The sequence below is a fragment of the Neorhizobium alkalisoli genome (genome assembly GCF_007829835.1).
Classification (GTDB): Bacteria; Pseudomonadota; Alphaproteobacteria; order Rhizobiales; family Rhizobiaceae; genus Neorhizobium.
Genome location: NZ_VIWP01000004.1, coordinates 452,080 through 499,243, shown reverse-complemented (window position 1 = coordinate 499,243; position 47,164 = coordinate 452,080). Strand labels below are relative to the sequence as shown.

41 protein-coding genes (1 of these 41 cut by a window edge) are annotated in these 47,164 nt (G+C 60.5%); 21 read left to right on the top strand and 20 right to left on the bottom strand.

Annotation, left to right across the window (positions count from 1 at the left end; translation table 11 throughout):
- The 5 genes from FHW37_RS18195 to FHW37_RS18175 form a co-directional block, all read left to right on the top strand.
- Positions 1-357: hypothetical protein (locus FHW37_RS18195; RefSeq protein ID WP_186458302.1), on the top strand; the 357-nt coding region annotated here is incomplete at its 5' end.
- Positions 350-640: a hypothetical protein gene (locus FHW37_RS18190; RefSeq protein ID WP_145638907.1), complete on the top strand. Its 291-nt coding sequence runs from the start codon at positions 350-352 to the stop codon at positions 638-640. The genes FHW37_RS18195 and FHW37_RS18190, both read left to right, overlap by 8 nt.
- A complete protein-coding gene (locus tag FHW37_RS18185; protein WP_186458301.1) occupies positions 630-1,352 on the top strand; it encodes a Lar family restriction alleviation protein in 723 nt (240 codons plus the stop codon). Before FHW37_RS18190 ends, FHW37_RS18185 begins: the two co-directional genes overlap by 11 nt.
- Before the next feature lie 177 nt (positions 1,353-1,529).
- Positions 1,530-2,117: a Lar family restriction alleviation protein gene (locus FHW37_RS18180; RefSeq protein WP_145638903.1), complete on the top strand. Its 588-nt coding sequence runs from the start codon at positions 1,530-1,532 to the stop codon at positions 2,115-2,117.
- Positions 2,118-2,283: 166 nt separating this feature from the next.
- Positions 2,284-3,438, top strand: coding sequence for a tyrosine-type recombinase/integrase (locus FHW37_RS18175; protein WP_145638901.1), 1,155 nt, complete (start codon positions 2,284-2,286; stop codon positions 3,436-3,438).
- Positions 3,439-3,725: 287 nt separating this feature from the next.
- On the opposite strand, the gene FHW37_RS18170 is transcribed toward FHW37_RS18175, so the two are convergent.
- The 8 genes from FHW37_RS18170 to mscL form a co-directional block, all read right to left on the bottom strand.
- Complete coding sequence (locus FHW37_RS18170; RefSeq protein ID WP_145638899.1) at positions 3,726-4,343, bottom strand: phosphodiesterase; 618 nt, start codon at positions 4,341-4,343, stop codon at positions 3,726-3,728.
- Between the two features lie 12 nt (positions 4,344-4,355).
- A complete protein-coding gene (locus FHW37_RS18165; RefSeq protein ID WP_145638896.1) occupies positions 4,356-5,039 on the bottom strand; it encodes a hypothetical protein in 684 nt (227 codons plus the stop codon).
- A complete protein-coding gene (locus tag FHW37_RS18160) occupies positions 5,036-6,535 on the bottom strand; it encodes a glycosyltransferase family 2 protein (RefSeq protein WP_145638895.1) in 1,500 nt (499 codons plus the stop codon). The genes FHW37_RS18165 and FHW37_RS18160 overlap by 4 nt, the downstream gene beginning before the upstream one ends.
- Positions 6,532-7,158: an HAD family hydrolase gene (locus FHW37_RS18155; RefSeq protein ID WP_145638893.1), complete on the bottom strand. Its 627-nt coding sequence runs from the start codon at positions 7,156-7,158 to the stop codon at positions 6,532-6,534. Before FHW37_RS18155 ends, FHW37_RS18160 begins: the two co-directional genes overlap by 4 nt.
- A 320-nt stretch (positions 7,159-7,478) precedes the next feature.
- On the bottom strand, positions 7,479-8,312 hold the full coding sequence (locus FHW37_RS18150; protein ID WP_145639332.1) for a polysaccharide deacetylase family protein: 834 nt from the start codon (positions 8,310-8,312) through the stop codon (positions 7,479-7,481).
- 234 nt (positions 8,313-8,546) lie between these two features.
- Positions 8,547-9,581, bottom strand: a complete 1,035-nt coding sequence (gene galE, locus FHW37_RS18145) for a UDP-glucose 4-epimerase GalE (RefSeq protein WP_145638891.1) — start codon at positions 9,579-9,581, stop codon at positions 8,547-8,549.
- Between the two features lie 169 nt (positions 9,582-9,750).
- On the bottom strand, positions 9,751-10,920 hold the full coding sequence (locus tag FHW37_RS18140; RefSeq protein WP_145638889.1) for a pyridoxal phosphate-dependent aminotransferase: 1,170 nt from the start codon (positions 10,918-10,920) through the stop codon (positions 9,751-9,753).
- A 104-nt stretch (positions 10,921-11,024) separates the two neighbouring features.
- Positions 11,025-11,456 carry a large conductance mechanosensitive channel protein MscL gene (gene mscL, locus FHW37_RS18135; protein WP_145638886.1) on the bottom strand — a complete coding sequence of 144 codons (432 nt, stop codon included), beginning with the start codon at positions 11,454-11,456 and terminating at the stop codon, positions 11,025-11,027.
- Between the two features lie 190 nt (positions 11,457-11,646).
- On the opposite strand from mscL, the gene FHW37_RS18130 reads away from it, so the two are divergent.
- Together FHW37_RS18130 and FHW37_RS18125 are read left to right on the top strand one after the other, a co-directional pair.
- Complete coding sequence (locus FHW37_RS18130) at positions 11,647-15,162, top strand: hybrid sensor histidine kinase/response regulator (RefSeq protein ID WP_145638884.1); 3,516 nt, start codon at positions 11,647-11,649, stop codon at positions 15,160-15,162.
- 215 nt (positions 15,163-15,377) lie between these two features.
- Positions 15,378-16,631, top strand: coding sequence for an OpgC family protein (locus tag FHW37_RS18125; RefSeq protein ID WP_145638882.1), 1,254 nt, complete (start codon positions 15,378-15,380; stop codon positions 16,629-16,631).
- Between the two features lie 77 nt (positions 16,632-16,708).
- Here FHW37_RS18125 and FHW37_RS18120 read toward each other — a convergent pair whose 3' ends face one another.
- Positions 16,709-17,677: a bile acid:sodium symporter family protein gene (locus FHW37_RS18120; RefSeq protein WP_145638881.1), complete on the bottom strand. Its 969-nt coding sequence runs from the start codon at positions 17,675-17,677 to the stop codon at positions 16,709-16,711.
- Positions 17,678-18,072: 395 nt separating this feature from the next.
- Between FHW37_RS18120 and FHW37_RS18115 the strand changes: the two genes are divergently transcribed.
- Positions 18,073-18,681, top strand: a complete 609-nt coding sequence (locus tag FHW37_RS18115; RefSeq protein ID WP_145638879.1) for an ABC transporter ATP-binding protein — start codon at positions 18,073-18,075, stop codon at positions 18,679-18,681.
- Positions 18,678-19,475 (top strand): ABC transporter permease, encoded by a 798-nt coding sequence (locus FHW37_RS18110; protein ID WP_145638877.1) that lies wholly within the window; start codon positions 18,678-18,680, stop codon positions 19,473-19,475. Before FHW37_RS18115 ends, FHW37_RS18110 begins: the two co-directional genes overlap by 4 nt.
- A gap of 59 nt (positions 19,476-19,534) precedes the next feature.
- On the opposite strand, the gene FHW37_RS18105 is transcribed toward FHW37_RS18110, so the two are convergent.
- On the bottom strand, positions 19,535-19,924 hold the full coding sequence (locus FHW37_RS18105; RefSeq protein ID WP_145638875.1) for a hypothetical protein: 390 nt from the start codon (positions 19,922-19,924) through the stop codon (positions 19,535-19,537).
- Between the two features lie 771 nt (positions 19,925-20,695).
- Between FHW37_RS18105 and FHW37_RS18100 the strand changes: the two genes are divergently transcribed.
- The gene (locus FHW37_RS18100) at positions 20,696-21,163 is read left to right on the top strand and encodes a hypothetical protein (RefSeq protein WP_145638874.1); all 468 of its coding nucleotides are present in this window, start codon (positions 20,696-20,698) and stop codon (positions 21,161-21,163) included.
- Entirely contained in the window at positions 21,139-22,176 is a 1,038-nt protein-coding gene (locus tag FHW37_RS18095) for a serine/threonine-protein kinase (RefSeq protein ID WP_145638872.1), read from the top strand. Before FHW37_RS18100 ends, FHW37_RS18095 begins: the two co-directional genes overlap by 25 nt.
- 22 nt (positions 22,177-22,198) lie before the next feature.
- Here the strand turns inward: FHW37_RS18095 and FHW37_RS18090 are convergent, their stop codons facing one another.
- From FHW37_RS18090 to FHW37_RS18080, 3 genes are all read right to left on the bottom strand, one after another.
- Entirely contained in the window at positions 22,199-24,415 is a 2,217-nt protein-coding gene (locus FHW37_RS18090; RefSeq protein ID WP_145638870.1) for a 3-hydroxyacyl-CoA dehydrogenase NAD-binding domain-containing protein, read from the bottom strand.
- A 142-nt stretch (positions 24,416-24,557) separates the two neighbouring features.
- On the bottom strand, positions 24,558-25,766 hold the full coding sequence (locus FHW37_RS18085; protein WP_145638868.1) for an acetyl-CoA C-acetyltransferase: 1,209 nt from the start codon (positions 25,764-25,766) through the stop codon (positions 24,558-24,560).
- Positions 25,767-25,985: 219 nt separating this feature from the next.
- Positions 25,986-27,779, bottom strand: a complete 1,794-nt coding sequence (locus tag FHW37_RS18080; RefSeq protein WP_145638866.1) for an acyl-CoA dehydrogenase C-terminal domain-containing protein — start codon at positions 27,777-27,779, stop codon at positions 25,986-25,988.
- 511 nt (positions 27,780-28,290) lie between these two features.
- Between FHW37_RS18080 and FHW37_RS18075 the strand changes: the two genes are divergently transcribed.
- From FHW37_RS18075 to FHW37_RS18055, 5 genes are all read left to right on the top strand, one after another.
- On the top strand, positions 28,291-32,367 hold the full coding sequence (locus FHW37_RS18075; RefSeq protein ID WP_145638863.1) for a peptidoglycan-binding protein: 4,077 nt from the start codon (positions 28,291-28,293) through the stop codon (positions 32,365-32,367).
- Between the two features lie 396 nt (positions 32,368-32,763).
- Entirely contained in the window at positions 32,764-33,690 is a 927-nt protein-coding gene (locus FHW37_RS18070) for a sulfite exporter TauE/SafE family protein (protein ID WP_145638861.1), read from the top strand.
- Positions 33,690-34,502, top strand: coding sequence for a TIGR02186 family protein (locus FHW37_RS18065; RefSeq protein WP_145638859.1), 813 nt, complete (start codon positions 33,690-33,692; stop codon positions 34,500-34,502). The genes FHW37_RS18070 and FHW37_RS18065 overlap by 1 nt, the downstream gene beginning before the upstream one ends.
- A 96-nt stretch (positions 34,503-34,598) precedes the next feature.
- Positions 34,599-36,401 carry a chloride channel protein gene (locus tag FHW37_RS18060; protein ID WP_145638857.1) on the top strand — a complete coding sequence of 601 codons (1,803 nt, stop codon included), beginning with the start codon at positions 34,599-34,601 and terminating at the stop codon, positions 36,399-36,401.
- An 86-nt stretch (positions 36,402-36,487) separates the two neighbouring features.
- On the top strand, positions 36,488-36,931 hold the full coding sequence (locus tag FHW37_RS18055; RefSeq protein ID WP_145638855.1) for a universal stress protein: 444 nt from the start codon (positions 36,488-36,490) through the stop codon (positions 36,929-36,931).
- Between the two features lie 16 nt (positions 36,932-36,947).
- Here the strand turns inward: FHW37_RS18055 and pdeM are convergent, their stop codons facing one another.
- Positions 36,948-37,676, bottom strand: a complete 729-nt coding sequence (gene pdeM / locus FHW37_RS18050; protein ID WP_145639330.1) for a ligase-associated DNA damage response endonuclease PdeM — start codon at positions 37,674-37,676, stop codon at positions 36,948-36,950.
- 166 nt (positions 37,677-37,842) lie between these two features.
- Positions 37,843-40,365 (bottom strand): ligase-associated DNA damage response DEXH box helicase, encoded by a 2,523-nt coding sequence (locus FHW37_RS18045; RefSeq protein WP_432442870.1) that lies wholly within the window; start codon positions 40,363-40,365, stop codon positions 37,843-37,845.
- A gap of 106 nt (positions 40,366-40,471) precedes the next feature.
- Here FHW37_RS18045 and FHW37_RS18040 point away from each other — a divergent pair, with 106 nt between their 5' ends.
- Positions 40,472-40,972, top strand: coding sequence for an RrF2 family transcriptional regulator (locus tag FHW37_RS18040; protein ID WP_145638852.1), 501 nt, complete (start codon positions 40,472-40,474; stop codon positions 40,970-40,972).
- A 28-nt stretch (positions 40,973-41,000) separates the two neighbouring features.
- Entirely contained in the window at positions 41,001-41,462 is a 462-nt protein-coding gene (locus tag FHW37_RS18035) for a carboxymuconolactone decarboxylase family protein (RefSeq protein WP_145638850.1), read from the top strand.
- On the opposite strand, the gene FHW37_RS18030 is transcribed toward FHW37_RS18035, so the two are convergent.
- The 3 genes from FHW37_RS18030 to FHW37_RS18020 form a co-directional block, all read right to left on the bottom strand.
- On the bottom strand, positions 41,463-42,107 hold the full coding sequence (locus FHW37_RS18030; RefSeq protein WP_145638848.1) for a YitT family protein: 645 nt from the start codon (positions 42,105-42,107) through the stop codon (positions 41,463-41,465).
- On the bottom strand, positions 42,107-42,757 hold the full coding sequence (locus FHW37_RS18025) for a YitT family protein (RefSeq protein ID WP_246690809.1): 651 nt from the start codon (positions 42,755-42,757) through the stop codon (positions 42,107-42,109). Before FHW37_RS18025 ends, FHW37_RS18030 begins: the two co-directional genes overlap by 1 nt.
- A gap of 105 nt (positions 42,758-42,862) precedes the next feature.
- Entirely contained in the window at positions 42,863-43,792 is a 930-nt protein-coding gene (locus FHW37_RS18020; protein ID WP_145638846.1) for a class I SAM-dependent DNA methyltransferase, read from the bottom strand.
- 166 nt (positions 43,793-43,958) lie between these two features.
- On the opposite strand from FHW37_RS18020, the gene FHW37_RS18015 reads away from it, so the two are divergent.
- From FHW37_RS18015 to FHW37_RS18005, 3 genes are read left to right on the top strand one after another with little or no spacing between them, the layout of a single operon-like run.
- Complete coding sequence (locus FHW37_RS18015) at positions 43,959-44,225, top strand: DUF6460 domain-containing protein (RefSeq protein ID WP_145638844.1); 267 nt, start codon at positions 43,959-43,961, stop codon at positions 44,223-44,225.
- Between the two features lies 1 nt (position 44,226).
- Positions 44,227-44,712 (top strand): CAP domain-containing protein, encoded by a 486-nt coding sequence (locus FHW37_RS18010; protein WP_145638842.1) that lies wholly within the window; start codon positions 44,227-44,229, stop codon positions 44,710-44,712.
- Between the two features lie 5 nt (positions 44,713-44,717).
- A complete protein-coding gene (locus FHW37_RS18005; RefSeq protein ID WP_145638840.1) occupies positions 44,718-46,070 on the top strand; it encodes an MATE family efflux transporter in 1,353 nt (450 codons plus the stop codon).
- On the opposite strand, the gene FHW37_RS18000 is transcribed toward FHW37_RS18005, so the two are convergent.
- Positions 46,046-47,137 carry a quinone-dependent dihydroorotate dehydrogenase gene (locus FHW37_RS18000; RefSeq protein WP_145638838.1) on the bottom strand — a complete coding sequence of 364 codons (1,092 nt, stop codon included), beginning with the start codon at positions 47,135-47,137 and terminating at the stop codon, positions 46,046-46,048. The genes FHW37_RS18005 and FHW37_RS18000 overlap by 25 nt on opposite strands.
- On the bottom strand, positions 47,134-47,164 hold the 3' end of the coding sequence (locus tag FHW37_RS17995; RefSeq protein WP_186458299.1) for a DUF952 domain-containing protein. Its footprint extends 317 nt past the window's final position; 31 of the gene's 348 nt are visible here — the last part of the coding sequence; its start codon lies beyond the right edge, outside the window — the gene reads right to left on this strand; it ends in the stop codon at positions 47,134-47,136. Before FHW37_RS17995 ends, FHW37_RS18000 begins: the two co-directional genes overlap by 4 nt.

Genomic DNA, 47,164 nt, shown 5'->3' with positions numbered 1-47,164 from the left:
TGCACCTGCGCTGGCAAGCGGTTCCTGCACACCTACGGGAAGACCGTTGAGGAAGCGACAACCAGCTGGAACGATCGAGCATCCCCGCCCGAAACTCCTTTGCACGTGACCAACCCGGCCACAATCGCGCAGTTCGTCGGTACCCTTGCTGATCACGGCGTCAAACTGCCGCTCCTTCCAACGGATGATGATGTCGGCACGCTGGTCGATGCTGACGGCAAACCGGTTCTTGTCGTCGATGTCGATCGTGAGCGTTCCGATGAGGATGTCGCGTGGATAGTCAGCATGATCCAGGTGGCGGTCAACACTTGCGGCGGCTTCAAAGCCCAGCGACAGGAGGTGTCGGACAATGGGTGATCGCAACGACCGCATGTTTGCTCGCCCTTTGGCGGCGAAACTTGGCTTCATCCAAGACGTGCATGACGAAGTTCAATCTGATCTGCGCGCTGAGAAGATAGCTGCCGAGCGGCAAGCGATCCTTGCCGAAGCCTACCGCCAGATGCCGTCCGACCTTCGCGAACGGGCCAAGGAATGGAATGTTTCCGCCCTGATGGAAGCCGTCTGGCTGAATGGTTGGGACTGCGGCTACCGGCAGTCGATGCGGGACGCCAAAGCAACGGAGAACCCCAATGACCGATAAGCTTTTGCCGTGCCCGTTCTGCGGCGGGGAACCGACGATTGTCCGTCGTGCCGGCGCATCCGGCATCAGATGCACCTGCGCTGGCAAGCGGTTCCTGCACACCTACGGGAAGACCGTTGAGGAAGCGACAACCAGCTGGAACGATCGAGCATCCCCGCCCGAAACTCATGTGGAGGCACTAGCCCGTCGTCTAATCCTAGAGATGGACTGCATGAGTAATCTGCCGAGGAACGTGGCTAGGGCTCTTCTGGCTCTTGATGCTGCTCTCCCCGAAAACGATGTTCCTCCAAGTTGTCGCGGTTTTGCCGTGGGCGATCAGGTCGTCTGCATCGACAATAGCTACCCGTCTGGCCGGCTTACGATCGGCGCCACCTATACGGTGCGCGATATTGGCAGGACGGCACTGGGAGCCGAGGCGCTTGGGTTAGTCGGTTATGGGAACCCCGGCCACGTGGACTATCATTCGTCGAGGTTCAAACTCGCCTCGACAGTAAGCTCGAACGAGAAGTCAGCGCCCGAAACTCCTTTGCGGGGCGTGACCGATGCAGAGCGCATCGAAGATTTGCGCCTCGCCGCCAAGGCAATCCGCGCATACATGCCGGAAACGTTGCCCGCCGATGATGATGGAAAGATCCATTTCGCTCGCGCTCTGGCAGAGGCTGCAGCGGATGCAATTGAGGCCGCCCTCGCAGCGGAGGGCTCGGCAGAATGAGCTTTCTTCGCACCATAACCCGTGATCGGTTCTCATATTTCGACACGATCCACATCACCATCGGGGGCATCCTGGTATGGGAGGGCCACCCATTTTGGGCTCTCGCCATCGCGAGCACGCTCGGCTTCGTTTCCGGCGTCGTTACTGAAGTAGTGTCGCACTTCTCGGAGGCCTCCCATGACCGATAAACTTTTGCCATGCCCGTTTTGCGACGGGGAAGGATACATCGAAGGCCGTGAGGGCGAGGGTTTTTACGTCTCGTGCCGGGACTGCTACGTCTGCATTGGCGAGGCCTACGATAAGTCGGCGATGCCAGAGCACATGTTTAGGTCCGAAGCAGACGCAGCCGCGGCTTGGAACCGCCGCGCAGCCCCGCCCGAAACTCAAAGGCATAAAGATAAAGCGGCAGGTCATGCGATGGGTTGGCGACACGCTGTCGATGCGGCTGTGTATCGCGCTGGCGAGGCATTTTCCGCTCTGATCTCGAAGGAGTTCTGCGACCCTTTGGATGCGCATGATAAAGTCATTGAGGCCTTGATCAGCCTATACAGCGATCGCGCTGGTCCGCCTCAACTTTTGCAAGCCGCCATCGCTTATCATGAAGCCAAAGCCGCCGAGATCTGGGCGATATCCCGCGAAGGCCTGACGGAAGACCGCAAGAAAGAGTATGGCATCGCGTGGTGCGTCCATGCTGGGGCCGCACATGACTTGCGCAACCTCGCTTCCGCGGGACTGGCCGAGGCTCGTTCGGAGGAAGGATCATGATCGGACCAATCGGTCACGTCTACTCACTCGACGAGGCGGCCGCTCATCTTCGGATGACAAAGCGGAAACTTGCCAAGGTTGCAAAAGCAAATGGTCTATGTAGCGTATCAGGCCGCAACATCCTCTTCAGTGATGAAGATCTGCGCGCCATTTGGGATTTACTGCGATGCCCCTTAAGCTCACCCGCCGCAAAGGCTCCGACAACTGGTACATCCGGGGCACGATCCGCGGAGAAAGCGTTTTCGAATCTACTGGCACATGCGATCGAGCGGTCGCAGAGGAAATCCGAATCCAGGCAGAAGCCCGCATCCTCACGGAAAGTGTCCACGGAAAAAAGACGCTCGTCACCTTCGAAGAAGCAGCAAGCTCGTACCTCGCCTCCGGCGGCTCTCCCCGTTTCCTGATCAGCTATTCGAAGACCTCCGGCAAGGCCAGCGGCGTAGCTGTTCATTTCAAGGGAAAGCTCCTCAAAGACATTGGCCAAGCCGACCTCGACGCTGCAGCGCGCATTCTCTACCCGCACGCTTCCCCTGAGACACGGAACAGGCAATGCTACACGCCGTTCATCGCGGTATGGAGCCATGCCGCGGGAAACCAGTGGGCTGAGAAAAGGGAGTGGCGCCGGCCCAGAAAGCCAAAGGGCACGAATATTGCCGTATTGAAGCGGAAGCGCGCAGGCACTCGCGCAACGGAATATGATCGAGCTGCGCAGTTCGTCGCGGAAATGACCCCAGCTTCAGCCCAGATCATGACGGCTCTGTTTTACACCGGCATGCGGCCGATTGAACTATTCGTTCTGCAGGCTGCAGACGTGAACGTCGCAGGCAGATGGATTACCATCCAGAAATCGAAGATCGGCGAAGGTCGGGGCGTCCCTATGCATGAATTCCTTGTGCCTTTGTTCGAAGCGCTGACCGTCCGCGGCGGTATTTTATTCAGGTCCCACAAGGGAGAGCCCTACCCGCCTTCCGACGAATTTGGCGGACAGATAGACTCTGCCGTGAAAGGCGCGCGGGCAAGGCTCAAGAAGCGTGGTGTCGAGATGGGGGATATCTCTCCCTATACAGCTCGCCACACTGTTTCGACCCAACTCGTGATCAATGGGGTGCACCCCTATATCAAAGACCAGATTCTCGGCCACGCGGTTGACGATATGAGCCGCCACTATACGCATGTACCGCAAGCGCCACTGATCGAAGCAATCAACACGCTACCCGTTCCAGCGTCCTGGCGCTCGCTCGAATGGTGGCAAGACCCAGTATACTTCTCTCGCAAGCTTCGGAAGTGGGGAGCGAAGAAGGAAATGCAGAGGTCGGCGTGAATGGTGCAATATTCGTGCAATAGATTTTCTAATTGCCGAATAAACAAGGCGACAGCGGTACTTATAAAATGTCCCGCTAAACCTTGGTAAGGGAGAGGCCGAGAGTTCAAATCTCTCTAGCAGCACCATTTTTCTTCTCTGACATAGCCTGTGATATTTTCATGCAGATCTGCTCGCGCGGATTGCCTTAGCCTGCGCGCGAAGAAGAGAAAGTAGCACCTTGACGAGGGACGCTGCCGCCTTTCAATTTCAGAGAGAATGGCCGGCGGTTGCCGGCTCATCGAATCTCAGCCGAAATATTCCACGGCCTTGGTCGGCAGATCGGTGCAGAGGGTCAGTTTTTCGGCCTGGTGCAGACCCGCTTTCTTGAGGCTGGCCCAGAAGGCAAGCGGATCGCGCTTGTGGAGTTCCGGCGAAACGAGGCAGACAGCCTTGCCGGCATCGAGATGGGATCGGATTTCGGTCTCGCCATACCAGTCCCCGAAAAACGCATCGAGCCAGACACCAACGGCCTTGTCATACATGGCCGGATGCGTCTCGACATCGCTGTGGCGGGTGTAGACCGGCATGCCATGGGCGACATATTGCACCATCTGCGGCACAGACATGTCGAAAGCAAAGTAATCCTGACCATAGGCGTCGAGGACCTGTTTCAGCTGCGCGGTGATGCCATCCGACTTGACATTGACGGCGAGCGTCAGGCCCTTGCCACGGAAAACATCGAGCATGGCCTCGATCGTCATGGCGCCTTCCAGCGGCGGATCGTGGCTGATGACCAGTTTGCCATTCAGATCCCGAAAATCCGTCTCCGTGCCAAAACCGTGTTCGACGGTACGCTCAAAGGCGACCATCTCGTTTTTTTCATCGTCAGTAAGCCAGAAACCCCGATGGCTGATAATCTTCACGGCGCATGTTCCTCAATGAAAATCTTTGCTGATCGAAATAACGTTTTCGACTGACGGGCTTGTGACAGAATAGCCAGCCTCGATCAGGCCATTGGCCATCGGGCAAACAAAATAAATATTTTTGAACCGCAGCTCGTCGCGGTGAGTGATTGAATGGGCTGCGGCTGCCAGATAGGCTTTCCGATCTCGAAAAATATAGACACCGGCCGAGGCATTGTTGCTGATGACGCGCTTTTCGGCAGCCTGCGTTACCAGGCCGTTCTCGATGACGAGATAGCTGTAGATCGGCTCCTGCGACTTGAAGCTCGGGATGATCGCTCCTAGCCGGTCGTCGAAGGTGATCGTCTTCAGGTCCGATGCATCAAACATAATATCGGCGAGATCGACGATGATGGGCGTGTCATCCGGCACCATGAGGATACCGGCAAGCGCGCTCAGCATTGCGCCATCGGTAATGCCCGGGATTGTGACGACACGGCAACCCGGCCAGGTCGCACGGAGATAGTCGTTGAGCTCGCTTGTGCCGATATCACTGCGGGTGACGAAGATGTAATCCTCCGGCGCGAGCACGGCCGCCCAGGGGCGGCCGGCAAGTGTGCGGTGGATCAGCGTATCACCGTCGAGATCAATCAACGGCTTGAAGCCCCTGCCCTCCAGGAAGATATCGGGACCGGCAAGCGGAACGACGCATTTCATGCGGCGCGGGTCTTCAGGAGTTCCAGATAGGCGTCGAGATCGGCCGGCGTGCCGATGCCATGCATCGCGTCCGGCTTCACCTCGAACACACCGGTCACCTTCTTGTCGGCGATCATGTAGTTATAGACCGGGCAGACATAGAACTCGTTGTTGACGCGTTCGTTCTTGGCGATCATGTCGAGCGCCGAATCCATGAAATAATGTGCCTTGGCGAAATAATAGAGACCGACCGTCGCGAGATCGGAAATCGCCTTTTTCTCCTGCACTTCCGTGACAAGGCCAGCCGCATCGAGCTTTGCAAACGACCATTTCGGATCGCGATCCTTGTCATGGAAGACGAGGATGCTGCCGGCGAGATCGCGGCTGACGGCATCGCGGATATAGGCCGCACATTCGAAATCGATGATCTGGTCGCAATTGGCGATCAGCATCGGTGCGTCGGGATCAAGAACCGGCCGAGCCAGGGCGATCGTGCAGGCGGCCCCTTCGGTGACCTTCGAAACCGGAACGATCTCGACATCACCGCGGGCAAGAAGTTTTTTGACGATCTCCGGTTCGGCATCGACATGTTCCTGGCGAGCCAGGAGGATGAAGCGCGCATCCGGTGTCTGCAAGTTTTCCAGAACCCGCTCGATCATGGTTGCGCCATTGACGTCAATGAACGGTTTTGGCTTGGCATAACCGGCATTGGCAAAACGGCTGCCGAGACCCGCCATCGGGATAACGATCTGCAGCGGCTTCTGCATCACCGGTTCGGCCAGGGCACGTGCTTCCAGCCAGCGCTGGTAGACCTCGACACGCTGCGGCGAATACATGCTGTGGAACTGATCTTCCCTGATGTCGTGATAGGAGACCTTGCCCGTCGTCAGAATGAATTCGTTTAACGTCGGCGCGATGTAGAAGCTGCCATCGACACTGGCGTTGTTGTCGATCGACTTCATGGCTGCTTCCACGAAGCCCATGCCACGGCGGAAGAAATAATAACCTGCAATGGCACGACGGCTCAAAACCCGTTTTTCGGCGACCTCGATGACGGAGCCCTCGTCGTTTGCCGCAGCATATGACCAGCGCGGATGCACGGAAGGGAAGGTGATGACGGCGGCATCGACCTCCTGAGCAAGAAACCGATCATTAATGACCTTGATATCGGCGTTGATGACCTGGTCGCCGTTGCAGATCACGAGCGGCTCGTCATCCGCGATCTCTTCGATCGCCATCAACGCCGTGCAGGCCGAGCCACGCGTCGGCTCAACCAGAGGCACAACCTTGCAGGGACGGTCGCAGAGAAGTGCCAGCGATGAATCAAGACTGAAGCGGTCACAATCCTCCTTGCGGACAACAAAGATGAATTCCGCCTCCGGATCATAGGCCTGAATGCCGTTGATGACATGGGCAATCATCGGCCTCCCGCCGATTTCGACCAGCGGCTTCGGAAAGGTATATTCAGATTTCGGGAAGAAATCCGACTGACCTGCCATGGGAACGAGATATCTCATCGGCTTGCCTCCGCCCGCAGAATGGCTGCATTTATACGGTCGTAAGTCACGTCATAGACGTCCTTGACTTCCATCACATGACCACCCGACTTGCGGGCCGCCTCGATGCCATGGTGATTGTCCTCGACGATCAGCACCTCGGACGGCTGCAGGCCGCATTGCTCGATCGCCTTGACATAGATTTCCGGATTGGGTTTTGGCGCAGAAACTTCCTCATTCGACAGGAAGAAATCCAGATATTCCGAGAGCGCCGCATTCTTCATCATCACGTCGATGGTCGAACGGATGGAGTTGGAGCAGACGGCGATCTTCATGCCGTCGCGCTTCAGGCGAGCGAGCGCATACTGATGATGGAACATCGGACGGCAACGCTGAATGGTAATCTCATGCGTGCGCCTCTGCTTCAACTCGTTCAGAAAGTTATGCAGCTTGCGCGGCAGGCCCTTTGTCTGAGACAGCAATTCCAGCTTCTTACGGGTCGGCAACCCGTCATAGGCAGACAGATGCTCGGTGCGGCTGATCTCGAAACCGAAGAGAGACAGGGCATCGTTCAGAGCCTCATAGTGCCAATCCTTCGCATCGATCAGCACACCATCCATATCGAACAGAACTGCCCTTATCACAACGATTCCTCTCAATTCAACGAGGGGTCGCATACTGGTTTGCACGAAAACTGTCTACCATGGCGCGCCCCTATAGCCCGCTATGGCCGCGAATCCCGAACCAGAATCACCCCAGGAAATAATGCCCTATTTTCAGCGCGAATGGACAGTAGATATCGCCATATTCGCGCGTCCCGACATTTATCTCGAGCGACGCCGGTTGCAGGGCGCTTACGAAACGCAGCAGCCTTCGTCTTAGGTATGTCCTAGGGCCCAGAACAGCTGATCTTTTTGCGCAGGCGTTGCGTGTCGGCACGGATGAAAATATTCGTAATATCGGATCACAGCGCCGGCGTCACCGCGGCCGTCGTTCCCGCATCCCCGGCCGCATCCACATCCGACAGGCGCACGAATTCCGTACCCTTTGCCTTCAATGCTCGAATCGCGCGGGCGACGCCCTCGCCGGCGGCGTGGGTGGGCTGGTTGATGTGGGAGATAACCACGTCACCGTCCTTGGCGCCTGTGATGCGTTTTTCCGCCATTGCCGCGCCCAGCAGCGAGCCGTCGTCGCCGTTCAGCGAGTAACCGGCGATCTTGTAGCCCATGGCGCGGATTTCGCGGATCGAGGACGGGTCGTATTTGGCGGTGGCGCCGCGGAACCAGCGGGGGGCGGGAATGCCGGCGGCGATCATTGCGTCGGCGCCGCGGCCGACTTCGCGGCCGACGGCTTCGGGTGAGCCGGCCGCTGCAATGCCATAGATCGCGACCGGTACGTCGACGGCCGGGATATGATTTTCGCCGTGATTTTCCAGGTCGAACAGGTCGGCGTTCTGCAGGAGAATTGCGACGGTCTGCGGGTTGCTGCGCAGCCAGCGGGCTGTCACGAAGATGGTTGCGGGAATGCGCTCGCTCAGAAGCGTCGACAGGATGCGCTCGTCGGCCTTGCCCATGCAGGCGTCAAAAGTCAGCGCCACCCGCGGATGACGGGTATCGCCGGACTTGGCGACATGAAGATGCGGCTCAAGCAGTTTTGGCCCTTTTGCCGTGGCGGATGGCAAGGCTGATGTCGCGCTCTTCGGAGAGATCGTGCCGGAGACTGCTGTCTTCGCTGTGGGCGATTGAGGCGCGGCGGGTGACGATATTGCTGGCTGCGCTGTCGTCGCCGTCGTGGCCATTGCTGCGCCGGGGCTTTTTACGGCCGGTGTGGCGGTCTTCGGCAGGACGGAGGTTTCCGCAGCGGCCACGAAGGGCAGGCAGACGGACAGGAAGGCAGCGATGGCAAAGGGGCGCATGGTCGGGACCGGGTTTCGATGCGGATCTTCTAAAGATAAATCCTGGCGAAAACCAGACCGGCGCTGCATGTGGCTAGTCATGCAGCGCCAGTCGTCGCCTCCTCGTAAGTCGCTTCTTCAGAAGCGGGCCGAAGCCAATCTTGTCTGGATCGAGCGCAGGCTATCCGGCTTGCGGTTGTCGAGCTCGCGCTCCCAGCGGATCGCGGTTTCGACGATCAGGTCGAGATCGTCGTGGCGCGGTGTCCATTCGAGCAAACGGCGGGCAAGTGTCGCATTGGCGACGACGCTTGCGGCATCGCCCGGACGGCGCGGACCGTACTTGATCTCGAAACGGCGGCCACCGATGCGCTTGACCGCTTCCAGAACTTCCAGAACCGAATAACCGCGGCCATAACCGCAATTGGCGATCAGCGGCTCGCCGCCCCGGCGCAGATAACTCAGCGCCTTCAGATGCGCATCGACGAGGTCGGTGACGTGGATATAGTCGCGGATGCCGGTGCCATCAGGCGTCGGATAGTCGGTGCCATAAACATCAACACCGCGGCGCTTTTTCAGCGATGCCTCGCAGGCGATCTTGATCAGGTGGGTCGCACCTTCGGTCGAAAGGCCCGTGCGGCCGAGCGGATCGGCGCCGGCAACGTTGAAATAACGCAGGGCAACAAAGCGGAAGTTATGGGCGGCAGCGGCATCGCGCAGCATCAGTTCCGACATCAGCTTCGACTGGCCGTAAGGGTTTTTCGGGTTCAGCGGAACGCTTTCCGGAACCGGCGCATCATCCTTCTGGTCGCCATAAACGGCGGCCGTCGAAGAGAAGACGAAATGGCGGATGCCGGCCTCGACGGCGGCGGCTGCGAGAAGGCGGGTCTTGCCGGTATTGTTCTCGTAATATTCGAGCGGATTGGCGACCGATTGCGGCACGACGATCGAGCCGGCGAAATGGAAGATCGCGTCTATATCGTTTTCGGCAAAGATCTGCTTCAGAAGAATCTGGTCACCGACATCACCGAGATAAAAGCGTGCCTCGTCCGGCACCGCCCAGCGAAAACCGGTCGAAAGCCGGTCGAGCACGACCACGGTCTCGCCTGCATCGAGCAGCGCCCAGACCATGTGGCTCCCGATATATCCTGCACCACCCGTTACAAGAACAGCCATGTCTTTTCTCCCGGCCTTTGTTATTGACCTGAAGAAAACACGGCTGTTCTTCAACAATGCTTACCGGCGAGCCCCTCGCCGGACTTTTGCTTGGATCACGGCAAATACAGACTTACCGGATTCATTCGAATTTTATCGATCTGCCCTGAAGGCGGTCGCGACCCGCCTTTCAGAGCCCCGAAATGTAATCCGAAAGGCGTGCGGCAGCCTCTTCCACCTGTTTCGGATTGCGCAGGAAGCAGGCGCGCAGGAAAAGTTCGCCGCCTTCGCCGAAGGCCGAGCCGGGCGCCAGCGCCACGCCGATCTTGTCGACGATATCGATGGCGGCAAGGCGGCTGTCGGTAACGCCATCCACTTTCAGGAAGGCGTAGAGAGCGCCATCCGGCTTCAGGGTCTGGACCCGGTTGGTGGCGATCAGCGCATCGCAGAGAATGTCGCGGGCCTGCGTCGCCCGGTCGATATTTTCCTGCACGAAGGCATCGCCCTCGTTCAGCGCCACCACGGCCCCACGCTGCAGGAACTGTGCAACACCGGAGTTGGAATACTGGATGAGGTTCTCGATCACCTGACCAATTTCCGGCGGGGCGACGAGCCAACCCATGCGCCAGCCAGTCATCGACCAGTTTTTCGAGAAGGAGTTGGCGAAGATAATGCGGTCACCCTCTTCCATGACGTCCATGAAGGAAGGCGCGCGCTTGGCGCCGCCATAATAATAGAGAGCGTAGATCTCGTCGGCGACGATCCACAGGCCGTGCTTGCGGGCAAGCGCCAGAATGTTTTTCAGGTCATCGAGCGTCGCAGTCCAGCCGGTCGGGTTGGAGGGCGTGTTGATGAACAGCGCCTTGGTCTTCGGCGTGATTTTTGCCTCGAGCTTGGCGATATCGATCGCCCAGGCACCGCCGGTGAAATCGAGCGGCAGACCGACTGCGCGGCCGCCGGCAATGCCGATCGCCGCGACGATGTTCGGCCAAGTCGGCGAGAGGTAGATCATTTCGTCGCCCGGCGAGGTAACCGCCTGCACGGCCAGCATGATCGCGTGCATGCCGGAACCCGTCGCATAAAAATGCTCGACCGGCAGGGAGACGGAAAAATGCCGGGCGTAATAATCGGACAGCGCCTGGCGCAGTTCGGGAATGCCACGCTGCCAGGTGTAAAAGGTCTCGCCGGCATTCAGCGCATCGGTCGCCGCCTTGTTGATGAAATCCGGGCTGGGCAGATCGCCTTCACCGGCCCAGAGCGGGATCAGCCCGTCGCGCCCACGCGCATGGTTGATGATCTCGACAATGCCGCTTTCCGGTGCGGAGACCGAGCGGGGGCTGAGGCTTGTTATGATCGACATGAGATTCCCTTCCGGTTTTTCTCTGTTTAACAAAGGCCGGAGAGGGAATCCCATCTAAATCCGTGGGAAACGGATCTAATCTTTTTATGCGTCGAAAACCGCGATTACTTGGTCTTGAGGATATCGCGGATTTCGGTGAGCAGCAGCACGTCTGCCGGTGTCGGCGCAGGCTTGGCCGGCTCGGGCTTCTTTTCTTCCATCATGCGCAGCTTGTTCACGCCCTTGACCATCAGGAAGATGATGAAGGCGAGGATCAGGAAGTTGATCATGACAGTGATGAAGCTGCCATAAGCGAAGACGGCGCCCTGCTTACGCGCTTCTTCCAGCGACGGCGCGGTGACGGCGCTCGAGAGCGCGATGAAATAGTTGGAGAAGTCGAAACCGCCACCGGTGACGGCACCGACGATCGGCATGACGATATCGTTGACCAAGGACGTGACGATGCCGGTAAAGGCGCCGCCGATGATGATACCGACCGCGAGGTCGATGACATTGCCCTTGGCGATGAAGGAACGAAATTCGCTGATGACGGACATTGGGCATACCCCCTGCTGCTGGTTACATTCGATTTCGAACATAGCGCAGCCACCGGCGCTGAAAAGACATAAAATCGGCGCCGCTAAACATGAGGGCCTATTGGACTTTTTGCCAATTCCCCACCCGATTTCCAAGCCGTTGCTTTTGGCCTAGTGTCGCAACTTCCGCATTTCATTGCGGGGAGGAGCAATGCTTTCGGGCTCAGTGATTTTCGTGGCGGCCTTCGCCTATGTGCTGCTGCTGTTTGCTGTCGCAAGTTATGGCGATCGACGCAGTCGCCTCGGCGGCGTGCCACAGGCCGGACGGCCCGCTGTCTATGCGCTGAGCCTTGCCATCTATTGCACCTCCTGGACCTATTTCGGCGGCGTCGGGCTGGCCTCCCAAAGGGGGCTGGAATTCCTCGGCATCTATATCGGCCCGATCCTGATGATGACGCTCGGCATGCCGCTGGTCAGACGGATCGTCGAGCTGGCCAAGGCGGAAAGGCTGACCTCGGTTGCCGACTTCATCGCCGCCCGTTACGGCAAGAATTCCACCGTGGCGATGATGGTGGCTGTCATCGCGCTGGTCGGCGCCATTCCCTATATCGCCCTGCAGCTGAAGGCGGTGTCGAGTTCGGTCTCGGCCATGCTCGACCCGACCGATTACGGCATTGGCAGCGGCAATCTCTATTTCGTCGATCTGGCGCTGATCGTGACGCTGATGATGGCCTGTTTCGCCGTCATCTTCGGCACACGCCATACGGATGCGACGGAACATCAGGACGGGCTGATCCTTGCGGTGGCGATGGAATCGCTGGTCAAGCTGATCGCCTTTGCGACGGTCGGGCTGACCGTACTCTTCGTTCTGTTCGACGGGCCGGCCGACCTCATCCACAAGGCCTCGAACAGCCTGCTCGTCACATCGGCGCTTTCCTATGAGACACCGATCAGCCGCTGGGTGACCCTCGTCATTCTCTCGGCTTTTGCCATCATCATGCTGCCGCGGCAGTTTCATGTGACCGTTGTCGAAAACCGGACAGCGCGGGAGAGAAAGGTCGCGGGCGCGTTGCTGCCGATCTACCTCGTCGCCATCAACATCTTCGTGCTGCCGGTGGCGATTGCTGGGCTCATCACCTTTGGCGGCATCGGCGATGCTGACCTTTACGTGCTGACCCTGCCGCTCGCCAAAGGCCTGCCGCTTGTGACGCTCATCACCTTTATCGGCGGTTTTTCGGCGGCAACGGCTATGGTCATCGTTGAATCCGTCGCGCTGTCGATCATGGTGTCCAACGACATCATCATGCCGATCTTCCTGCGCCGCAAGCTGATGAACAACCGATCGGGACAGGACGCGGATTTCACCCGCACGCTTCTCAACATCCGCCGGCTGTCGATCTTTGCCGTGCTGCTTCTCGGTTACGGTTATTTCCGCATGGCCAACAGCCAGTCGGGGCTTGCCTCGATCGGCCTGCTTGCCTTTGCAGCGATCGCGCAGGTCGCGCCAGCACTGCTGATCGGGCTCGTCTGGCGGCGGGCGAACGCGCGCGGCGCTATTCTCGGCATGGCCTTCGGTTTCATCGCTTGGGGTTATCTGCTGTTTCTGCCGAGCCTTGGCGGGCCGGATAATTCCTATCTGGCCGCTGCCGTCCTCAACTTCTTCCTTCCCGGTACCGGCATATTTGCCGGGCCGGAAACCGATCCACTCGTCAATGCGACGATCTTCAGCCTCACCCTCAACACGGTCGCCTTCGTGCTTGGTTCGCTGTCCCGTAACCCGCGCCCGGTGGAACGGCTGCAGGCCGGTATTTTCGTCAAGCGGCACCTGCGCACCCAGTTTGCCACGCGCGGCTGGAAGACCCGTGTCAGCGTCGCCGATCTGAAAACCACCATCGCGCGTTATCTTGGCGAGGAGCGGATGCGCCGTTCCTTCTCCAATTACGAAAAGACGGCCGGCCGCCGATTTGTCGACGACCAGCAGGCCGATATGGCGCTGATCCATTTTTCCGAACAGCTGCTCGGCAGCGCGATCGGCTCGTCGTCGGCGCGGCTGGTGTTGTCACTGGTGCTGCAAAAAGCCGAAGACGCCAATTCCGACACGGCCTGGCTGCTCGACCAGGCGAGCGAGGCCCTGCAATATAACCAGGACATGCTGCAGACCGCACTGTCACAAATGGACCAGGGTATAGCCGTCTTCGACAGTTCCGACCGCCTCACCATCTGGAACCGGCGTTTTCGCAACTTGCTCGATTTGCCGGACCATGTCGGTCAGGTGGGGTTTGCGCTTGGCGATATCGTGACCCTGCTTGCCGAGCATGGCGAAACCGAAGCCCATGACAAGGCCGAGATGCTGCGCCGGTTCAAGACGCTCGACACATCCTTCTCGCTGGTTCTGCAGGGCGGCGAGCGGATTGTCGAAGTCCGCTCCAATGCCATGCCCGATCAGGGTTTCGTCGCGACCTTTACCGATATTTCCGAGCGGGTGGCGGCCGACATGGCGCTGAAACAGGCGAACGAGACGCTGGAACAGCGTGTCTCGGAACGAACCGCAGAGCTTACCCATGTCAACCATGCGCTGGCCGAGGCGCGCGCCTCCGCCGACGAGGCGAACATGAGCAAGACGCGTTTCTTCGCCGCTGCCGGCCACGATATTCTCCAGCCACTAAACGCCGCCCGGCTTTATTCGTCGGCGCTGGTCGAACGATTGGGACAGGCGGATGGCAACAGCCATCTCGCCCGCAATATCGATTCCGCACTCGAATCCGTCGAGGCGATCCTTGGCGCGGTTCTGGACATTTCCCGTCTTGACACCGGCGCCATGAAGCCGCGGTTTGCCGCGCTGCCGCTCGATGACCTTCTGAAACGCATCGCCACCGATTACGAACCGATGGCCCGCGAAAAGAAACTGAAATTCGTTGTCATGCCGACCTCGCTTCGAGTGCGTTCCGACCCGAACCTGCTGCGGCGGCTGATCCAGAACCTCGTGTCCAATGCGATCAAATATACGCTCGACGGCACGGTGCTGATCGGCGCAAGGCGGCGGGGCGACCGGGTGGTGGTCGAAGTGCATGATTCCGGTATCGGCATTCCGGCCTCGAAATTCCGCACCGTATTCAAGGAATTCGCACGACTCGACGAAGGCGCCCGCACGGCGGCCGGGCTTGGTCTCGGGCTTTCCATCGTCGACCGCATTTCCCGCGTCCTCGATCATCCGGTCCGGCTGAGTTCGACACAAGGACGCGGCACGATCTTTCGGGTTGAGTTGCCGATGGAGGCGCAGGTCCCGAAGGCCGCGCAGACAGCCGAACGCGGGGAACGGCGCCGCAGAAGCCAGCCGCTCAACGGGCTGAGAGTGCTGTGCATCGACAACGAACCGCGGATCCTGGACGGCATGGGCATGCTGATCACCGGCTGGGGCTGTGCAGTCGGTCAGGCGGGATCACTTGCTGCCGTTGAGGCGATCATCGAAAGCCGCGAATCGCCGCCAGAGGTGGTGATTGCCGACTATCATCTTGATGACGGCGACGGGATTGCCGCCATCCTGAAATTGCGCGCCGCGTATCAGACGGAGATCCCGGCGTTGCTTGTCACCGCCGACCGGACGCCCGAAGTGCGCACGGATGCGGAGCGCCACGACATCGGTGTGCAGCACAAACCGGTGAAGCCCGCGGCGCTCCGGGCCTACCTCACGCAGGTTGCAGGGCTGAAACGCGTGGCGGCCGAATAGGCAAAAGCTGATCACGTTTCTGTTCATGTCCGAGTCATCACGCACAGTTTACGTAGCTTCCAGCCTGAATCGCCTAATAAGAGCCATCCCCTGCTGTTTTCCAGCGGAACTCTCCGGCTTTTAGCGGCGTTTAGCGCGTGACTTCCTGGCCCGGAGAGGCCTTACGGACCGAGGGGCGAGACTTTCGGAACCGGCAAAGACGGAGACCGCGACCGATGAAACGCTTTGAAATCATTGACGGAATGCGGGGATATTTCCTCGTATTCATGGTGCTGAACCACCTGATCTTTGCCGGCGGATATTTCCTCGTCAAAATCAATCACAACCAGCTCGCCTTCGTGGAAGACGCTCAGGGCTTCGTTTTCCTCTCCGGTCTGATGATCGGCATGGTCTATGCCCGCAAGATGATGAAGGCGGGTTATGCCGCCGGTCGCAGCGCGATCTACAACCGCGCCTTCGAGCTCTATCGTTATGCGATGGGCATCATCCTGGTTGTGATGGTCGCGCAGATGCTTCTGCCCGGCGCCTATTCGATCTGGTTCAACTGGCTGGGTTACACGACCTTCGACGATCCGCTGCGTCTGGCCGCGATCGCGACCTTCTTCTACCAGCCGACCTTCATGGACATCCTGCCGCAATACATCGTCTACATGCTGTTCTCGCCGCTTCTGATCAAGCTGGTGCTGGACGACAAGTGGCATTATGTCGTGGCCGCCTCGCTGGTGCTGTGGATGGCCGGCCAGCTCGGTCTGCAACAGCTGATCACCACGCCGATCAACGAGATGATCATGGGCGCCGACGATCAGGGTATCCGTGTGTCGTTCAATCTGTTCGGCTGGCAGATCGTGTTCTTCTCGGGTCTGGTGCTCGGTGCGCTGACTTCGTCGGGCAAGATCAACTGGGGCAATATTCTTTCGCCGGACAATACCTTCATCCCGAAGGTTGCGCTGTTGATGGTGCTGTTCTTCCTGCCGCTGCGCCTGATCACCGCGCATGAGCTGATGCCGCCGCACATGATCGGCAAGTTCGCCTCTATGGAAATCCGCGCCGATTTCGGCCCGGTCTATCTCCTGAACTTCGCCGCCGTCGGCGCGCTGGTCACCTGGCTGCTGGTCGCAGGCCCGAAACACCAGGCCGTCTGGGTGCGCAATATCGCCTCGGCGCTGACCTGGGTCTTCACCCTGCGTTACTTGCGCCTGCTCGGCCGCCACTCGCTGTATGTCTATGTATGGCATGTCGCGATCGTGTACTTCGTCTACTATTTCGACGGTCGTACACCGGAGCTGAACGAGGCAACGAAAACGGCGATCGCGCTGGTTTCTGTAGCCCTCCTCTCCATCCCGGCCCTGTGGCGGGAACGCGACAAGCTGCTTGGTACGGCACCGACACCTGCGCCTGCCACGGCCGGCCATGCTCCCAAGGTGCAGCAGGCCAAGCCGGGCGCGCCGCAGCAGATGGTCATTCGCTGAGCGCAAGGCGACAGATAAGACAAAAGGGCGGTCCACAGGGCCGCCCTTTTTCGTGTTCGCAGGATCCGTCGCCGTCCTCAGTGCGGGACGACGGCGCGGTTGACGGCCGCATCGGCATCGGCGTCAGGCTTGCCGGAAAACCAGTTGGCCAGAAGCGCGCCGGAAATGTTGTGCCAGACCGAGAAGATGGCGCTCGGGACGGCGGCGAGCGGCGAGAAATAGGCCGTTGCGAGTGCCGCGCCTAGACCGGAATTCTGCATGCCGACCTCGATCGCCAGCGCCTTGCGCTTGTAGAAGTTTAGGCCGAGCGCCTTGGCGGCAAAATAGCCGAGCAGGTAACCGAGGCCGTTATGCAGCATGACGACGAGGAAGATCAAAAGGCCGGACTGGGCGATTGCACCCTTGGAGGCGCCGACGACGGCGGCGACGATCAGCACGATGCCGATGACGCTGACCAGCGGCAGGACCGGGATTGCAGCCCGCACCAGGCCGGGGATCATCTTCTGGGCGATGAAGCCGAGCGCCAGCGGCAGGATGATGACCTTCAGAATGCTCAGGAACATCGCCCAGGCATCAACCGGAAGATACTGGCTGGCGAACATCCAGACGAGGAAAGGTGTGACGATCGGGGCGGCAAGCGTGGTGACGCTGGTGCAGGCAACCGACAGCGCGACATCGCCGCGGGCAAGATAGGTCATCACGTTCGAAGACGTACCGCCCGGGCAGCAGCCGACGAGGATGACGCCGGCGGCGACTTCCGGCGGCATGGGGATGATCTTCGTCAGAAGCAGGGCCAGCGCCGGCATGATGGCGAAATGCGCAACGACGCCGATCGCCACTTCATAAGGACGGCGGGCGAGCTCGCGAAAATCATCGACCGAAATGGTGAGGCCCATGCCGAACATGATGATGCCGAGAAGGGTGACGATCCAGGGCGCGAACTGCTTGAACGTGTCTGGAAAAAAGAAGCCGAGTACCGCGAAAAGGATGACCCAGATCGCGAAGGTTTTGCCGACAAAGGCGGAGAAGGATGCCAAGGATTTCAAGAATTCACTCCCGAACGTAATAATCTGTCGCGCGGCATTAAGCCTGTCGGCCGATGTGTCAAGGTCGCGAAGCCATCGAACCGTCGTCTTTGGCGCGAAACCGGTCGAACTGTGGCGGTTTGGTAGGCACGCTCCGCATGAGATGACACCGCGCAAGCCCGCCCCCTTTGGCCTGCTGGCCATCTCCCCCACGGGTGGGGAGATCTGCTGGCCGCATCTGCATCACCCAGATCTCGACGGTTGAGGGAGGCGAGAGGCCGCCACGATACGATCTCCTTCCTTGTGGGGGAGATGGCCGGCAGGCCAGAGGGGGCCGGCTTGCTCGACGCCACCGTGTCCATAACCACTCCTCCCTCCCCCTTGCCTCGCAAAGCCAGCAGTGCCATGACCCTTTCATGCAGACGCAACCACCGACACTCACCGCCAAAGGCCTGAAATTCCAGTCCATCGGCCCGGTCGATCTCGCGGTCGCCGCCGGCGGCTGCCTTGCGCTGGTCGGGCCTTCCGGCGCCGGCAAAAGCCTGACGCTGAAGATGATCGCCGATCTCGTGCCGCATGACGGCGACTGTTTTATCGACGGCACTGCCGCCTCTTCCATGCCCGCCCCGCGCTGGCGCTCGCAGGTGCGGTATGTCTCCTCCGAACCGGGCTGGTGGGCGCCGAGCGTGGCCGGGCATTTTGCCGATCCGAAGACGCAGGCAGACGCCATGAAGCGGCTTTTTCTCGACGCCTCGCTCCTCTCCGCCGCCCCCGACCGGCTTTCGACCGGCGAGCGGCAGCGCATGGCGTTTTTGCGCGCGATCGAGGACAGGCCGAAAGTGCTGCTGCTGGACGAACCAACCTCGGCACTCGACCCGGCCTCCGTGACGGCCGTCGAGGAAATCGTGCGGGAGCTGATGGCGGCAGGTGCAGCCATCGTGCTGACCTCGCATGACCCGGAACAGGTGGAGCGGCTGGCCGACGAGGTGCTGACACTCAAGAAAGCGACGGAGATGGCGCCATGAACGGTCTTGCCTTCGGACCTTTCGAACTGGCGCTAGCGGCCGGCCTCGTGCTGGTCAATGCGACGCTCTCCCTGATCGCCGATCTCGGCATTCACCGCTCGATCCTGATTGCCAGCGCCCGCATGGTGGCGCAGCTGCTGCTGGTCGGCTTCGTGCTCGGCTATATCTTTACCAGCGCCGATCACTGGCTGAGCCTGCTTGTGATCGCCGCCATGCTCTGCGCCGCCACGTTCGAAGTCGGGTCGCGACAGCGCAGCCGGCTTGCGGGCCCCTGGCATTACGGGCTTTCCGGCATTGCGGTGAGCAGCGGCACGGTTCTGGTCGCGGGTTTTGCGCTGCTCACCGTCGCCGACAGCGCCGACTGGACGGCGCCGCGCATCGTCATCCCCATCGTCGGCATCATTTTGGGCTCGGCGATGAGCGCCAGCAGCGTGGCGCTGAACACCATGTTCGGCGGCGTTTCGGCCGAACGCGCCGCGATCGAGGCGCAGCTTTCGCTTGGCCGCAGCCGCGCCCAGGCGATGAAGCCGCTGATGCAGCGGGCGATCTATGCCGGCACGCTGCCGGTGCTGAACCAGATGGCCGGCGCTGGCGTGATCACGCTGCCCGGCATCATGAGCGGCCAGATTCTCGCCGGCGCCAATCCGCTCACCGCCGCGCAATCGCAGATCTTTTTGATGCTGCTTCTCTGCGCCGCCTCCACCGCCAGCGTCGTTGCCGCCGTCTGGCTGGCGGCGAGAAGCTTGAGTGATGAACGCGATCGGCTGCGGCTCGATCGGTTGCAGGGGCGCTAGGCTTAAGCGGCGAGACGCGCCGTCAAGGCAACGAACAAGAGGCCGCGTGAGCGCGGCGCTCATTCGCCTTCGCCACGATCCGAGGCGCGGCCGGCATATTTCGGCACCTGTTCGGCCTCGTCGCCATAGGGCCTGATGCCTTCGAAATATATCCTCGCCCGCCTCGGCTCCTCGCCGCGGGCACAGGGCGGATAGGCCGGGTTATAACCCTGTTTGCGTTGAGCATCGGAAAGAAAACCACAGCAGCGTTTTGCACGCCGGCATTTGGCGAGACTGCAATCCTTCCAGAAGCCAACCTTGGTGGCGCCGAACTGGGCGACTTTCTGGCGGATGTGATTTTGCTCCAGCACCGGCATCTGGCGGAACACGCCCCAGGGTATGCCGAAATACCAGGGTTCGGCATCCAGCTCGTCCTGCCTGCGTTTGCGTTCTGCCTCGCTGATTGCCATCGCTTGCCTCCCTGCCCGGTCCATCGGGCGTGATCCATCGTCCACGCGGCCGGTTTCGGCCTCGTGTGCTGCATTTCCCCCTGTCTGAACCGGCCTGTCGCCGGGCATTTCCATCGGATGTTCAGGAGAGTCCACGCGAATGCGGAACCTCACTTTTTAAATAATCTGCGGCTCCGCACTCGCGTGGCCTTCGGCGTCTTTTCGGGGCTTCCGGCCCCTACAGATGATCCTCTCGCCTCGCTGCACACCGGATTTCTCCGCTGCTTGGACGGCTCAACCGAACCCGGCATGGCTGCCAGGGGGAGGCTTGATCAGCGACAGTTGCCCGCCGCCGTGAGTTTCACCCCTTCTGCCCTTGCCGCACGTTACGGTTCAGACAAAAGCGCCGGCCCCCGCCTGCCCGCGAACGTCTCGCGAAACACTCCGGCGACGGAAGCGGGATGATTATAGGCATGGGTTTGGAGGGTGGGGACGTTGGGGAGGGAAATTATTTTTAGTCTTTTTTAGAATGAGGAAGTCAGCATCTTGCCTTGAAGTAACCGCCTATTTCTTCGGGAGGCATGATGGATTCCTACACACAGAATGTAATTCTTCTTTAGATTACAGCGCTTGAATGTCCCTAATATACTCTGGTCATTTCTCGAGAAGTGACCTTAAAATCGCCTGTGACCGGCAATAGCCGATTTGCGACAGCAGGCCGGCGACGTTGATTTTGATTGATAATTTCATCTATTTTCTCTTACTTATTTATATTTTTCGGGAGGTTGTGAAATGACGGGAGTACTAGGTTTCAGCTTTCAAAAAGCGAAAATCCGATATTCGCTGCTTGTCGAAGAAGACGGCAATTTAACTTTGGCGTCGAAGGGAAAGATTGATTATGACGCCGACCTAGAGTTGCCAAATTTGGCTGATCGCTGGTCCCTCTCATTGAATGAGATCTTAGATGAGACGAAACCAAATCTACTGGCTGCCCTCCAAGTATATGACAGCGACACGTTAGACACAGCAAAATTTCAAATCATGCCTCTAACGTCACTTGCTAATATCGCTTTCAACCGAAACCTAAAGCTGCAACTTTATACCGGGCAGAGCCTTCGGAGCGGCAAACCTTTCGGATTAGATCCCAAAACGCGACCAATCAACGAAGTGGATAATATATTCGGCAGTCACCCGCCTTACTGGGACGATTTTCAGCGCAAGAGTGTGCTTGTAGCATGGCGCGCTTACCGAGAGGCGTAACCGTGATATTCCAGCCTGGACAAATTATTAACAACCTTAAAATTGAGCGGTACACAGGATCCGGCGCTTTCGGTGAGGTTTACGAAGCTACAGACCTTGTCATGAACAGACATTGCGCAGTCAAATTTGTTCCTAACCAAAATCCTAATCAATTTGATGCTCACAAAGAAGGTCAGTTTTTGCATCTCTGCCGGCATTCTCGTGTTGTTGAAGTATATGACGTTCACCCACTCAGCTATGCTGGACAGGCGTATGCGGCAATAGAAATGGAGTTCTTTCCTGAAGGCTCAGCAGAGGCCTATCTCGAAAGGTCATATGTAACAGCTCGTCAGGCAATTCGATGGTGCATAGATATACTATTCTCACTCGAGCATTCCCATGCAAATGGGGTTTTGCATCGTGATATAAAGCCCGGCAATATAATGATCTCCAATGGCACGGCTAAGTTATCCGATTTCGGCTTAGCGACGGTTGTTCCACAAGGTGGAATTGGTAGCGGCGCAGGAACACCTTTATATGCAGCACCCGAGTTACACCTCAACAATGAAACAACAATTGCTACGGATATATATTCCGTTGGCATGACATTATTCGAATTAATAAATAATATCCGCGTATGGCGTGATTCTCTGCTGATATCGACTGTAATATTCAATGGAAGCCTTATTAAAAAGTTGGGCTATCACGAAATAATTCCAAAAAAAATTCAAAGAATATGCAATATAGCATGCAATAAGAACGCATCTAAGCGATACGCGTCAGCCAGACTAATGAGAAAATCCCTTGAAGCAATAAAGATAGATCTAAATTGGGAATTAGTCGGTAATGACAAGTGGAAATCTATCAAAGGATCGAAACGACATCAGATCGAGATAGAGGAGCGAAAGTCAAAATTTGAAACCGTCTACAAAGTAAATGAAAGACGAGACAACTCTTTATGCTTTGTATTTTCTAATAAAAACGATGCTCGAAAGAAATTATACGAAATTATAAATCAAACTCTTGTAAAATAGTTCTATGTTGATGAGGGGCGACTTATGCCGCCACCCTCCCCTGCCCATACGGATCGAACCGTCCGTAAAACGTTTCGCCTTTCGCCGCCATGTCCTTGAGCAGCGGCGTCGGCGCGAAATGTTCGCCGTATTTCGCCGCCAGCTTTTCGCACAGCGCCACGAACGTCTTCACGCCCATGCCGTCGATATAACTCAGCGTGCCGCCGGTATAAGGCGCGAAACCGAAGCCCAGAATGGAGCCGACATCGGCTTCGCGGGGGTCGGTGACGATGCCTTCCTCGACGGTGCGCGCCGCTTCCAGCGCGATCGTCACCAGCAGGCGCTGCTTTAGCGTGTCGACATCCACCTCGGCGGCCGGCTTTTGCGGGTAAAAATCCTTGAGGCCGGGCCAGAGGGATTTTTTCGCAGGTTTTGGTGGGTAGTCGTAAAAACCCTGGCCGTTCTTGCGGCCGCGGCGGTCGAGGTCGTTCACCAGCTTGTCGATCAGCGCCATATGCGCGGGCTTGACCGAGGCTTCACCCAGATCGGCGATCGAGGCCTTCATGATCTTTTGGGACAGGTCGACGGCGACCTCGTCGTTGAGCGAGAGCGGGCCGACCGGCATGCCAGCCATTTTTGCGGCATTCTCGATCATCGCCGCCGGCACGCCTTCGATCAGCATGTCATAGGCCTCGTTGATATACCGGAAGACGCAGCGGTTGACGAAGAAACCGCGCGTATCGTTGACGACGATCGGCGTTTTCTTGATCTTCGCGACGAAATCGAGGGCCGTGGCGAGCGCGCGGTCACCGGTCTTTTCGCCCAGAATGACTTCGGTCAGCATCATCTTCTCGACCGGCGAGAAGAAATGCACGCCGACGAACTGGTCCGGACGCTTTGAATTTTCGGCAAGGCCGGTGATCGGCAGTGTCGAGGTGTTGGAGGCGAAGATGGTGGCGGGGCGGATGACCGCTTCCACCTGTTCGATGACGGCCTTTTTAACCGCGCGGTCCTCGAACACTGCCTCGATGACGAGATCGGCATCGGCGAGCGTCTGGTAATCCGGCGTGGGCGTGACGAGAGAGAGCAGCTTTTCGCCCTCTTCCTTCGTCATGCGGCCCTTGGCGACGCTGTCGGCCACCAGTTTTTCCGAGACGGCCTTGCCCTTGTTGGCGGCCTCCTGATCGCGGTCGATCAGAACGACGGGGATGCCGGCAGCTGCCGTGACATAAGCAATCGAAGCGCCCATGAAACCGGCGCCGATGACGCCGATCTTCTTGAATTCGCTCTTTTCGACACCGGCCGGGCGGCGGGCGCCCTTGCCGAGTTCCTGCATGGAGATGAACAGCGAGCGGATCATCGAAAAGGCTTCGGTCGTGCCGAGGATCTGCGTGAAATAACGCTGTTCGACTTTAAGCGCCGTTTCGAAGGGAAGCTGCAGGCCTTCATAAACACATTTGAGGATGGCGAGCGCGCCCGGATAATTGCCGGCCGTCTCGCGGCGCAGGATGGCGGGGGCTGCCGGGAAAAGTTGGGCGGCCGCGGGCGTCCAGACACCGCCGCCGGGGGCTTTGAACCCTTTTTCATCCCAGGGGGCGACGGGTTTAAGGCCGTCCTTGATCATCTGTTTTGCGGCGGTGACCAGCTCACCCGGCTCGACGACCTGATGGATCAGGCCCATGGCCTTGGCGCGCTGGGGGGTAAGCGACTGGCCGGTCGTCATCATCTGCAGCGCATCCTGCGCATTGGCGAGACGTGATACGCGCTGGGTGCCGCCGGCGCCCGGAAAGATGCCGACCTTGACTTCCGGCAGGGCGATTTTCACCGATTTCGAATTGGCGGCGACACGGCCGTGGCAGGCGAGCGACAGTTCGAAAGCGCCGCCCATGCAGGTGCCGTTGATGGCGGAAACCCACGGCTTGCCATTGGTCTCGATGGCGCGAAAGAGCCAGGTCATGCGGCCGGCGACATCGAATAGCTTTTGCTTCGCCGCCTGCGGGTCCTTCGCCTGTTCCTCATGCAGCAGCGAGAAGAGGCCGCGGATCATGGTGAGATCGGCACCACCCGAGAAGGAGGATTTGCCGGAGGTGAAGACGACGCCCTTGACGCCAGCATCCGCAACGGTGGCTTTCAGGATCGCCTCGAGTTCGTCCATCACTTCGGCCGTGAAGACATTCATCGATTTTTCCGGCATGTCCCAGGTGACGAGGGCGATACCGTCTGTGTCGGTTTCGACGGTGAAATTGGTGTAGGTGGTCATGATGGGATTTCCTCTTCCCTGAAATTCTGGCGGTTAAGCCCCTCCCCCTTGTGGGGAGGGGTTGGGGAGGGGACTTCATTCCGGGCGAAACCCCTCCCGCCTGCCGGCCACCCTCCCCACAAGGGGGAGGGTTAAGACCCCATCAAACCCTCTCGATCACCGTTGCCGTGCCCATGCCGGCGCCGATGCAGAGTGTCACGAGCGCGGTGTTGAGGTCGCGGCGTTCCAGCTCGTCCAGCACAGTGCCCAAAATCATCGCGCCGGTGGCGCCGAGCGGGTGGCCCATGGCGATCGCGCCACCATTGACGTTCATGATGTCGTGGGAAATGTCGAAGGCCTGCATGTAGCGCAGCACGACGGCTGCGAAGGCTTCGTTGAGCTCGAACAGGTCGATATCAGAAATCTTCATGCCGGTGCGGGCAAGCAGCTTTTCGGTGACATCGACCGGGCCGGTCAGCATCAGCGCCGGGTCGGAGCCGATATTGGCGAACGCCTTGATCCGCGCACGGGGTTTGACGCCCATGCTTTCACCGCCGGCCTTGGAGCCGATCAGCACGGCAGCGGCGCCATCGACAATACCGGAAGAATTGCCGGCGTGATGGACATAGTTGATGCACTCGATTTCCGGATGGGCCTGGATGCCGACGGCTTCGAAACCGCCCATTTCACCCGGCATCTGGAAGGAGGCGTTGAGCGAGGCCAGCGCCTGCATGTCCGTGGTCGGGCGCATGTGCTCGTCACGGTCGAGGATCACGAGGCCGTTCTGGTCCTTTACGGGGATGACGGAATTCTTGAAATAGCCCGCATCCCAGGCTTTTCCGGCGCGCTTCTGGCTTTCGACGGCATAGGCATCGACGTCATCGCGGGAAAAGCCATACTTTGTGGCGATCAGGTCGGCGGAGACGCCCTGCGGCATGAAGAAAGCCGGGAAATTGACCGAAGGGTCCATGTACCAGGCACCGCCGGACATGCCCATGCCGACACGCGACATGCTCTCGACGCCGCCGGCAATGACGATATCGTCGGATCCAGCCATGATCTTGCCTGCGCCAAAATTGATGGCGTCGAGGCCGGAGGCGCAGAAACGGGAGATCTGCATGCCGGGTGCTTTTGTCGAATACCCGGCTTCGAAGGCCGCGGCCTTGGGGATGACGGCGCCACTATCCATGACGGGATCGACGCAGCCCATGATGATGTCGTCGACGGTGGATGTGTCGAGACCGTTGCGGTCGCGGATCGCCTCGAGCGTCTTGGCGGCGAGGCGGACGGAGGGAACCTCGTGCAGGCTACCGTCCTTCTTGCCGCGACCGCGCGGCGTGCGCACATGGTCGTAAATGAAGACTTCGGTCATGGTGTCATCTCTCCCGTGTCATTTCGTGGGGTGCCTGGAGCACCCTTGAATTCTCGTTTAGGCGTTGACGCTGCCCCTCATCCGGCTGCCGCCACCTTCTCCCCGCATACGGGGAGAAGGGTATGCCGCGCCCACTCGCTCCAATCTCCGGCCTCTCTCAGGGCACGTCCCCTCTCCCCGCAAGCGGGGAGAGGGTTAGGGTGAGGGGCAGCCACCCGCCTAAAATGCCTCGGCCGAAAACTCCATCAGGCTCTCCGCACCCGCTTCGATGCGGGCCTTGCGCAGCACCGTTTCCGGCATGACCTTTTCCATAAAGAACTTTGCCGTGATGAGCTTGTTCTTCAGGTAATCCTCGCGGGCATCACCGGCTGCCAGCTTTTCCTGCGCGGCCTTGGCCATCTTCGCCCACATGTAGCCGAGTGTCACGAGGCCGAAGAGGTGCATGTAGTCGGTCGAGCCGGCGCCGGCATTGTCGGGTTTGGCCATGGCGTTCTGCATGAACCACATGGTGGCAGCCTGCAGATCGTTCAGGCCCTTTTTCAGGGCCTTGGTATAGGGGACCATGGCCTCGTCTCCACGGTTCTCCTCGCAGAAATCACCGATCTCCTTGAACATGGCCATGACGGCGCGGCCGCCGTTGAGGGCCAGCTTGCGGCCGACGAGATCGAGCGCCTGAATGCCATTGGCACCTTCGTAGATCATGGTGATACGGGCATCGCGGACATACTGGCTCATGCCGTGTTCCTCGATGTAGCCGTGACCGCCAAACACCTGCTGGGCCATGACGGCGTGGTCGAAGCCCTTGTCGGTCAGCACACCTTTCAGGATCGGGGTGGCGAGGCCCAAAAGGTCATCGGCGTTCTGGCGTTCGGCCTCGTCCGGCGAGCGGTGGGCGATATCGGATTTCAGCGCGGTCCAGAGAAGGAAGGCGCGGCCGGCCTCGTTGAAGGCGCGGATCGTCATCAGCGAGCGGCGGATATCCGGATGCACGATAATCGGATCGGCCTTGCCGTCCGGGTTTTTCACGCCCGAGAGCGAGCGGCCCTGGATACGTTCGCGCGCATAGGACACGGCGTTCTGATAGGCGGTTTCGGCAATCGACAGGCCCTGAAGACCGACGCCGAGGCGGGCCTCGTTCATCATCACGAACATGGCCGCAAGACCCTTGTTCTCCGCGCCGATCAGAAAGCCCTTGGCCTCGTCATAGTTCATGACGCAGGTGGCATTGCCGTGAATGCCCATCTTTTCCTCGATCGCGCCGCAGGCAACCGTGTTGCGGGCACCGAGCGAGCCGTCTTCCTCGACCATGAATTTCGGCACGATGAATAGCGAAATGCCCTTGGTGCCTTCCGGCGCGCCCTCGATACGGGCGAGCACGAGATGCACGATATTGTCGGTCATCGAATGTTCGCCGGCCGAGATGAAGATCTTTTGGCCGGAAATCTTATAGGAACCGTCAGCCTGCGGCACTGCCTTCGTGCGCAACAGGCCGAGATCGGTACCGCAATGGGGTTCGGTCAGGTTCATCGTGCCAGACCATGTGCCGGCCACCATTTTGGGCAGATAGGTCGCTTTCTGTTCGGGCGAGCCATGCACGATGATCGCGGCGATCGCCCCCTGGGTCAGGCCCGGATACATCATCAGCGACATGTTGGCCGACGACATGTATTCGCCGACGGCGGCATGCAGCGTATAGGGCAGGCCCTGGCCGCCGAACTCTTCCGGCACAGCGAGACCGATCCAGCCGCCCTGGCAATACTGGTCATAGGCCTGTTTGAAACCATCCGGCACCGAAACCGTGCCATCCGCATTCCGGGTGCAGCCTTGCTTGTCACCCGAGAGATTGAGCGGGAAAAGCGCCTCTTCCGCCACCCTTGCCGCCTCGCCGACAATCGCCTCGATCATGTCGGGCGTCGCATCGGCAAAACCCGGCAGGTTGCCGTAGCGCTCAAGCCCCAGCACATCGTTCAGAATAAACAGCGTATCGTTCACCGGCGCCTGATAGACTGGCATGGTCGAGCATCCTCCTCATCCTCGTCCTGAAGCCCGGATCCTCCCCGAACTCCAAATCTTGCATGGCATAATTAATTGACGTTTGCGTAAACGTCAAATGGCGCAGGCGGAAATTTATGGGCGCCGTCATGGCTGCAGGATCCGGAACAAATCAGTGCAGCGGGTCGGTCAAAAGGCCGGAATAGAAGGCCCTGATGCAAAGCTGGGGCAGAGGTTGCGGAATTCCACTCAAAAGCAGGGGGCACAGCCCAGCTACCAGCCGGAAAACCAGCCGCTCGCGGGTAAAAGGTTAAAATCTGCTTCGAAATTAACCCATTGTTTACCACGTTTCTGAGAATAGTGGGGCTTAAGACAGATGATGCGCATTACATCATTGACGTTACATTTGTCTAAATAAGGCAAGGCTTGCGTAAGCTTGAGCTAATAGATGTAAGATTCACCGGAAACCATCCGACTTTCCGGCAGAGGCTGAAACGGCGTCCGCAGTTACAATGGCGAAACGAGCGAACACATGAACGGATCACGATCGACCCCGAACAGACACGGGGAACGCTCTTCTCTGGATGCCCTGAACCGGACGATCGAGGGTCTCGAAGCCCGTATCGAAGGACTGATGTCGGGCACGCCGAAAGCCAAGCCGCAGCCGCCCGCTCCCGATCAGGTCGAAGCGCGCCGCACGCAGGACAGACGCAGCACCGCGGCACCGCAGCGGGCCGCGACAGCCTATGCCGACGATCCGCTTGCCGAGATCCGCGAACGCCAGCGCATGCTGGGCGCTGCCCGCGAGCGCAATGCCCAGCCCAACCCGCCCCAGACGCGGGCCTCCGAAAGCATCCGCGCCGCGATCCGCCCGCCGGAAGCCCATCGCCCACTTGAACGCCCCCTTGCCGAGCGACCCCTGGCCGAACGCCCCGTCGCGGAGCGCCGTCCGGCCCGTCCGGAAGTGGCCGACTATCTTTCGCCGCGCCAGCCGGCGGCAAGCTACGCTGCGCAGACGAGCGGCCGTGACTTTTCCGGCCGTGACTATGCGCGCCGCGAAGCTCCCGCCCGCCAGGCTGCACCGGCCCGCGCCGATGATTCGATGCGCGAGATTGCAGAAGCCCTGGTCAACCTGCGCCACGAGCTGAAGCAGGATATTGCCGATGGTGTTTCCCGCGAGATGGACACGCTGAAATCGGAAATCCGCTCGATCCGTTCGATTGCCGAAGACCAGCGCCTTACCGAGGATCTGCGCGGCGATTTTGCCCGGCTTGCCGACAGCATCGGCCAGATCGGTTATGCCAATTCGCCCGATATTGCCGATCTGCGCGCCGAGTTCGAAGCGCTGCGCGGCGTGATGGATGGTCTTGCGCGTGAAGATTCCATGCAGCGGATGGAAAGCCGCTGGCAGGGTCTCGAAGAGCGCATGCAGGATCTCGACAGCCAGGACCTGCGCGACGAACTCGTTCAGCTCGCCTACCGGATCGACGACATCAAGGGCCAACTTGGCGCCATGAGCGACAACCCGGTCGTGCGCGCTCTGGAACAGAAGCTGATGAACGTCGCATCCGCGATGGAACAGCTCGGCTCGCGCATGCAGCCGGCCGACGCCGCATTTTCGGAACAGTTTGCGACGCTCGATGGCCGGCTGGACGAAATCAGCCGCGCAATCGCCGCCAGCAGCCGCGCCTCGGCAGCGGCCACGCTCGACAACGCCTTCCTGCAGCGGCTCGATGGCCGGATCGTCGGACTTGCCGAACAGATCGACGCGATGAGCAATGCGGCGGCCTACCAGACCGACCCGAGCGAAGCACTTTCGGCCCGCATCGAAGCGCTGACGACGCGCATCGAGGAACTGACCGACGAACAGGCTGCCATGCGCCTGGAAGAGCGGCTGGACCAGCTGTCGCAGATCCTGGCACAGGCCCAGAAGCCGGCGCAGCAGGCTGAGCTTTCCGGTTACCTCGCCGATATTTCCCGCAAGATCGACAATCTCGAACATGGTTCGGTCAATGACGTTCTGGCCGAGCGGCTGGACTATCTCGCCCGCCGGATCGAGGAAATCGAAATTCATCCGGCCGCCCAGCAGGCGCCGGACAACGGTGCTTTCGAGCGTCTCGAAGACCGGCTGAGCGATATCGCCGCCCGTCTCGACGAAGCGGCCGTGGCACCGCGCAGCGACGAAGGCGCGCTACGCAGCCTTGAAGACCAGATCGCCCATCTTTCGAGCCTGATCAGCCAGGAGCAGAGCGGCGGCGCAATGCCGGCCGGCTTCGACAACCGCATGGCGGCGATCGAAAGCTACATGGCGACCAATGACGAATATATCATCGAGGCTGCACGGCAGGCCGCCGAAGCCGTCGTCGAAGCCTATTCGCGCAATGTCGGCCCCGGTGCACCGGTCGCTTCTGCCGACATGGCAGCCCTTGCCGGCCTCGCAGACGACCTGCGCCATCTCGAAGAACTGACCCGCGGCACGGAAGAGCGGACCCACCGCACGTTCGAAGCACTGCATGGCACGCTGGTGCAGATTGCCGACCGTCTGGACACGATGGAAGACCGTTTTGCGGCGCCTCAGCCAGAGCCCGTTTATCGCGAAGAAAGTTTTGGTCGCCGCGAGGCAGCGCCTGCCAGGGGCGGTGCGCAGCAGATGGCGGCACAGCCGGCAGCCCGCAAGGTGCAGATGCCGGTTGCAGCCCAGCTTTCCGAAGATGCGCTGCATGAGATGGCCGTCGCCGAGGTCGAGGAAGCCTATGCCGCTGAAGCCGCGGCACAGGCCCTTGCTGAAGACGTCGCCGATGTCGACGTGATCGACCCGCCGGCCACTGCTCGCGAAGGCAAGAAGGCTGCGAAGCCGAGCCTGCTCGCCGGCCTTTCCAAGCGGTTCCGCCCGGGCGGCAAGACCGATGCCTCGGAAGAGCCGACCGGCCGCACCGTCATCGATCCGACACCACCGATCGATGCCGTCGACATGCTTCCGGCCGGTCGCGAACATGACCTGCTCGAGCCGGGCTCCGGCGCGCCGGATGTCAAGAAGATCCTCGAGCGCGTCCGCGCCAGCCAGGCTGCCGGCGATTTTGACGGCGAAAAGGCCGGCAAGTCCGACCGCGCCGATTATATCGCCGCCGCACGCCGCGCCGCCAAGGCCGCTGCGCAGGAAACCGATCCTTCGCAGCCGAACGCGCTGAAGAGCACCCGCGCCGCGGCGCTTGCCTCCTCGTCGCTGACACCGGCTGCGAACAAGGGCATTGGCGCCAAGCTTGCCCAGCATCGCCGGCCGATCCTGATGGCTGTCGGCGCCGTGCTTCTCGTGCTGATGGCAATGCCGCTGGTCAAGAATTTTGCAGGCGGCAACCGCGCAGCCGACCCGGCGCCGATCAGCGCCCCGGCGGTTCCGGATGCTCCGGCCCAGATTGCTCCGCAGAATGCGGCGCCCCAGAACCCGGCACCGCTCGGCCAGACCACGGCTCCAGATGCGGCGACCAATCAGGCTGCCGCGACCGATACCAGCAATGACAGCCTGACGCAGGCGCCGGCCGCGCCGCAATCCGGCGCCATGGCTGATGCCCCGATGGATGGTGCACCGGTCGATTCGCTGCCGGCCGCACCGGTGACCCAGGGCGCCACGGGCGGCCACCTGACAGATCCGCGCCCGGCCGATGGCATGGCCTCCGCCATCCAGCCCGCCGACACGGTTCGTTCGCAGGACAATGGTTTTGCAAATGCGGCCAGAACGCAGAGTGCCGATCCGATCCGCGTACCGGCCGGTATTGCGCCGAAATCGCTTGCCGATGCCGCCGCCGCCGGTGATCCGAACGCGTTGTTCGAGATCGGTGCGAAGTTTACCGATGGTCGCGGCGTCAAGGCAGATCCGGGTGAAGCTGCCAAGTGGTACAAGCTTGCCGCCGACCGCGGTCTTGCGCCGGCACAGTATCGCTACGCCAACCTGCTCGAAAAGGGCACCGGCATCGAGCGCAATCTCGGCCAGGCCATGACCTATTACCGTCAGGCTGCAGAGGCCGGCAATGCCAGCGCCATGCACAATCTCGCCGTGCTTTATGCATCGGGTGCCAGTGGCCAGCCGGATTACACGCAGGCCGTCAACTGGTTCGGCAAGGCCGCCGATCTCGGCGTCGCCGACAGCCAGTTCAACCTCGCCATCCTGTTTGCCCGCGGCAATGGCGTGAAGCAGAATCTCGAAGAATCCTACAAGTGGTTTGCGATCGCAGCCAAGGACGGCGACAAGGACGCTGCCCAGAAGCGCGACGAAGTGGCGAACGCCATGCGCAAGGACCAGCTGGAAAACGCCCGCGCCCGAGTGGACAACTGGACCGTGAAGCAGGCCGACCCGAAGGCCAACAGCGTCAACCTTCCCGACGAATGGGCTTCCGGCAAGGCGCTGACCACCGCGTCCGTCGACATGGAAAAGGCTGTCCGCAACATCCAGGCGATCCTCAACAAGAACGGCTATGATGCCGGCACGCCGGACGGCAAGCTCGGCGCCCGCACGGTCTCGGCGATCAAGGCCTTCCAGACCAAGGTCGGTCAGGAACCGACCGGCAAGATCAACGACGCACTGGTCAAAGAACTTCTGGCACGCAACAAGTAAGCCTGCCTTTTAGACATTGCCAAAAACAGCAGATAGCCCGGCCATAAGCCGGGCTATTTTCGTTATTCGATACAAGTCGGCAGCGTTGCTGATAGTATTTTCTCCGCCTTTTTTTCAGACTAAAGTCCGAAAATGACGAATTTCTCTTAACTCGACTTACCCGACAGAGATTAGAGAGAAGCGCTATATTAATCACGCCTCCATAAAAACGGCAAAATCAGCGTTTTATCGAAGATTTGAGAATTGACTGAGTGCGCCTGCGAACGCATGACGGTCGGCATCCTTCAGGCCCTGTTCATCTGGCATGTGGGACTGCTTTTCATGATCTTACCCGGACGTATCCCGATCATTTCGGACCGTCCGTGCCATGCTGTTTTGCCTGTCAGGATCCGGCCCGTGACTGTCTATCTGCCCATCGCAGAGCTATCGGTGAATATCCTCATCATTCTCGGCATGGGCGCGGCCGTCGGTTTCCTGTCCGGCATGTTCGGCGTCGGCGGCGGGTTTCTGATCACGCCGCTGCTGATCTTCTACAATATTCCGCCTGTCGTTGCGGTCGCCACCGGCGCCAACCAGGTCGTCGCGTCGTCGATCTCGGGCGCGATCACCCATTTCCGGCGCGGCACGGTCGACGTCAAACTCGGTTCGATACTGCTGGCTGGCGGCCTGGTCGGGGCGACCGGCGGCGTGTGGATTTTCTCCTGGCTGCGGCGGCTCGGTCAGCTCGACCTGTTCATCTCCATCCTCTATGTCGTGCTGCTCGGCTCGATCGGCGCCCTGATGCTGCAGGAAAGCGTGCGCGCCATGCGCCGCGCCAAGACCAACCAGGCGCTGCCGATCAAGCGGCCCGGCCAGCACAACTGGGTACACCGTCTGCCGCTGAAGATGCGGTTCAAGAAATCGAAGATCTATCTCTCCGCCATTCCGGTGGTGATGCTCGGCATGGCGATCGGCGTCCTGACCTCGATCATGGGTGTCGGCGGCGGCTTCATCATGGTGCCGGCGATGATCTATCTGCTGCGCATCCCGACCAATGTCGTGGTCGGGACCTCGCTGTTCCAGATCATCTTCACCACCGCCTATACGACCATGGTGCAGGCGGCGACCAACTATTCCGTCGATATCGTGCTGGCGACGATCCTGATGATCGCCGGCGTGATCGGCGCGCAATATGGCGTGCGCGTCGGCCAGAAACTGCGCGGCGAACAGCTGCGCGCGCTGTTGGCGCTGCTCGTGCTGGCCGTCGGCATCCGCCTCGCGATCGGCCTGATCGTGACGCCGGACGATCTCTATTCGGTGGCGGTCGGGGGGCTTTCCTACTGATGCGCCGGCTCGCTCTGACATCTGGCCTTCTTGGCAGCCTTCTTTTCGGCCTTACAGCCCCGGCGGCGGCGCAGGTGTCGTTCGGCGAGATCTCACCGATCAAGGAGACGCTGGAGATCGGTGCGTCTTCGAGCGAAATCGCCATCACCTCGGATTTCCGCGGCGCGGACCTGACGATTTTCGGCGCCATCACCAATGCCGACGAATTGCTGCTCGGCATTGGCCAGTATGATGTGGTCGTGACGCTGGAAGGGCCGCGCGACTATGCCACCGTGCGCAAGAAGGAACGCGTGCTCGGCATCTGGATGAATACCGGCGCGCTGACTTTCGAACAGGTGCCGGAAAGCTATTCGATCGCCTCGACCCGCCAGATCGACGATCTCGAAAACCAGGCGCCGGCGATCGACAAGATCGGCGTCGGCATCGAACATCTGCCGCTCAACCCGGTCGGCTATATTCCCAATTCCGGCCTGATCAGCGAATTCCGCGACGCCTATCGGCGGCTGAAGCTGAACAGCGGCCTTTACCAGCGTGATTCCGGCGGCGTGCGCTTCGTCTCGTCCAGCCTGTTTCGCGCCTCGCTGCGGCTTCCCGCCAATATTCCCGACGGGCAGCACATGGTGCATGCCTATCTGTTCAAGAGCGGCAACCTGATCTTCCAGCGGGAAATGCCGCTGCGCGTCGTCAAGACCGGTTTGGAACAGGCAATCACCGATGCGGCCCATGAACGGCCGATCGCCTATGGCATGCTCTGCGTGCTGATTGCCGTCGTGACCGGCTGGGGCGCGAGCCTGATATTCCGGAAGGATTGAGATGCTTCCGGCCCGACCAGATTTCGCCCGGTGGTTTCCGCCGGAACCGTGCCGCCCTAGTTAGGGCGCAACCACCAGCATTTGAAAAGCGCCAGCATGTTCCGCCGGATCGCCGCCAGCATTGCCTCTCTTCCACGCCAGTTCAGGCCCTTTCTGAAACCGGCCGAACTGCGTGTTCTGGTCAGGCGCAGCGAATTCGGCCTGATTGCCACGGCCGCCCTGGTCGGCATCCTTGCCGGTTTTGCGGTGGCGCTGATGAGCTGGATCTCGCAGGAACTGCACAGGCAGATTTTCAGCCTCGACGACGGTGAAAGGCTGAGCTCGGCACCCGACATCAAAAGGGCAACCATCCTGCTTGCCCCGATCGTCGGCGGCATTCTGATGGGCATCCTCTTCCTGGTCCTGAAACGCTGGCGCAAGAAGCCGATGGTCGACCCGGTCGAGGCCAATGCGCTGCATGGCGGACGCCTGTCGCTGACCGACAGCATTCTCGTTGCCGTGCAGAACCTGATCTCCAACGGTTTTGGCGCTTCCGTGGGACTGGAGGCCGGTTATACCCAGCTCTGCTCCGGCATTGCCTCGAAGATCGGCCTTCTCCTGCAGCTGCGCCGCGCGGACCTTCGTATCCTCGTCGGCTGTGGTGCTGCGGGCGCGATCGCCGCTGCGTTCAACGCGCCGCTGACCGGCTCCTTCTATGCGTTCGAGCTGATCATCGGTACCTATACGATCCTCAGCCTTGCGCCGGTCGTCGTCTCGGCGCTGGCCGCGACGATCGTTACAAGGGTTCTGGTCGGCGACGCCTTCATGATCGATATCGGCGAATTCGGCGCCGTCGTGCCGGCCGATTACCTGCCGGCGATCGTGCTTGGCATCTTCTGCGCCGGTGGCGGCATCCTGCTCATGCAGGGCGTGGCCGCCGTCGAGGAACTTTCGCGCAAAAGCTCGATTTCGCCTGCCGTCAGGCCGGCACTCGGCGGCATCATCGTCGGGCTTCTGGCGCTTGTCGACCAGCAGGTGCTGGCTGCCGGCCACGGGGCACTGCATGTCAATCTCAACCAGAACATGACGATTTTCGCCGTGCTTTCGATCCTGGCGCTGAAATCGGTCGCCTCGGCGATCTCGATCGGCGCCGGTTTCCGTGGTGGCCTGTTCTTCGCCTCGCTGTTCATGGGCGCGCTGCTCGGCAAGCTGTTTGCCTATGCGACGCCCTATATCTTCGCCCATGCGACCCTGACCCCGGTCATCTATGCGGTCGTCGGCATGAGCGCGCTGTCGGTCGCCGTCATTGGCGGGCCGCTGACCATGACCTTCCTTGCCCTGGAACTGACCGGCGACTTTCCGATCACGGCGCTGGCGCTTGCCGCCGTCATCACGTCATCGGTCGTGACCCGCACCACATTTGGCTACTCGTTCGCGACCTGGCGTTTCCATCTGCGCGGCGAAAGCATTCGCAGCGCCCACGATATCGGCTGGATCCGCAATCTCACCGTCGAAAAGATGATGCGTGCCGATGTGAAAACCGCACCGGCGACAATGACGATGGAGGAATTCCGCAAGGAATTTCCGCTCGGCTCCACGCAGCGCGTGATCCTGGTCGAGGACGGCGACAAATATGCCGGCATGGTGCTGGTGCCGGAGGTCTATTCGGCCCCGACCATGGCGGGCGAGGAAAAGCCGGAACTTTCCTCCTTCATCCGCTTCAAGAATGATGCGCTGCTGCGCAGCATGAACGCCAAACAGGCGGCCGGGATGTTCGACAAGCTGGAGGCGGAAGCCCTGGCGGTGATCAACAACCAGATCGAGCGCAAGGTGGTCGGCCAGCTTTCCGAAAGCCATACGCTGCGGCGTTATACGGAAGAACTCGACCGGCGCAGGCGAGAGGTTTCGGGCGAGATCTGAGGCCGGCGACATCGGCGCTTGACCGTAATCAATGTCTGGAATTCAGCATCCGCGCATGGTCTTCTCCTGCCCCCAAGGAGATTTTCATGTTCAAGCACATCCTCATCCCCACAGACGGATCGGACCTTTCAACCGCCGCCCTCTCCAAGGCGCTGGATTTTGCCCATGAGATCGGCGCCAAGGTGACGGTGTTGAGCGTGATCCCGCCGATCGAGGAATATGCCTCCGTCGATCCGCTCGCGACCGGCATGGGTTTCGAGCAATACGAGGACACGGTGAAACTGGCGACCGAGGCGACCATGGATGCTGCGATGGAGGCCGAGAGGCGGCATATCAGCACCTGCAAGACGATCCGCGTCGAATCCCCGGATGCCGCCGCCGTCATCGTCGAAACCGCATTGGAAAATGGCTGCGACCTGATCGCTATGGGATCGCATGGACGTTCCGGCTTTAAGGCGCTGGTGCTCGGCAGCGTCACCATGAAGGTGATGGCACAGTCGAAGATACCGGTTCTGGTTTATCGCGACTAAGACGACGGGATCCAGCTCAGCCGAGAAGATTGCCGTAGCGCACCGAATAGATGCGGTCGCGGCCAAGCAGATGCGCGATCAGCGTATCGTGCCGGAACAGGCCCTGCATGGCCTTGTGGCGCAGGTCCAGGCCGCCGGCCAAGACACCGAAGGCGGGCATCAGCAGGCGATGGCCGTCGCTGGCGAAACAGGCGCGACGCACCGATTTTTCGCGGCGGCGGACGGTTGCCGACGGGTGAAGATGGCCGGCGATTTCGCCCTTGCCGGAAATCAGGCTCGGCTCGTGACGGAAAACGAGGCCGCCATAAACGAGTTCGTCCGTGCAAGTGCCCGGCAGGTCGGTCGTGCCATCCGGGTCGTGATTGCCGTTGATCCAGATCCAGTCGCGGCCGCGGGCGAGATCGCCGATCAGCGCGCGTAGATCGGCGGGCAAGTGTTCAGAGCCCTTGCGATCGTGAAAATTGTCGCCGAGCGAGATGACCATTTTCGGGTCATAACGGGCGATGACGGCGGCGAGGATGTTGAGCGTGGCGATCGTGTCATAGGGCGGCAGCATCATGCCGCGACGGGCAAAGGCCGCGCCCTTTTCCAGATGCAGGTCGGAAACGACGAGCGTGCCGGTTTCCGGCAGGTAGAGCCCCCCAAGCGGATCGCAGACGGCCGCGACGCCGTGGACGAGGATGTCTTCCGATCCCGTCGTCTGTCCTGCGATCATTGTGCGGGCGGCTAGCCCCAGGCGGTGCATCACTTCAACGTTCTTCCATCGCTTACAGGCCACTGCCCCTCATCCGCCCTGCCGGGCACCTTCTCCCCGCTTGCGGGGAGAAGGGAACCTGCGGCACCCTCACAGCTCCGATCGTGGCACGTCCCCTCGCCCCGTTTACGGGGAGAGGGTTAGGGTGAGGGGCAAACTAACCCATTGCCTCCGCGATCAATTCGTCCGCGGCCTCCTGAAGCACCGCGTCATGCGCCTCGCCGGGCACGTTTTCCTTGCCGATCTCCAGCATGATCGGCACCGCCAGTGGCGAGACACGATCGAGATCGCGGTGGGTGATGTGGCCTTTGATTCGGGCCAGCATATCGCCTAAGCGGCCGATATCCAAAAGCCCCGATGCCGCATCCCGCCTTGTTGCCTCCAGAAGCACGTGATCCGGTTCGTGGCTGCGCAGCACGTCGTAGATCAGGTCAGTCGAGACCGTGACCTGACGGCCGGTCTTTTCCTTGCCCGGGTGGCGGCGCTCGATCAAACCGGAAATCACGGCGCAATTGCGGAAGGTGCGCTTCAGCATGTAACTTTCGTCGAGCCAGGCTTCGAGATCGTCGCCCAGCATGTCCTCGTCGAACAGGTCGGAGAGGCTGAGTGATCCGTCTGCGATCATCGCGCCAATGTCGTTCAGGCCCCAGATGGCGAGCGAATAGTCGGTGGCGACGAAGCCGAGCGGGCGGGCGCCGAGGCGCTCCAGACGGCGGGTCAAAAGCATGCCAAGCGTCTGATGCGCCAGCCGCCCCTCAAAACAATAGGCGATCATGAAGAAGCGCTTTCCGCGTGGAAAGGTCTCGATCAGCAGCTCGTCCTTTTTCGGCAGCATTGAGCGTTCGAGCTGTATGGAGAGCCAGTCACGCACCTGATCCGGCAGGTTTGCGCGGCGCTCTGGTTCGGCCAGCATGGCGCGGACCTGGTCGGCCAGATAGGTGGTGAGCGGGAATTTTCCGCCGGCATAGGCGGGGATTTTCGGGTCGAGCGAAAAGGCATTGGAGACGAGGCATTCGTTTTCGCGGATGCCTTCGAAGCGCAGAACTTTTCCGGCGAAGAGAAACGTATCGCCGTGGACAAGCTGCTCCAGAAAATATTCCTCGACCTTGCCGAGGGACATGCCGCCGCGGCCGAGCGTGCCCTTGGCATTGCGCTTGACGAGGCGCACGTTCAGTTCAGCGGCCTCGACGATCGTGCCGAGGTTCATGCGGTATTGCTGGGCGATCTGCGGGTTGGAGACGCGCCAGCGGCCGTCCTCCATTTTTCGGATCTTTGCGTAACGCTCATAGGAGCGCAATGCATACCCGCCGGTCGCGACGAAATCGACGATGCGTTCGAACATCTCCCAGGAGAGGGTCGCATAGGGCGAGGCGGAGGTGATTTCATCGTAGAGCGCCAGCGGATCGAAGGGTTCGGCGCAGGCCATGCCCAAAACATGCTGGGCGAGAACATCGAGCGCCCCCTCGCCGACCGGCGGCGTATCCTGGGCGCCGAGATAATTGGCATCGAGCGCCGCCTGACATTCCATCACCTCGAACCGGTTGGCGGGTACGAGGATCGCCTTGGACGGTTCGTCCATGCGGTGATTGGCGCGGCCGATGCGCTGGGCAAGCCGCGACGCACCCTTCGGCGCGCCGACATGCACGACGAGGTCGATATCGCCCCAGTCTATGCCCATGTCGAGCGTCGAGGTGGCAACGACGGCGCGCAGCCGATTGTCGGCCATGGCCGCCTCCACTTTGCGGCGCTGGCTGGCATCGAGCGAGCCGTGATGCAGGGCGATCGGCAGGTTGTCCTCGTTGATCGTCCAGAGCGTCTGGAACAGGAGCTCGGCCTGGAAGCGGGTGTTGACGAAGATCAGCGTCGTCTTGTGGCGCCTGATTTCCTCGTAGACCTCCGGGATGGCATAGGTGGAGACATGGCCGGACCAGGGGATGCGGGTTTCGGTGCCTAAAATGGTGATGTCGGGCGCGGCACCGCCCGTGACATGTACGAGGCCGGCCGGCGGCGCGGGGTTTTCGCCTTGAGGCACCAACCAGCGCTGCAGGTCCATTGGATCGGCGACGGTGGCCGACAGGCCGATCGTCTGCATTTTTGGCGCATGTTTTCGAAGACGGGCGAGGCCGAGCGAGAGGAGATGGCCGCGCTTGGAGGTGACGAGCGAATGCAACTCATCGAGCACGACATATTTCAGGTCCTTGAAGAAACGTTCGGCTTCCTTGTTGGCAAGCAGAAGTGCCACCTGTTCGGGGGTGGTCAGCAGGATATCCGGCGGGTTCAGTTTCTGGCGCTGGCGCTTGGACTGAGGCGTGTCGCCGGTTCGGTTCTCGACCGTGACGGGAAGGCCCATCTCGGTGACCGGCTTCATCAGGTTGCGCTCGATATCGACCGTCAGCGCCTTCAAGGGTGAGATGTAAAGCGTGTGGATGCCGGTAAAGGCGGAGCCGGGCGGGATCTTTCCGCGCTGGACGAGATCGGTGAGCGACGGCAGGAAACCGGCCAGCGTCTTGCCGGCGCCGGTCGGGGCGATCAGCAGCATGTTCTCGCCGCCTTGCGCCCTGCCGAGCAGTTCCAGCTGATGGGCGCGCGGCGCCCAGCCCTTTTCGGCGAACCATTTCAGGAACGGCCGGGGCAGCGTTGCGGCTTCGCGGCCGGAAGATGGGGTTTCGACGAGATCCACGGTTTCAAAGATAAGCGCAGCGGCCGCAAAAAGAAGGCCTTCCGCAATCCTATTGACTCGCAGACGATAATCATGGATAAATTTTATCCGTGATTAGGAGATGGCGATGAAACTGAGTGACGGCGTCGAACAGGCGATCCATTGCGTGGCGGTTCTGTCCGGCCTTTCGGAGGGCGGCGTGCTTTCGGCTGCGGCGCTTGCGGAATTTCATGGCGTCTCGACGAGCTATCTCCTGAAACACATGCAGGCGCTGTCCGGCGCCGGCCTCGTTGCCACCATACCCGGCCCGAAAGGCGGGTACCGGCTGGCAAGGACGCCGGAAGAGATCACCCTGCTCGATATCGTGCTGGCCGTCGAAGGGCCGGCGCCGGCCTTTCGTTGCGCGGAAATCCGCCAGCGCGGGCCAAACCCTCTGCCGGGGCGCTATTTTACAAAACCCTGCCAGATCAATGCGGCGATGCTGAAGGCCGAAAAAGCCTATCGCGCCGAACTCGCCAAGGTGACGATCGCTGCCATCACGGCGGAACTCTACGCATCCGACGACGGCGGCATCGCCGCCCGCGGCTGCGCCTTCATGGACATTCACGAACGCAAATCGGCTCGCTGAGCGCGGGCAAAACCAAGGAGAGACGATCATGCATCCCCGTTTCAATTTCTACAAAGCCGCCCCCGACGCCTACAAGGCCGTCGCAGATCTGGAAACCTATGTCCAGAATTCCGGCCTCGAGCGCCGCTTCATCCACCTGATCAAGCTCAGGGCCTCGATCATCAATGGCTGCGCCTATTGTGTCGACATGCACGTCAAGGAAAGCCGTCATGACGGGCTTTCCGAACAGTGGATCAACCTGATGAGCGTCTGGTGGGAATCGCCGGTCTATGACGACAAGGAGCGCGCTCTTCTCGGCTGGGTCGATGCCGTCACGAAAATTTCCGAGACCGGCATTCCGGACAGCGCTTATGAAGCCTTCAAGGCGCATTTCTCCGAGGAAGAGATGACGAAGATCACGGTTGCGATCGGTGCGATCAATGTCTGGAACCGGCTGGCCGTCGGGTTCCGCGCCCAGCACCCGATCGACAAGGTCGCGAACGCCGCCTGATCAACGGACTATGTAACGATCGGTGCGGTGGTTGATGGCGAGCGTCAGGTTCAGCGTCACTGCCGCCAGCACCGAGCAGGCGATGACAAAGGGGCTGGCGACGAAGAAGGAGAGGATCAGCACGAGGCAATCCAGACCCAGCTGGACGAAGCCGGCCCGCCAGCTGAGCCGGTCCTGCAGATAAAGGGCCAGAATGCCGAAACCGCCGAGCGAGGCGCGGTGGCGGAAGAGGATCAGCATGCCGCAACCGATCAACAAGCCACCGAACAGGGCAGCGGCGATCGGATCGATATGATCGATGCCGATCAGCTTTGGCAGGACCCCGGTCAGGAACGAGGTGAGCGCCACGGCGGAAAAGGTCTTGAGCGTGAAGGCAAGGCCGAGGCGTTTATAGGCCAGCCAGTAGAAGGGCAGGTTCAGCACGAAGAAGGCGGTGCCGAAGCTGACATCCACGGAGTAACGCAGAAGGAAACCGAGGCCGGCCGTGCCGCCGATCAGGAGATGGGCGCTGGCCAGCATGGTGACGCCGAGCGCCGCCAGCATGGAGCCGGCAACGATGCCTTGCACATCCTCGACCAGCGAATGTTTTTCCGAACTGGAGGACCAGAGGCCGATCGGGCTTTTCTGCTTGGCGGCCTCTGTCATCAGCGCACCGCGATGTAACGGTCGGAGCGATGGTTGATGGTCAGCAGCAGGTTGAGCACGACGGCGCTCAACAGCGACCACAGGACCGTCATCGGGCTTACGACGAAAAAGGCGGCGGCCATGACGCAGAGGTCGAAGGCAAGCTGCACGAGGCCGGCGGGGATCTTGAACCGGTCCTGGATATAGATCGCCAGAATGCCGATGCCGCCGAGCGAAGCGCGGTGGCGATAAAGGCCGAGCAGGCCGAAACCGATCAGGATGCCGCCGAGCAGAGCTGCCCAGAAGGGGTCGAGATACTGGATGACCATGAAGCGCCGCTCCAGCTCGGCGATCACCGAAACCATGGCGATCGAGACAAAGGTCTTGAAGGAGAAGCCGACGCCGAGGCGCTTGAAGGACAGGTAATAGAAGGGAAGATTAACGACGAAGAACAGCACGCCGAAGGGAATGTCGAAGGCGTAATGCAGCAGAAAGGCGACGCCGGCCGTGCCACTGGTCAGAAGGCCCACCTGGTTCAGGAGATAGAGCCCGAGCGCCGCCACCATGGAGCTGATGAACAGGCCCTGCGCATCTTCAAGCTTGGTGTGACGTGCCGGATCGAGGCTATAAAAGCCCAGCCGGCGCTTTTGTGCGCTCTGTTCGTCGGCCAAATTGTTCCCCTAATTTTTGCGTGATTGTGCATCGCGATAGCGGCTTCATCAAGCGCCATCAACGGCCGCGGCGAGCGGCTGAAGAAAAAGCAAGAAAGGGTTGTTTCAGCCCGCCTTGCGCGACAGAAACAGAATGCCGCGAACCGGTTTTCCGGCATCCATGCGAATGACCGTATTCTCGCTTTCCACGGGCGTCAGGCCATGGCGGGCACAGAGTGCCGCGACATAGAGTTCGGAATGGGCGTAACGCAGGGAATCCCGCAGGCGAAACGTCTCGTCCTCACCGGCATCCTCGACCGAAAAGGCAAACAGGCCCGAGGGTTTCAGAAGCGCTGTAACAAGCGGAAAGACCGTTTCTAGCGAACCGAGATACATCAGCACATCGGCGGCCGAAACGAGATCGGCGCGTCCATGGCCAAGACCTTCTGAAAACAGGCCGGATTTTTCCACCGAGAGGCTGAGATCGGCCTGTCCGAGATGATCGTAAAGATCCTTTTCGCGCGCCTTGGCGAGCATGTTGAGGGAGAGGTCGAAACCTTCCAGCCGCTCGGCGCGATCGCGGATCTCGGCACCAAAGAGCCCGGTGCCGCAGCCGAGATCGACGACATTGGAAAAAGGCCCGTAGGCTGCAACCAGCGCCGCAAGCTTGCCCGGCACGGAATAATCGAGCTTTTCGACCAGAGCCGTGTCGAATTTTGCTGCGTAATCGTCGAACAGACCTTCGACATAGCGGCTCGGCGGGCGATCCGGGACGGAGCCTGCGCCGAGAAGCGCCAGTTTCAGGCTGGCGCCGAAAACGTCACTGGGCTCGAGAACCAATACCTGGCGATAGGCCTGGGCTGCGGCGGCAAGGCCGCCTTTCTCCCGATATTCGCCAAGCCGGAACCAGCCCGCGGCCCATCCCGGCACGATTTCCAGCGCCTGCTCGATCAGTTCGGCAGCCGCTTCGAAATCACCGCCTTCCGCCAGCATGCGGGCGTAATCGGCACGACGGTCGGCGATCACGTCACCGGACGAAAATTGGCTGGGAGGCATCGGTTTTTCCTGAAATCCGATCGGTCTTCGCCGAAGCCATAAAAAAACTCAAGTTCTATCTGAGGAGGCGCTTCTTATCTTTAAGACTTGCCGCTTGAGACGGTGCCTGCGGCTTGCGATCCACGTTGCTGCCGACTATCTCTCAAAACAATCGAAATGAAGAAGGATGCCGGATACCGTGAACAGATTCCTTGGCGACACACCGGGCCGCACGCTCGTCAAACTGATCGTCGTCTGCCTTCTGGTCGGCTTCGTACTGGCGTTTTTCGGCTATACGCCCGACAATATTATCGGCTCGCTGAGATACCACTTCTACGACCTGTGGTATAACGGCTTTGCCGCGCTCGGCAAGGTCGGCAACTATCTCCTGCTCGGAGCGATCGTGGTGATCCCGCTCTTCATCATCATCCGGCTGATGAGCTTTCGGCGCTGACATGTCCGTTTCAGTCTATCCCTCTCGTCGCAGCTTCCTTCTTCTGTCGGCAACCGCTCTAGCGCTTGCCGGCTGTTCCACCACGGCGGTCCTGGTGCCGACACCGGGCGCCGAGGACGATACGGAAGCGGCCCTTCCCACCGTCAACAAGCTGCGCCAGTCTCGCGGCCTTTCCACGCTGACGCTCGATCCTTCCGCCCGCAAGGCGGCAGCGGCCCAGGCGGTGCGGATGGCCAAGGCGCAGGAGATGAAGCACCTGATCGGCTTCGGCGACGATTTTGGCGCCCGCATGAAGCGCAATGACGTGACCCTGCCCGCCGCGGAAAATATCGCAAGCGGCCAGACATCGGTCGATGCGGCGGTGGACGCCTGGATTAATTCTCCAAAACATCTCGAAAACATGCTCGGTGGCTACAAGGGCCTCGGCGTCGCCATGTCGAAGGCAAGCGACGGCAGGACCTATTGGGCCATGGTCCTTTCGGGCTGACACTCATGAACGGGCCGGGGGATATCGAACAGCAGATCCGGCCTTTCGAGGTCACCCACCGTCTGGTGCTCGGCATTGCCGTGCCGATGACATTAGGGCTCCTGACAGCACCGCTGCTTGGCCTGACCGGTACAGCCGTCGTCGGTCATCTCGGCTCGGCTGAAGCCCTGGCCGGGCTCGCGGTCGCCTCGATCATCTTCGATCTTCTTTACGGATCGCTCAGTTTTCTGCGCGTCTCGACCACCGGACTGGTGGCGCAGGCGTTTGGGCGTGACGATCAGCGCGAGCAGCAGGCAATCTTCTTTCGGGCCCTGTTCAGCGCGTTTGGCCTGGGCGTCCTTATCTTCGCCCTCTCGCCGCTGGTTGCTGCCTTCGTCCCGGATATCCTGACCGGCGATCCGGCCGTGGCCGAGGTCGCCCGCCGGTATTTCGCCATCCGTGTGCTGGCAAGCCCCGTCACCTTCGGCAACATGGCCGTGTTTGGTTATCTTTTCGGCCGCGGCCAGGCAATGACCGGGCTGGTGCTGCAGATCCTCATCAACGGCACGAATATCGTGCTCGCCATCCTGTTCGGTGTTCAGTTCGGCTGGGGTGTCGAAGGCGTCGCCTGGGCGACGGTCTTTGCCGAGGCAATCGGCGTCATCATCGGGATCGTCATCGTGCTCAGGCAGTTTTCGAGCGCCTACCGGCCATCGCGCAGCGAAATCCTCGATACCGGCAAGCTGAAGCAGCTTTTTCAGATGAATGCCGATATCCTGATCCGCTCGCTGGTGCTCAACGGCTCGGTGGCGATCATGACCCGCATCGGCGCCGGTTTCGGCGCGGTGACGCTGGCGGCCAATGCCGTGTTGTTCAACATCTTCATGCTCTCGGCATTTTTCCTCGACGGGCTGGCGGGGGCCGCCGAGCAGCTGTCGGGCCGCGCCGTCGGCGCCCGCTTCCGCTCCGCCTTCGACCGCATGCTGCGGCTGACCGGCCTCTGGTCCTTTGCCATGGCCGCCCTGCTCGGCCTGTTCTTCGCCGTGTTCGGAAATGCCGTGATCAACCTGCTCACCACCTCCGACGAGGTGCGGCAGGCAGCCCTCACCTACCTGCCCTGGGCGGCACTGACGGGGATAACAGGTGCGCTCGCCTTCCAGATGGACGGCGTCTTCATCGGGGCGACATGGTCGCGCGAGATGCGCAACATGATGCTCGCCTCATGCCTGGTCTATTGCCTCAGCCTTTACCCGCTCACCACCCTGTTCGGCAATCACGGGCTCTGGATGGCGCTCAATCTTCTGCTTCTGGCACGCGGCCTGTTTCTGGCAGTCATGCTGCCGCGCAAGGCGCGTCAGAGCTTTGCTGCGGCCCAGTGATCGAGGCGCGTATCGCGCAGCTGCCGGATTGAGGTGACGTTTTCCCGATCGAGCAAAGTCGATAGACCGCGGACGATCGAGGACGGCAGGCCCGGCCCTTCATAGACCATGCAGGAATAGAGCTGCACCAGATCGGCGCCGGCGCGGATCTTTTCGAGCGCATCGGCAGCGCTTGAAACACCACCAACACCGATGATTGGCAGGTCGGGACCGACGCGCTTGCGGACACGGGCCAGTACGGCGGTGGAGCGGGCAAAGAGCGGCGCGCCGGAAAGACCACCCGCCTCCTTCGCCGTCACCTGATCTTTCAGACCATCTCGCACCAGCGTCGTGTTGGAGACGATCAGGCCATCGAGATCATGGGCAAGCGCTTCGGCTGCGATATCATCAAGGCCTTCCTCGGTCAGATCGGGGGCGATCTTCAGGAAGACGGGAACCGAGCGGCCATGCCGCAGGGCCTCTTCGGCGCGGGCGGCGAGCACTGCATCGAGCAGCGCCTTCAGGCTGTCACGCGCCTGCAGATCGCGCAGACCCGGCGTATTGGGCGAGGAAATGTTGACGGTGAAATAGGTGGCGAGCGCATAAAAACGCCGAATGCCGGCAACATAGTCGGCGACGCGATCGACCGCATCCTTGTTGGCACCGATATTGACGCCGACGATACCGGGTGCAGCGCCCCTGCCGGACAGACGGGCAAACGCGGCATCATGGCCCTCGTTGTTGAAACCGAGCCGGTTGATGACGCCGCGATCCTCGACGAGCCGGAAAATGCGCGGCTTGTCATTACCGGCCTGCGGTTTTGGCGTGACCGTGCCGACTTCCGTAAAGCCGAAACCGAGCTGCAGCACGGCATCCGGCACTTCGGCATTCTTGTCGTAACCGGCAGCAAGGCCGAGCGGGTTTGCAAAGCGGATGCCGGCAATGGTCTGCGACAGCCGCGGGTCCGGCCTGACGCTGCAGGCGGGCAAGAGGCCGCTTTTCAGCGCTGATATGGAAACGCCATGGGCTTTCTCCGGATCGAAAACAAAGAGGCTGCGTGAGGCGAAGGAAGACAGGCGGCCGATCATGGCATTTTCTCCGGGAAGGCGTGCTGG

What these genes read in the sequence shown, in the direction of transcription:
- FHW37_RS18065 (WP_145638859.1), top strand. Translation starts at nt 33,690, where the DNA reads ATGCGCCGGCTCGCTCTGACATCTGGCCTTCTTGGCAGCCTTCTTTTC.
- FHW37_RS18095 (WP_145638872.1), top strand. Translation starts at nt 21,139, where the DNA reads ATGGCGCGCTTACCGAGAGGCGTAACCGTGATATTCCAGCCTGGACAA.
- FHW37_RS18115 (WP_145638879.1), top strand. Translation starts at nt 18,073, where the DNA reads ATGCAGACGCAACCACCGACACTCACCGCCAAAGGCCTGAAATTCCAG.
- FHW37_RS18030 (WP_145638848.1), bottom strand. Translation starts at nt 42,107, where the DNA reads ATGACAGAGGCCGCCAAGCAGAAAAGCCCGATCGGCCTCTGGTCCTCC.
- FHW37_RS18020 (WP_145638846.1), bottom strand. Translation starts at nt 43,792, where the DNA reads ATGCCTCCCAGCCAATTTTCGTCCGGTGACGTGATCGCCGACCGTCGT.
- FHW37_RS18015 (WP_145638844.1), top strand. Translation starts at nt 43,959, where the DNA reads ATGCCGGATACCGTGAACAGATTCCTTGGCGACACACCGGGCCGCACG.
- FHW37_RS18125 (WP_145638882.1), top strand. Translation starts at nt 15,378, where the DNA reads ATGAAACGCTTTGAAATCATTGACGGAATGCGGGGATATTTCCTCGTA.
- FHW37_RS18110 (WP_145638877.1), top strand. Translation starts at nt 18,678, where the DNA reads ATGAACGGTCTTGCCTTCGGACCTTTCGAACTGGCGCTAGCGGCCGGC.
- FHW37_RS18005 (WP_145638840.1), top strand. Translation starts at nt 44,718, where the DNA reads ATGAACGGGCCGGGGGATATCGAACAGCAGATCCGGCCTTTCGAGGTC.
- mscL (WP_145638886.1), bottom strand. Translation starts at nt 11,456, where the DNA reads ATGTCCGTCATCAGCGAATTTCGTTCCTTCATCGCCAAGGGCAATGTC.
- pdeM (WP_145639330.1), bottom strand. Translation starts at nt 37,676, where the DNA reads ATGCACCGCCTGGGGCTAGCCGCCCGCACAATGATCGCAGGACAGACG.
- FHW37_RS18160 (WP_145638895.1), bottom strand. Translation starts at nt 6,535, where the DNA reads ATGAGATATCTCGTTCCCATGGCAGGTCAGTCGGATTTCTTCCCGAAA.
- FHW37_RS18180 (WP_145638903.1), top strand. Translation starts at nt 1,530, where the DNA reads ATGACCGATAAACTTTTGCCATGCCCGTTTTGCGACGGGGAAGGATAC.
- FHW37_RS18150 (WP_145639332.1), bottom strand. Translation starts at nt 8,312, where the DNA reads ATGGCCACGACGGCGACGACAGCGCAGCCAGCAATATCGTCACCCGCC.
- FHW37_RS18140 (WP_145638889.1), bottom strand. Translation starts at nt 10,920, where the DNA reads ATGTCGATCATAACAAGCCTCAGCCCCCGCTCGGTCTCCGCACCGGAA.
- FHW37_RS18090 (WP_145638870.1), bottom strand. Translation starts at nt 24,415, where the DNA reads ATGACCACCTACACCAATTTCACCGTCGAAACCGACACAGACGGTATC.
- galE (WP_145638891.1), bottom strand. Translation starts at nt 9,581, where the DNA reads ATGGCTGTTCTTGTAACGGGTGGTGCAGGATATATCGGGAGCCACATG.
- FHW37_RS18055 (WP_145638855.1), top strand. Translation starts at nt 36,488, where the DNA reads ATGTTCAAGCACATCCTCATCCCCACAGACGGATCGGACCTTTCAACC.
- FHW37_RS18010 (WP_145638842.1), top strand. Translation starts at nt 44,227, where the DNA reads ATGTCCGTTTCAGTCTATCCCTCTCGTCGCAGCTTCCTTCTTCTGTCG.
- FHW37_RS18035 (WP_145638850.1), top strand. Translation starts at nt 41,001, where the DNA reads ATGCATCCCCGTTTCAATTTCTACAAAGCCGCCCCCGACGCCTACAAG.
- FHW37_RS18165 (WP_145638896.1), bottom strand. Translation starts at nt 5,039, where the DNA reads ATGAAATGCGTCGTTCCGCTTGCCGGTCCCGATATCTTCCTGGAGGGC.
- FHW37_RS18105 (WP_145638875.1), bottom strand. Translation starts at nt 19,924, where the DNA reads ATGGCAATCAGCGAGGCAGAACGCAAACGCAGGCAGGACGAGCTGGAT.
- FHW37_RS18130 (WP_145638884.1), top strand. Translation starts at nt 11,647, where the DNA reads ATGCTTTCGGGCTCAGTGATTTTCGTGGCGGCCTTCGCCTATGTGCTG.
- FHW37_RS18175 (WP_145638901.1), top strand. Translation starts at nt 2,284, where the DNA reads ATGCCCCTTAAGCTCACCCGCCGCAAAGGCTCCGACAACTGGTACATC.
- FHW37_RS18040 (WP_145638852.1), top strand. Translation starts at nt 40,472, where the DNA reads ATGAAACTGAGTGACGGCGTCGAACAGGCGATCCATTGCGTGGCGGTT.
- FHW37_RS18060 (WP_145638857.1), top strand. Translation starts at nt 34,599, where the DNA reads ATGTTCCGCCGGATCGCCGCCAGCATTGCCTCTCTTCCACGCCAGTTC.
- FHW37_RS18100 (WP_145638874.1), top strand. Translation starts at nt 20,696, where the DNA reads ATGACGGGAGTACTAGGTTTCAGCTTTCAAAAAGCGAAAATCCGATAT.
- FHW37_RS18075 (WP_145638863.1), top strand. Translation starts at nt 28,291, where the DNA reads ATGAACGGATCACGATCGACCCCGAACAGACACGGGGAACGCTCTTCT.
- FHW37_RS18190 (WP_145638907.1), top strand. Translation starts at nt 350, where the DNA reads ATGGGTGATCGCAACGACCGCATGTTTGCTCGCCCTTTGGCGGCGAAA.
- FHW37_RS18085 (WP_145638868.1), bottom strand. Translation starts at nt 25,766, where the DNA reads ATGACCGAAGTCTTCATTTACGACCATGTGCGCACGCCGCGCGGTCGC.
- FHW37_RS18000 (WP_145638838.1), bottom strand. Translation starts at nt 47,137, where the DNA reads ATGATCGGCCGCCTGTCTTCCTTCGCCTCACGCAGCCTCTTTGTTTTC.
- FHW37_RS18185 (WP_186458301.1), top strand. Translation starts at nt 630, where the DNA reads ATGACCGATAAGCTTTTGCCGTGCCCGTTCTGCGGCGGGGAACCGACG.
- FHW37_RS18080 (WP_145638866.1), bottom strand. Translation starts at nt 27,779, where the DNA reads ATGCCAGTCTATCAGGCGCCGGTGAACGATACGCTGTTTATTCTGAAC.